Below are 55,538 nucleotides of genomic sequence, written 5' to 3'. Positions count from 1 at the left end.
CTAATTTTTCAGAGGCAATAACGGCTTGTTGTGCCCAGAAGTAAGCCATCATCACATAACCAGAGAACATCAAGAAATCAACCGAAGCTGAAGAAACGATGTCACGGTCTTTACGTGCAGCAAGCATGATACGAACTGTTAATGTGTTCCATTGCGCGCAAAGCTTAGTTAAATCCCATGCGAAACGACGTAAGTATTTATTACGTGCGTGTGCTGCACAGAACTTCAAGATTTCAGCCGTGTAATCACGAACCACTTTACCTTTCGAGCTTAAGAGCACTTTACGACCAATCAAGTCGAGTGCCTGAATGCCTGTTGTCCCTTCATATAACGTTGAGATACGGGCATCACGTGCGATTTGTTCCATACCCCATTCACGGATATAGCCATGACCGCCATACACTTGCATACCGTGGTTGGCTGCTTCTAAACCAAGCTCAGTCAAGAAACCTTTCAAGATCGGCGTATAGAAACCAAGTTTGTCATCATAAGCTTCATAAGCTGCCTGATCGCCACTGACCAATGCATCTGTCATTTTGTCCGCAAGTTTTGCAGCATGGTAGATCATTGAACGACCACCTTCAGCAATCGCTTTTTGCGTCAATAACATACGACGAACATCAGCATGGTGAATAATCGCATCACCTACACGTTCAGGTTCTTTCTTGCCAGAAAGGGCACGCATTGACATACGGTCTTTGGCATACGGTAAAGCACCTTGGAAAGACAGTTCAGCGTGTGCAATACCTTGAACTGCGGTACCAATACGAGCCGTGTTCATAAAGGTAAACATCGCATGTAAACCTTTGTTGATCTCACCGATCAAGTAGCCTGTTGCATTGTCAAAGTTAAGCACGGCAGTTGCAGAAGCCTTGATCCCCATTTTGTGTTCGATAGAACCACAAGACACCGCATTACGCTCGCCCACGCCACCATCCGCAGTTGGGATGAATTTAGGCACGATGAATAGAGAGATACCACGTGTACCAGCAGGCGCATCTGGAAGGCGAGCCAATACGATATGGATAATGTTCTCTGTTAAATCGTGTTCACCCGCAGAGATGAAGATTTTAGTACCAGAAATTTTATAGGTACCGTCTTCATTTGGTTCTGCTTTGGTTTTTACCTGACCTAAGTCTGTACCACATTGAGGCTCAGTTAAGCACATTGTGCCTGACCAAGTGCCTTCAACCAGTTTAGGCATATAAGTATTTTTTTGCTCGTCTGTACCAAACTGCATGATCGTGTTCATACAACCTGTACTTAAACCTGGATACATGGTGAAAGACCAGTTTGCAGTCCCCATCATTTCAGATTTGATCAGGTTTAAAGACATTGGCAAGCCTTGGCCACCAAATTCTTCTGGATAAGAAAGACCTTGCCAGCCACCCATCACAAATTGGTCATACGCTTCTTTAAAGCCTTTAGGTGTCGTCACTTCACCATTGTTGAACGTACAGCCTTCTTCATCACCTGACTGGTTAAGCGGAGAAAGTACGTTTTCGCAATAATCTGCCGCACCTTCAAGAATCATATCAACCGTATCAGCATCCGCATTTTGACCACTTGTCAAAGTTTGGTAATGTGCTGGATAATCTAACATTTCGTTCATTAAGAAACGAATATCACGGAGCGGGGCTTTATAAGCTGGCATAATCTTAATCCTGTATTTGAATCATTTTGGATTATCTGTTTCGATACTTTGATTATTCACAATGGTGATAAAAATACATTGATAATCACTGGGGAAAAGAATGTCAGAAAAGCGAATCGTCTAGATTCGATGGAGATGGAAAAATCACTTTTCTGTTGGTGTCTAAACTAATATTAAACGTGAAAAATACTTAATTCTATACTTGAAAATATAATGATATAAAGGTGTTTGGTAAAGCTATGCGTCTAAAATATTTAACTTTATGTTTAATGGGTCTCAGTCTTTCTGCATGTTCTCAACATGTCATTAAAACCAATCCAGCTTCGGCGAACCTTGAGCAGAAGGCGGTAAATAGCCTCAATGCCATCTATGAATATCCAAGCTATGATTATCGTGGGAAATTCAATATTCATGTGGATCAGGAGCCGAGTAAAAATAATGCAAAAGCTGAACCTGCATCTTTAGAGCCAGCGCTTAAGCAAAAAGTTGACCAATACTTACGAGAGCAGAAGGTCAATTTAAACAATAAACAGAAGCAGGCCTTGTATACGGCACTGGCGCAAGAACAGAAAACTACTGGTGGTTCCAAGGCTGACAAATTTACTCAGGTCATGACCAATATCCTGAATGAAATGCAGTTTGAATATGATGGTTCAGTGCATTATCGCCAGAAAATGGGATCATTTAACCTGACCGCGCGTTATGAAAAGCCGACGCTGCTGGTACAGGCTAAAGTGCCGATGGTGCTGGATCTGAATAATTATAAATTCTATATCAACTACTTTGCCTTGATGCCTTATCTGGTCAATAAAGAAAACCAGAACAATCTGGCCTATCTGGATTTTTCAAAATATCAGGATGCTTTCAAGCAAGTGGATTACAAGAAATTTGCTGAATATGTCAAAGCATCGAGCGCGGTTTACTATCGTCTTGCGGATCAAAATAATATTCAGGCCTTATCTGTTTCCTCTGCGGATCAGGCGGCTGGAGTCGTAGAAAAAATTCGTTTAAAAACCTCGGTTGAAGAACTGATTTTACAAGCGAACTTATATAGCAAGGTCAATGAAAAATATTTGATGCAAAGCGTTTTAAATCTGAAAGCGCAGAATTTAGAAAAACTGGTTACAGATGAAGTTGCCAATGCCGAGGAGGCAAAATCTAAAGCATCATTACTGGAAGCAAAAGATTCGGCAGATGATGCAAACTTAGTTAGCCAACAGTTATATCGTCTGGTGAATCAGCACTTTGGGGTTGAGGATGTCGAAGAAGATTATGCTGATGAGAGTGGAGATGCGAGTCAAGCCGCGAATGACGCTGTAGCAGCTGCAGAAGAAGCCTCACAGCAGGCAGACGCAGCAGCCGATGAAGCAACTGCCTCAGAAGGTGAGGCGCAAAGTGGCTTAAGCGAAGAACAATGTTCGGCATTGCAAAACACCAAAAACACGACTTATGGTGACGTACAGTATTGTCAGAGCGTATATGGCATTGATGTCTTTTCGGATCAGCCAGTTGAACCTGGTTTCTTGACTTATATCCAGAAGTTACAAGCTGTTGAAAAAGAATTTTCGGTTTACGATCAAAACCAGTTTATTGATGATCAGGCATTTAAAACACTTTGGCTCAAACATCAGGTGGACATTGAGAAAGCTTTACCGCCTGTTGATAAACGTAACCCATTTATTATGGATGTCGGATTGGATGCCAAAGGGCGTGCCGTGAAGATTGACTATGATTTAAATTATGGTCTGCCTGAGTTGAAATCACGCTTTAATGTCAAAGCAGATATGCTGATTTCCAATTATGGTAAAGGCACACCGATTGATCAGGCTCAGTTGAAACAGGCGAAAACATGGGCAGAAGCCAGCAAAGGTTCAATGCTAGAGCAGGCCGTGAACAGCTTCTCTGAAAAGTTGGGGCAGACCGGTATTCAGGAACGTTCAGCGGAGCCGTATACGCTATCTTTAGATGATCAGCTCAATGTCATTGCGGAACAGCGTTATGATGCAACACGTGCTTATGAGCCAACTTATAAAGCAGTGTTCATTGCCAAGTTGACAGAAAGCGCGCCACACATCGTGCAGCGTTACTCAAGCCAGGAGTTGCAGGAAATTGCCAGTGTATATGCTTATTGGTATGCCGATGAGGATGTTTATAATCCCGAAGGAAAAGCACTGCAAAAGATTGAAGCTTTGCAAAAGAAACATCGTCTGGAATATGAAGACCAGTTTGATGATCGTTTAGGACGTTCGGTTCATCATATCGTCAGTGATGCAATGCAGGGTGATCAACAGCGTCAGGCATGGAAAAAGCTACAGGCGCAGTATAAGCAGCCGCAGCAGTTATTTGCCAAGCAATATCAAATCCAGTTCGAACAAGAGAATGGCGCGTCAGGTGAAGAAAAACGCTGGCTCGAACAAACGGCAAATATCTTGGGGCAGGTATATGTCGATGCGCGTAAAAATAAGTTGTCTGAGCAATCGATCAAAGCCTTAAAGATTGAACATAATGAATTTATTGATTATGGCATCTTTAAAGAGGTCTATCAGAAGATGTTAAATCTTAAGTAATCCACCACAGAAAAAGAGCCTGTAATATACAGGCTCTTTTTCTATCTAATGTTTAATCGATTATAAAAAATCTTTCAGTTCAGGTTTAACCCCATTCCAGATGGAGAATGCTTCAATTGCTTGACCCACTAACATGCCAAAACCATCCGTAGCAGGCACTTGGCGTTGTTGGGCTTGATCCAGAAAACTAGAAGGTTTGCCATAGGCCATTTCATAAGCATGATGGAAAATTAAGCTTTCAGGTAACTGTAAAGCATCTCCCGTTAAACTTGCTGAAGTTGCATTAATCACAAAATCAAACTCACCTGAAAGTTGCTCTAGGCGAATCGCTTTAAGCTCAGTTTGTGGCACAGCATCTTTTAAATCTTCAACCAGTTGTTCCGCGCGGGCGAGGGTACGATTCGCAATCACAATCTGTTTTGCTCCTGCCTGTACTAATGGATAGATTACGCCACGCGTTGCACCACCAGCTCCTAAAATCAGAATACGGCTATCTTTAAGTTCCCAGCCTAGTGCTTGAATCGCTGCAACCAGACCCTGACCATCAGTATTGTCGCCATAGAGCTTGCCATCTTCCATCCACAGCGTATTCACAGCTTTGGCAATCTTGGCACGTTCAGTCAGTTGATCACATAACGCAAAGGCTTGTTCTTTAAAGGGTACGGTGACATTCATCCCCACACCATTCTGGGCAAAAAATGCTTTGGCTGTATTTTCAAAACCATCCAGTGGTGCAAGAATTTTTTTATAGTTTAAGTCGACCCCAGTTTTTGCTGCGAATGCATGGTGTAACTCTGGCGAGCGTGATTGTTCAATCGGATTTCCAATTACAGCAAATTGTTTGGTCATGAGGGAATCATTCTTATAAGGTCGTTAAAGTTTATAAAGTTGAGGGGGATGCTGCAATATTGATTTACACCTGAACATTCAAACAGGGCATGATTTCAGGACAAGAACATGCTTTGATATTTTTAGAGTTGCAAATGTTGGATCTGGTTTTAAAGATGAGTATTTATTTAATTCGGCATGCGCAGAGTGAAGCCAACATCAATGGGCGAACTAGATCGCATGCTGCAATTGCACTGAGTGAGCAGGGTAAGCAGCAGGCAGAACAACTTTGCGAAGCATTGCCCTCTATTGATCACGTCATTATTTCTAAATACCAAAGAACGTATCAAACTGCACAGCCGATTTTACACAAATATCAGATCACAGCAGAAGTCGATCACAGCTTGCATGAGTTTAGTTATCTCTCGGAAAGGAAATGTGCTAACACCAATCTGGATGATCGCAAGCAATGGGTTAATGCGTATTGGGAGCGAATGGATTATGACTATCGGGATGCCGATGATGCGGAATCTTTTGCTGACTTATATGTGCGAGTGCAATGTGTTCATGAAAAATTAAGACAATTGGCACAGAAATATGTACATCAAAACTTAGTCGTATTTACGCATGGGCAGTTCTTACAATTATTACTCACGCTAAAACATGCACCGCAGCCATTGAGTCGGGAACTGATGCAAAATTTTAGATCAGACTTAATCCAGCGGCCCATCGCCAATACCGCAATATTTTTATTTTAAGATTCCCAAAAAGATTTCATCCCTGAACTATATGTCAGGGATGAATCATTTCTTTTATTTATTTAAACCCAGCCAGTCTCGTGGTTTTAAATAATAATCAGTGAGACGTTTCTCAGCCGAATCTGCATCCCATTCAGGGCGATATGACCAGCCCGCCAGATTCGGCAAGCTCACCAAGATCGATTCAATACGCCCGCCAGTCTGTAGGCCGAACAACGTACCGCGGTCATATACCAAGTTATATTCAACATAGCGACCACGACGATATAGCTGGAACTCACGTTGAGCTTCAGTATAAGGCTGCTCACGATGCTTTTCAAAAATCGGCAAGATTGCTTCTAAATAACCATTTCCGACCGCCTGCATATATTTAAAACAGGTTTCGAAATCCCACTGGTTCAAATCATCAAAGAATAAACCGCCTACACCACGCTGTTCATCACGATGTTTTAAATAGAAATAATCATCACACCATTGTTTATGTTCGGCATAAACATGTTCACCAAAAGGCTGGCACAGGTCATGAGCTTTTTGATGCCAATTCAGCACATCCTCATCATCTGGATAGAATGGGGTTAAGTCAAAACCACCACCAAACCACCATACTGGATCTTGGCCTTCAGGCTCAGCCACAAATAGGCGAACATTGGCATGAGAGGTCGGGATATTCGGATTTTTCGGGTGAATCACCAACGATACGCCCAGCGCTTGTGCCTTTGCACCCGCAATTTGTGGATGACGTTCAGTCGCTGAAGCGGGGAGTTTACTGATATTGATGTGGGAGAACATGACCCCACCTTTTTCAATCACTTCACCATTTTGCAAAACACGAGAGCGACCGCCACCGCCTTCGGTTCTTTGCCAATCATCAATGATAAACTCAGCGGTACCACCGCCTGCACGTTCCTGTTGCTCTAGTCCTGCACAAATGCGTGCCTGTAGATCGAGTAAAAACTCGCGAACACGTTGAATATCAGCTGAAGTTGGATGCTGCATGATGATCCTCTTAAAGTGATCTAGGGAATGTTTATATCAAAACATAAAACCCATAAAAAAAGTAAGGGATTTTTGTTTTTTACAACTAAAATCCCTTAACTGCTTTATTTTTAAACATTTTGAAAAGTGAATTAGAAGTCATCTTTTTTATAGAGATGATCCATACGTTCACGTTTGGTTTTTAAATATTGTTCATTGAATGGGTTGCGACCGACAGTCAGCGGTACACGTTCAACCACATTAATACCCAGATCAGTCAATGCTTTTAATTTAAGTGGATTATTTGTGACCAGTTTCACTTCTTTAACTTGAAGATGATCGAGCATGATGCTGCACATATCGTAGCGACGCGCATCAGCAGGTAAGTTCAATAACAGGTTCGCATCAACGGTATCATGACCTTGATCTTGCAAGGCATAAGCACGGATTTTATTGGTTAAACCAATACCACGTCCTTCCTGACGCAAATATAAAATTACGCCTTGGCCTGCATCATTAATCAGGCGTTGAGTGGCTTGTAACTGTGGGCCGCAATCACATTTAAGTGAAGCGAAAGCATCACCAGTCAAGCATTCTGAATGGATACGCACAAGTACAGGCTTATTGGGAGCAGTTTCTAACCCTTTAGAAAGCGCCACATGTTCCTCACCCGTTTCTGGATCTTGAAACACGGAAATATTGAAGTCACCAAAGGCAGTCGGCAGCTTTGATGTTGCAATAAATTCAATCGGCACAGAGAACTCACTATGATCATAAAAACAGTCTGAGTATAGCTTAATGTGTGAAGATTGCGCGAACTGGAATTTCTGATTTTTTATATAAGTTTTTCTTTTTCATACAAAGCACACAATAATGGTTGATAAACAGTGACATAATTCAGGATAATCTACGGGTCATTCTTTAAAAATTGCATAAGAATGTTCAGCACTACATCATTCGCACGTGTGGCTGATTGAAGGCAGATCATATTTAATTGTATGATTGCCCCCATTTAACCCAGCTTCGGACTTGCCAGGCTTAAAAAGGCTTTGCCACATTATGTTGTATACCGAAATTCCAACTCAACGCCCTGTTACGCCATTGTTAGATGGAATTGATCATCCACAACAATTACGTCAGCTCGAGCAAAGCCAACTCGTTCAAGTGGCGGATGAGTTACGTCAATATATTTTGTATGCAGCTGGGCAGAGTGGCGGACACTTTGGTGCAAATTTAGGGGTAGTCGAACTGACTGTGGCCTTGCACTATAGCTTTAACACGCCCGATGATCGTTTGGTTTGGGATGTGGGTCATCAGGCTTATCCACATAAAGTGCTGACAGGTCGTCGTGATCGCATCGCTACCATTCGTAGTAAAAATGGTTTGGCGGCGTTCCCTGCACGTGATGAATCTGAATTTGATACCTTTGGTGTAGGTCATTCCTCAACTGCCATTTCAGCAGGTTTGGGTATGGCACTGGCGCGTCGCTATCAAAAAGATCCATGTGATGTCGTTGCAATCGTGGGTGATGGTGCAATGACGGCAGGTATGGCATTTGAAGCCATGAATGATGCAGTTGCACATGATGCGGACTTGATCGTAGTCTTAAATGATAACGATATGTCGATCTCTTGTAGTACGGGTGGTTTTGCCAAACATCTGGCAGCCATTTGGGAAACAGGGCAATTGATCAATGTGAATGAACAGGGTGAAGCCTATGTTCAACCTCATCCAAAGTGGACCTATAATTCACGTTTGCATCAATCTGCGACAGATGCCGCTGATAATTTATTTAAAGCAATTGGTTTTGATTATTTCGGGCCATTTGATGGACATGATGTGGAACAACTGGCACAGGTTTTCCATGCACTTAAAAAACGTAAAGGTCCACGTCTAGTTCATATTTATACTAAAAAAGGTAAAGGTTTCGCACCAGCGGAAGCAGATCCGATTACCTATCATGCGATTACTAAAATTGCGCCAACCGCAGCAGCACCCGTAAAAAAATCACCTCCTAAATACTCAGATGTATTTGGGCAATGGCTATGTGATGAAGCAGCTCAAGATGAACGTCTGCTCGCCATTACACCTGCGATGTGTGAAGGCTCGGGTATGGTGAAATTTGCACAGCAATACCCTGAGCGTTTCTTTGATGTCGCAATTGCTGAACAACATGCGGTGACTTTAGCCGCTGGTATGGCATGTGAAGGGTTAAAACCGGTTGTCGCGATTTATTCAACTTTCCTACAACGTGGTTACGACCAGTTGATTCACGATGTTGCCTTGCAGAATCTGGATGTCACTTTTGGTATCGATCGTGCAGGTTTAGTGGGTGAAGATGGCCCAACGCATGCAGGTGCATACGATTACGCTTATATGCGTACTGTGCCTAACATGGTTATTATGGCGCCGAAAGACGAAAATGAATGTCGTCAGATGCTCCATACCGCCTACCTCTATGAAGGACCAACTGCGGTACGTTATCCGCGTGGCGCGGGTACGGGTGTTGAAATTCAACAGCAAATGACAGCTTTGGAAATTGGCAAGTCTGAAATCGTTGCTGAATTTAATGTTGATGCTGAACAGCACATCAGCATTCTGGCTTTTGGTAGCCGCGTTGCGCCATCGGTTGAAGCTGCAGAACAGTTTGCACATCAGCATGCTATTGGTGTGCGTGTTGTGAATATGCGTTTTGTAAAGCCATTGGACGAACAAATGATTCGTGACTTGGCAGAAAGCACACAACTATTTGTCACTGTTGAAGAGCATGCCGTAATGGCAGGAGCAGGTAGTGCTGTCAATGAATTCATGGCTCAAGCAAAAATTGTAAAACCAATCCTGAATCTTGGTTTGCCAGATACATTCTTACATCAAGCAACACATCAGCAAATGTTGCAAGATTGCGGTTTGGATGCTCAGGGAATTTTAGCTTCAATTGAGCAAGTCTGGTTCTAACTTATAAGTTGATGTAAACGCGAAAATAATTTTTCGCAACATTTTTCCCCTAAAAGCGCTTATATTTGCTAGAATATACGCGCTTTTATGCATTATTCTTTGTCAAAATCTTCAAATTTGTAGTGGGTGTTCAATGGAACCTATGGTGGTTATGGCTGCGCGTGCGGCTCAAACAGTTGGTCAAGAGCTTTTAAAGGCACATCAAAATCGTCATAAACTCGATTTACAAGTTGAAGAAAAAGGCATTGATGGTCCAGTAACACGTGTTGATCGTTACTTGGAACAACTTACAATTGATACACTTCGCAAAAGCTATAAAAACCACAGCTTCCTTGGTGAAGAGTTTGGTATGCAAGAAGGTAAAGGTCACGATGCAGACTGGTGCTGGGTGATTGATCCTTTAGACGGTACACAAAACTTTATCAACGGTTTCCCGCATTTCTGTATTTCTATCGCAGTTCAACATAAAGGTGTGACTCAACACGGTGTGATCTATGATCCAGTACGTGATGAATTGTTCTCTGCAAGCCGCGGTCGTGGTGCAGTGATGAACCAACGCCGTATCCGTGTAAATGTAAAAGAAAACCTTGAAAATACTTTCCTTGCAGTAGGTCATCCGTACCGTGCAAAGCGTAATGGTGAAATCGTTTCTTATGCAGAGCAACATTTTGCATCATTATTGGCAGTGACTAAATCTGGCGCACAAATCCGTCGTGGCGGCTCAGCTGCATTAGACTTGGCTTATGTTGCTGCGGGTCGTTTTGATGGTTTCTTTGAACTTGGTTTAAAACCTTGGGATATCGCTGCGGGCGAATTAATCGTGAAAGAAGCGGGCGGTGTTGTTGTTGATGCGCGCGGTGGTAATGAATCATTTGACAATGGTCAGGTGCTTGCATGTTCACTTAAGATGCTAAAACCATTGATGCAAAACGTTGTTCCTGCGTGGGGCGAAGCTGCAAAATAATTTGTAGATATAAAAAACCCTCAATACTTTGAGGGTTTTTTTATACACTCAGAAAATAAGGGGGTGAAATTGCTGATCTATTTTATTGCTTTGAGGTCGATGAGGAAATAATAATTTATTTAAATAATGAGATAGAAAAAGAGAAATTTAAAGCTTATTCACACTTTAATCTTTATGTGGATTTAAAATGCCATGTTGAATGAACAGCACAGGTGCCTTATGTGGGTAGGGCTAGGATGTAAGCTCCTCTAAATTGGCATACTCCTCTCAGTTTTTGTAAAAATAAATATTATTTTTCTGTTTGTAATTGCGCGAGCTTCATAAAAAAAGAACTTTTTATTATTTTTAACTTGCTGATATTTCGCTGTATATCTTTTAATCTGTTGTTTGTTTTTAAAGCGGTTTGGAGCTGAAAGCCCTGATAATAAATGTGATGTAATAGAAAAACCAATTAAAAAAGGTGACTTTTAAAATTATTCTGCTATAATCCGCCCACGCACTTAAATTCCAGTTCATTACCTGAACATTCAGTTCTATTCATATTAGCGCACGCTGTCCATAGAGAGGACCACATCTTGCGCCCAAATCGCTTAGCGATTCTTCAGGTTGAGGCAGTAATCAAGCGTGCGTTTAGTCCACATCGTCGTTATTCGGATCGCCGCTGAATTTCATATATTTTCAGCTTGAGTCGCTTTGCCGCTTGTTGCCGATGTCTATTTTTTGTATTTATTAAAATGGAGCACCCACAAGGGTGAAACTCTCTATGAGCAAAACTTTTGCCGAATTTTCTTTGCACGAAACCTTACAACAAGCCCTAGAAGGTTTAGGTTTTACGACACCAACTCCTGTGCAAGAACAAGCGATTCCAGCTGCATTAGAAGGTAAAGATTTATTAGTTTCAAGCCAGACTGGTTCTGGTAAAACAGCAGCATTTTTACTTCCTACATTAAACGCTTTAGCGGGTGAAGATACTTTTGTGCCATTTAAAGAGCGCATGAAAGCAGTCACTCAGCCAACGATTTTAGTTATTTCTCCTACGCGTGAATTGGCTCAACAGGTAAGCCAAGACGCGATTGCATTTGTACGTCACATGAAAGGTGTTCGTATTGCTGCAATTATGGGTGGTATGCCTTTCGGTAAGCAAATTCAACAGCTTAAAGGTGCACAAGTTGTCGTTGCGACTCCAGGTCGTTTACTTGACCTTGTAAACCGTCGTCAAATTAAACTTGATAAAGTTGAATCATTAATTGTTGATGAAGCTGACCGTATGCTTGATCTTGGCTTCTCTGAAGACTTGGAAGCAATTGGTGAATTAGCTGCAAACCGTAATCAAACATTAATGTTCTCTGCAACTTTTGCTGATCGTATTATCCGTCTTGCTGAACGCATGATGAATGATCCGCAACGTATTGCAATTGAAACTGGTCACAGCACTAACACTGATGTAACTCAAACATTACATTGGACTGATGGCTTTGAACACAAGAAAAAATTATTAACTCACTGGTTATCTGATGAGTCTGTAGATCAAGCTGTTGTATTCGCAAGCACGCAAGAAGATACAGATATGCTTGCTGAAGAATTAGCTGAAGCGGGTCACTCTGTTGTTGCATTACATGGTGCGATGCCACAAACCGTTCGTAACCGTCGTTTACGTAGCATCCGTGAAGGTCGTGCAAAAATCCTGGTTGCAACTGATGTTGCGGCGCGTGGTTTGGACGTACCAACAATTTCACACGTAATTAACTTCGGTTTACCGATGAAAAACGAAGACTATGTACACCGTATTGGTCGTACAGGTCGTGCGGGTCGTACAGGTCAAGCTGTGACTTTGGCAACTTACCGTGAGCGTGGCAAAATCCGTGCTTTAGAAGATTATTTAGATGCACGTTTAAATGTATCTGAAATCGAAGGTTTAGAGCCATCTCCACCTCCTGCACGTTCAGGTCGTGATGGCGGTGGTCGTGGTCGCGGTGGTCGTGATGGCGGCGGTCGTGGTCGTGGTGGTTTTGGCGGTGGTCGTCGTTTTGAAGGTGAAGGCAACTTCAAACGTCGTGAAGGCGGTGATGATCGTCCACGTCGTAGCTTTGATGACAAGCCACGTGGTGAGCGTCCATCTTTTGGTGGTGAAGATCGTCCACGTCGTGAATTCAACTCTGACCGTCCACGTCGCGAGTTCAATTCAGATCGTCCACGTCGTGAAGGTGGTTTTGAAGACCGTCCACGTCGCGAATTTAATTCAGATCGTCCACGTCGCGAAGGCGGTTTTGATGATCGTCCAAAACGTAGTTTTGGTGGTGAAGACCGTCCACGTCGCGAGTTCAATTCTGACCGTCCACGCCGTGAAGGTGGCTTCAACGATAAACCGCGTTTTGACTCGAATGATGACAACCGTGGTAACCGTGTAGACTATAAACCACGTCGTGAAGGTAGCTTCGGTGACCGTCCAAAACGTGATTTTGGTGATCGTCCACAACGTGAAGGCGGTTTCGGTGATCGTCCAAAGCGTAGCTTCGGTGATGACCGTCCAAAACGCAGCTTCGGTGGTGATGACCGTCCAAAGCGTAAGTTTGGTAACGATGAGCGTCCAGTACGCGGTTCACGTGAAGAAACTTTCGGTGGCGACCGTCGTCGCAAAAACGATTTTTAATCGTTAAAAACCGATAGAATGAAGAAGCCAGTTGAAAAACTGGCTTTTTTATTTCGGTTTAGTCATGTAAAATTATAAAAATGTGTACTAATTCAAATTTTATATAAGAAATGAATAAGGTTAAGCAAAATAAAAGCCTTTTGAGTCAAGCTTGGTCTTTCATGTGTAGTGAAGGGCTGCCATGCCTTTTCGTCATTTTAATGCTCTGTAACGGTTTATTTTTTGCTTATGCGTTGTTTGATACGATTAATGCTGAGTCATTTAATGTTAATTCTCATCATACAACCAGCCAGATTATTCCCAAGAATAACTACATAAATTAAATACTCTTGATACATCCCTTATCAAAATGGAAACAAGCGTTTAATGTTTCAGTGTATAGTATGCGTGCATAAAAAGTGCAGGAATGAATGCCATTATGAATAACAAATCTCCTCTCGATGCAGAAGCCTTAATTGAAGTTAAAAACTTAAGCTTTAATCGAGGAGAACGCGTCATTTATGACGATATCAGTCTCAAAATTCGACGTGGTCAAATTACTGCAATTATGGGACCATCTGGCACAGGTAAAACCACCTTGTTGCGTTTGATTGGTGGGCAGTTGAGCCCAGATCATGGCGAGGTGTTGCTGGATGGGAAAAATATTGCTGCCATGTCGCGTCATGAATTATTCGCTGCACGTGCACGTATGGGAATGTTATTCCAGAGTGGTGCATTATTCACAGACATGTCGGTTTATGAAAATGTGGCATTCCCAATTCGCGCACATACCAAATTGCCAGAACATATTATTGCAGAGCTGGTGGCTTTAAAACTTGAATCAGTCGGATTACGTGGTGCTGAGCAGTTAATGCCAACCGAGCTTTCAGGTGGTATGAACCGTCGTGTTGCTTTGGCACGTGCAATTGCGCTGGATCCTGAGCTGATCATGTATGATGAGCCATTTGCTGGACAAGATCCAATTGTAATGGGCGTATTAACTCGTCTCATCCGTTCGCTACGAGATGCTTTAGATCTAACGACTATTATTGTGTCGCATGACGTGGCTGAAACCTTGTCAATTGCTGATTATATTTATGTGGTCGCAGAAGGTAAGATTCAGGGTGAAGGTTCTCCAGAAGAATTAAAAAATCATGCTTCACCTTTTGTCCGTCAGTTTTTAACAGGTTCAGCTGAGGGGCCTGTGGAATATCAATTTACTCATCAAGCATATTTAGATAACGAGGTTCGTCCATGAATGCGATTGCCTGGCTAGGTAGACTCGTTATTGAGCGAATAAAAGGAATCGGTGCTGCCGCGCTGATGCTCCTGCAAGTTTTATTTTCCATGCCATCGAAAGGTGGTTTTCAGCGCTTTGTTTATCAGATGTATCGTGTCGGGGTGATGTCCCTGCTGATTATTGCTGTTTCAGGCCTATTCATTGGTGCCGTGCTGGGTTTGCAGATGTATAGCATTCTGGTGACTTTTGGCAGTGAAGCAATGCTAGGTACTGCAATTTCACTGACGTTGCTACGAGAACTTGCTTCTGTTGTTGCTGCATTATTATTTGCAGGGCGTGCAGGTTCAGCTTTGACTGCTGAAATTGGTTCTATGAAACAAAGTGAACAACTTGCCAGCATGGAAATGATTGGTGTTGATCCACTGCGTCAGATTGTTGCTCCTCGTCTATGGGCGGGTATTGTGAGTTTACCGATGCTTACGGTGATCTTTGCAACGATTGGTATTATTGGCGGCAAGCTGGTTGGTGTTGATTTTTTAGGTGCTGATGAAGGTTCATTCTGGAGTGGTATGCAAAGTAGCGTACAGTTCTGGCATGACATTTTTAATGGCACCATTATCAAAAGCATTGTCTTTGCTTTGATTTGTACATGGGTGGCGGTGTATCAGGGTTATGCTTGTGAACCAACCCCAGAAGGTATCGCGACTTCAATGACCAGAACGGTCGTATATTCTTCACTTTGTGTATTAGGTTTTGATTTCGTGTTGACTGCGGTCATGTTCGGAGGGATTTAATGAAATCACGTACTAGTGAGCTGGCCGTAGGTATTTTTGTCATTATCTTCGGTGTCGCTCTATTTTTTCTTGCGATGAAAGTGAGTGGGTTGGTAGGTACTAATCTACGTGATAGCTACAGCATGACAGCACAGTTTGACAACGTAAATGGTTTAAAGCCGCGTGCCAAAGTGACCATGAGTGGTGTGACCATCGGTCGTGTTGAATCGATTACGCTTGATCCTGTTTCTCGTCTGGCGACAGTCAAGTTTGATCTGGATGGTAAGCTCACCAGCTTTAACCCGGAACAACTTAAAGAGGTGCAGAAGAATGCACTGGAAGAGCTGCACTATAGTTCTGACTATGAGCAAGCGAATGCTGCGAAACAAAAAGAAATGGAACAGCAACTTACCAGTAACATGACCTCCATCACCACACTCGATGAAGATGCTTATATAATGGTAGCAACCAATGGTCTATTGGGTGAGAAATATTTGAAAGTTGTCCCAGGTGGCGGTGTGAATTACCTTAAACGTGGTGACGTGGTTTCAAATACCCAAGGCACAATGGATTTAGAAGATTTGATCAGTAAGTTTATTACTGGTGGTGCTGGTAAAGCCACATCAAGCTCAACAGCGACAGAGAGCCAAGCTTCACAGCCAGCTGCTGAAGCAGAACCTTCTTTTGTTGAGTAATTCAGGTTAGGAGATTGAAGTGAATACATTATTGAAACAAACGCTAACCGCAAGCGTATTATCGACAATGCTTGCAAGTGCGGCATTTGCAGCACCAACAGAAACCCCACCTGATTTTGTTAAACGTGTGGCTGATGGCTTAATTACGCGTCTAAAAGCGGATCATGCCAAGTTGCAAAATAATCCGACCCTGGTGAAAAGCATTATTCGTCAAAACCTTGACCCGTATGTGGATTCTCAAGCGTTTACGCGTATTGTGTTGGGTACTTATGCGAACAATCAATATACCAATGCTGCACAACGTGCACAGTTCGAGAAGAACTTCCGTGAAGTGATTATTGAGAACTATGGTGGTGCTTTCGCAAAATATACCAATGAAAGCTATACCATGCGTCCGTTTAAATCGACCAACAGCAAAACACCTGTTGTGACTTTGGACTTCTTGCACAATGGCGAGAAAATCCCTGTGTCGTTCCAGTTAACGGACAAGGGCGACCAGTGGAAAGTACGTAACATTAACGTGTCTGGTATCGACTTGGGCTTACAGTTCCGTAACCAGTTCGCTGCAACTGTTCAACGTAACGGTGGCGATATTAATAAAGCGATTGCAACCTTTAAACCAGATGCAGATGCTGCAGTTAGCAAAAAATAAGTAGGTGACGGGTGATTCAGTATATTGATCAGCAACTTGTCGTTTCAAAAACGATTAATTTTGCAAATGCAGAGCAGATCTACCAAACAGGCTTAAAGCATATTCAACAGCATAAGAATTTTCCTTTAGTTGTTGATTTGGGCCAGCTTGAGCAGGGCAATACTTTATCTTTGGCTGTGCTGGTGCAATGGTTGCGTCAAACGCCAGAAAATAAAGGTCTGCATTTTAAGAATGTGTCTGAAAAAATGCTGAAAATCATCCAAGCCTGTCATTTACAAGATGATCTGAAATTGATTTGATGATTCTTGTAGAGATAAAAAAAGCACCGTAAGGTGCTTTTTTTATTAAATCCATTTCTTCCAACGGAAGTAAAGTGTCGGGCCAATCAGGAAAGTTAACACCAGCGTAATCACGATCCAGAAACTGGTAGTGCCATGAGAAAAAGGCAAAACCTCTGTGTTCATACCATAAATACTGGCAACCAGCATTGGAGGAGCAAGCATACTTGGAAGAATAGAGAAGCGTTTGAAGGTCTCATTCATCTCGGTATTGGCAAAACCAGTGGTAATATCCAGTAAGAATTTTAGTTTTTGAAACAGGAATGTGTTGTGCTCAAGTAGAGAGCGCACATCTTCACTCATTTCTCGAATATCAGGATCGTAAATATGACTGCCTAGAGCACGCGGTCGGGAGAGAAAAGACAGGACTCGGCGTAAGTCGGTCAAACAAAGCTGAGCTTTTCCTAACATATCTTCTTGATGCGCGAGTCGTGTGATCATGTCATCCAGATCAAGGATCTGTTCACGATGGTGGTCGTTTAAAACCTCGGCTGAATATTCTTCTAAATATTTATGTGTGTCTTCCAGAATATCTGAAAGTTCATCCAGTTTGGATTCAAGCAAACCTAATAAAATCCATACTGGATCTTTATAGTCGATGCTGTAGTCATTGCGTCTTGCCCGAGCGCGAAAGGCTCGAAAGGCAACCAGTTTCTCGCCACGTAGCGTGATCAGTTGCGTTTTATCCAGTAGAAAAGCAACCGTGTGGACGGTCGCTGCGAGTGTATTCTCGAGGTCTTCTTGTTCACGATCAGATTGAAAATTTTTATTCTTTGTTAAAAAATAGGTACTGATATGCAAAATTCCGTCATCATCACGGTAGAATCGTGCCGATGAGGAAATATCTTCAAGTGACTTTAAGGTAGGTAGGTTTCGCTCATACGCATCCAGAATCCATTGTTGTTCTTCTTGGGATGGGGCGATGAGATCGATCCAGACCAGTTCAGGATGAAGGTCGAAACTGCCATTGATTGTTGCATCTTCTAGACTACCGCGCTCAGTGGCATAAAAGGCTTCAAGCATGTCTTTTTTCCTTGCGCAGTCGATATAAAGTTTCCGGTCTTTTACCGAAAAGCAGCGTGTATTTTAGACAAGGATGAAGCGAAAAACACTTGCCTAAACGTTATTTTTTCAAAAATCTTGTTACATAGCCTACTTTATCAGCATGACAGTTCTATAAAACGGTTTTAATTGTATGAATTCTATATGTGTTTTCTGTGGTTCCTCTCTCGGGAATGATCCTGTTTTCAAGCAAATGGCTCAGTTGACAGGGCAGGTGATTGCAGCGCAAGGCAAAACGCTGGTCTATGGTGGTGGTCGTTCGGGCCTGATGGGCGTGGTGGCCGATAGTGCGCTACAGGCTGGCGGTCGTGTCATTGGTGTGATTCCTCATGCCTTGGTGGATCGAGAGCTTGCTCATACTGGTTTAACCGAATTGTATCGGGTTAACAATATGCATGAGCGCAAAACCAAAATGGCTGAGCTATCTGATGCATTTGTGGCTTTGCCGGGCGGTGCGGGAACACTCGAAGAAATCTTTGAGCAATGGACTTGGAGTCAGTTGGGAATCCATCAAAAGCCTTGTGCTTTTTTAAATGTAAATGGTTTCTATACCGATCTGCTGAAAATGCTTCAAGCCTCAGTTGACAGTGGTTTTACCCAAGCACGTTTTGTAGATAAGCTCATTGTGGCAGAACAGATTGAAGAAGTTCTGGAGGCATTTGCTGCTTATCAGCCTGCGACCCCAAAGTGGCTATCCACCACTGAAATTCAGGCCTGAGGATAAAATCGTGAAAACCATTACTGTTGCTGCCGCCATTATCTTGAATGAGCAAAATCAATTACTGTTGGTCCGTAAGCAAAATACGCATGCCTTTATGCAGGTCGGCGGTAAGCTTGAGCTAGATGAAGCACCTGAAGTAACGATTCAGCGTGAAATTCTGGAAGAAATTGGCTGCGAATGTGAGTTAAAAGAATTTGTTGGTGAATTTAGAACAGCGGCAGCCAATGAACCGGATCATGCCTTGATTAGTTATGTATATGCGGTTGAGTTAAAGCAGGCACCACAAATTGCAGCCGAGATTGCTGAGATGAAGTGGATTGATCTGGATGACCAAGCGACGGTATTGGCGCCTTTAACTAAAGAAGTTGTAATTCCGTGGTGTCAGCAGCATGGTTTGAATTAATCTCTTGATCCTGTGCGGCTGCCAGACACAGACTATAGACCTGTTGGCAGCCAAGTTGTTCAAGCAATTGTGATAAAGCTGTAATTGAACTGCCTGTTGTGACCACATCATCGACAATCAGAACTTTGCGATAACGAATCTGGTTGGGGGCTGTAGCAACAAATTGCTGTTCAATATTTTCTAGCCGTTCCAGACGGGATAAGCCTTTTTGAGAATGTTGGGCCAAACGTTGGACTGGCTGCCAGACAGGAATATTTAAGTGCTGACTTAGAGATTGTGCCAATAAAAGTGTCTGGTTAAAACCACGCTCGACCAGACGATCTGTTGAAATGGGCATAGGAACAATCGCATGAACTTTTGGAAGTTTGACTTGTAATAACAGGCCATTCAATAAACGTTGATGATGCAGTTTCTGTTCATATTTAAATTGTTGAATGATTCGGTCAATCGGATACTGATAATGGCAGGCCACCAGAATTTGCTGTTGATTCCGTTCAATGCTTTGTTTGAACCACGGTAATTGTTGCCAGCAACTCTGACAAACGCCAAAGTGCCGTTTCATACCAATATCACACAGGCTACACGGGGTAAAATAATCAAATAGTTGCTGTGCGGATTTCCCCAATAATTTAAACATAGGCATATCTTGGGGCTTCAGGTAACCAGCGTTTGAGCAGACCTTCTGCATGTTGTGGATAGTCTTTCAGGATTTGCTCTGCCACATAATGCGCTTGGGTGAGCAGATGGTCATCTCGTTCTAGGCGAGCCACACGAAAGCCCATATCGCCCGTTTGTTTGGTCCCTAACAATTCACCGGGGCCGCGAATCTCCAGATCTTTTTCTGCAATCACAAAGCCATCATTACTTTCCCGTAAAATCGAAAGTCGTTCTTGCCCATTTTGTGATAGCGGCGTTTTATAGAGTAGGGCACAGAAGCTGGCTGTAGCACCACGACCTACACGACCTCGTAGCTGATGTAATTGAGATAGGCCTAAACGCTCAGCATTCTCAATCACCATAATGGAAGCATTGGGTACATCAACACCTACTTCAATCACTGTAGTGGCAATCAAAAGTTGTGATTGATTGTCTTTAAAGGCTTGCATGACCGCTTGCTTTTCATCGGCCTTCATCTTGCCGTGTACCAGCCCAATATTGATGTCTGGAAAACGTTCTTTAATCTCTTGGTAGGTTGCTTCCGCGGCTTGGGCATCCAGCGTTTCGGATTGCTCGACTAAAGTACACACCCAATAAGCCTGTTTACCTTCACGACAATTGGTTGCTATGCGCTGTAATACCTGTTCCCGACGTTCGAGTGGAATGGTGACGGTCTGAATTGGAGTTCGACCTGGCGGCAGCTCATCAATAATCGAGGTGTCTAAATCGCCATAGGCACTCATGGCTAAGGTACGGGGAATCGGTGTTGCTGTCATCACCAATTGATGGGGAGTGAACTGGTCAGCGCCTTTATTGCGCAGAGCAAGACGTTGATCGACCCCGAAACGGTGCTGTTCATCAATAATCACCAAACCTAATTTAGAGAAGCCCACCGTATCTTGAAACAGGGCATGCGTGCCTACGATCAGTTGGGCATGACCTTCTTTAATTTGTTGCTCTGCCTGTGTTCTGGCCTTGCCTTTTTGTTTGCCTGATAGCCAAGCCACCTGAATGCCTAAAGGCTCAAACCAGCGTTTAAAGTTTAAATAATGCTGTTCGGCCAAAATCTCGGTCGGTGCCATAAGTGCCACTTGCCAATCTGCTTCCAGCGCATGACAGGCTGCGACAGCGGCTACCAGTGTTTTGCCTGCGCCTACATCACCTTGTACCAGACGTAACATCGGTTGATCTTGTTTAAGATCCTGCAAGATTTCCTTGGAAACGCGTTTTTGCGCATTGGTCATCTGAAAAGGAAGGCCTTCTAATAATTTCTTGGCCAATACTTTGCTGCTACTAAAACGTGGGGCTGAAATCTGACGGATATAGGCTCGACGTGTGAGTAAACTGATTTGATGCGCCACCAGTTCTTCAAAAATCAGACGCTGTTGTGCAGGATGTGAACCTTGATTGAGCTGCAACATGTTGGCATCGGTTGGCGGCTCATGGATGTAATGCAACGCCTCTTTCAGTTCATAGCCATTGCTATATTTGCTCGGCAATAATTCGGGCAGGTCATCACTGTGATGAGTGAGTGCCTGACGCACGTACTCACGTAATTTGGGTTGAGTCAGGCCTTCGGTACTTGGATAAATCGCGGTAAGCTGGGTTTTAGGCAGGGTAGTATGTTGCTGGATCACCTGAATTTCAGGATGATACAGTTCTAGACCACGTGCACCAACGCGCACCTCACCAAAAATGCGCAGGCGTTGCCCCATTTTGATGCGATCCGTTAAGCCTTTATAGATATGATAAAAGCGTAAGGTGACCTTTCCGAAATCATCTTGAACCAGAGCAGCAAGCGATTTCTTTTTCCCGGGTGGAAAGTCCACAGAGCGAACCTCACCTTCAAGCAAATAACTTCGTCCAACGACCAGCTGATTCATTGGAATAATAGTGCTACGATCTTCATAGTCACGGGGAAGATGGAATAACAAATCATCCGTGCTAAAAATATGAAGCTTTTCTAAGAGGGTCGCTGCGGCAGCACCAACGCCTTGTAATTGCTGAACTGATGTCATCTCTGGTCAAAGGTGTGTATGCATATTTTATTTATTGGTTATGGTAAAACATCTCAGCGTGTCGCTAAACACTTATTTGAGCAAGGTCACCACATTAGCACAATAAGTCGCAGTGCAAAAACAGATTGTTACGCGACCCATTACATTCAGGACGTCCAGCAACTTGATTTGACCGAGCTTCCTCCGATACAGATGGTATACGTGCTGCTTGCTCCTGCTCAAAGCGGTATAGAAGCTTATCAGCAGACTTATGTCGACAGTGTTGAACCTATCGCTCAGGCCTTAAAAGCGCACCCAGTACAGCGCATTGTGATTGTATCTTCAACCCGCGTCTATGGTGAAAATGCAGGGGAGCGCATTGATGATGAGAGCGAGATTCAACCTGCTGATCCGCAAGGACATTTGCTTCGACGTATGGAGCTGATGTGGCAGCAGCATTATCCGCAACATAGCATTATTGTCCGCCCTACAGGAATATACGGCACTTCAATTGCCCGACTCAAAAAACTGGCTGAGCAAAGCTCGACTTATCCTACGGTTCATTTCAGTAATCGTATTCATATTGATGACTTGGCAAAATTTTTAGCGTTATTGGTTAATTTGGCTCAAGTCGAAGCTAGCTATATTGTCACCAATAATTTACCTATTCCGATGCATGAAATTCTGTTGTGGTTTCAACAGCAATTAAATTTAGCATCTTTAAAATTACTTTCAGAACAACAGACTGGCAAGCGAATCTATGCCACACGATTGCCGAAAACTGGATTTAAATTTGACCATTTGATTTGCTTTAATGACTACGCAGCAGCTTTAACTGTCCATAGTAATGAAAAATAATTCGACTACACTGTAAAGAAAGCTTAAAGAGTTGGTATGGATTTTGAATCATAACTATCAACAGATTCCGGAAAGGAACTACCTGAGTTGAGCACGAGGTTTGCTGTAGGGTGTAAAAGGGTGATCAATGAGAAAAATAATGTGCATGGGCCTGCTTGGATTAATGACAACAGCGAGTTGGGCGACTGAACAAAGCTGGTGTGTATTTGATCCATTGGGTACACAAGGGGATATTAGCCGCCGTTTACAGGATGTTCGTGCATATGCATTACAAAATCAGGTGCAGCTCAAGTTTAAAGTCTTTAAAAATGAAAAAGATGCGATACAGTCCTTTGATCAAAAACAATGTTCTGGTTTAGTGGCTTCAAATTTTAATACGCATCGCTATAACAATTTTATGGCGACAACGGGAGGAATTGGGCTCATCCCGAATAATCGTGTGGTGCGCGCCTTTCTACAACTGTTAAATCATCCTAATGTTGAAAAGCGGATGGTTGGTTCAGATTATGAAATGCTGGGGATGATTCCGATTGGAACGGCTTATATGATCATGAATACCCAGCAGATCAATAAAGTGTCGCAGCTAAGAAATAAAACTATTGGGATTCTGGCCGATAATCCCCCACAGTTGGCTTTGGTGCAAAGTGTGGGTTCGAAGCCAATTTATGTCGATTTTTCTAATGCGGTTGATTCATTTAAACGTAAAAAGATTGATATTCTGGCGGCTCCAGCTTATGGAATTCTGCCGTATAACCTAAAAAAAGAATTTGGTGAGGCCACACAGGTGGTGAATTTTCCTGTGGCTTATTTTGCCATGAATATTGTGATTCGGCCTCAAGCTTATCCTGCTGGTTTTGGTCATCAGATACGCACATGGTTTGTCAATAATAGCAACGTCTTGGCTGCACAGGCGATCCAGTGGGAAAATCATTTACCTGCTTATTACTGGGCGGATATCTCAGGTTATGAAAAGCAGGGATATGATGCTTTGGTGGCCAAGATTAGTAAACGTTATGTCGATGCAGGCTATTACGATGCGTACTTTGTCGAGTTGATTAATCGGCTGCGTTGTCAGGATGATCCTAAATATCTAGGCTGTCGCCGCTAACAGTAAAAGAAAAAGGCAACCGAAGTTGCCTTTTTTATGCTTATGCTTTCTTACGTTTTAGGCGACGTTTGGCTTGTTGTGATGCCATTGCTTCCAATGCCTCAGCCAGTTCTTCATCACTAAAAGTGGTGATGTGCTGTAGCATTTGTAAGGTGGTTTCATCCAGCACCAGTTGTGCCCCAGCCGCCATTTCACTGAAATTATCATCATATTCAATGAAGCCTTGCTCATTGTTACGAATGTAATTTTGCTGTGTTAGGACTTTAATAAAGCTCTGGAATAGCGCTTTATCGAAGAACTCTGGCGAGTTGAATTCATACAGCACAGACAGGCGTTGACCCAGTAAATGGCTTAATTCTTCCACTTGTTTGGTTGAGATATTGCCTGAACCACGTTGTGTGATCAGTGCTAGCGTCATGTAGTAACGTTCTAGGCTCTGTTTCACTGGCATTGCCAATGTAACCAGTTTTTGATGTTCTTCGCTGTTTGGTGTTGGGCTAAACAGGTTGCCATCGTTATCTTGGAAAATCAGGCCAATCTTCACCAATGCATCGATATAGCTATCAATCTTTTGCTGTAAATCACTCACTTGCCATTTCATGAACAGTTCAGCTTTCAAGAATGGATATAAGGTGCGAATCACGTTGCTTAAATCATTCTTGTGAATTTTTCCGTTGTGCTCAACCAGAGAAGCGACCAGTGACGGTAATACAAAGGCATGCAGGATGTTATTACGGAAGTAAGTCAGCAAGACTGCTTGGTTATCTTCAATCGCAATAATATCGCCTAATACATGTTGTACGCGTTTAATCAGTTTCAGCTTGAGACCATAGGCAACGATTTCTTTACCTGATAATGAAGTCACTTGAGTGCGTTCATCATAAGGTTGCTGAGTTGCCAAATCACGATAGATGTCGAGTTGTTTTGCACAGATCTCTTCATCCAAAGTGTGTTTTGGTGTTGCAAGCAAGATTAAAGAAAGCAATGAAACTGGATTGATCACCACAGCACGGTTGATATTTTCCAGAATCAGATGCGCTGAGTCTGCAACGACCGTTGAAATCTCGGTAGAGCTTGGTACGTCAGTCGGGTTTTGCTCGATATTATTCTGCTTCAGAATGTCATTCAGGAACACAGGTTCGCCGAAGTTCACATGAACTTTACCGAAGATGCGTTCAATTTTGCGTAAGGTTCTTACGATACCAAAAATTGACTCGGCTTCTTTTGGCTTACCTTGCATTTCACCGACATAGGTTGAGCCTTCCATTAGACGCTCATAACCGATATAAGTGGGAACAAATACGATTGGTTTAGCTGGGCCACGTAAATGCCCTTGAATGGTCATCGCCAACATACCTGTTTTCGGCGGTAATAAACGCCCTGTACGTGAACGACCACCTTCAATGAAGTATTCGATTGGGGTGTTGCGCGATAAGATGCTGTATAAATATTCTTTAAATACAGATGTATAAAGTGCATTTCCACGGAAAGAGCGACGAATAAAGAATGCACCGCCACCCCGTAATAACTGGCCTACAAATGGTAAGTTGAGGTTATCACCTGCTGCGATATACGGAATCATCAAGCCACGTTTATAAATCACATATGACAATAATAAATAGTCGATATGGCTACGGTGGCAAGGGGTGTAAACGATTTCATAATCTTTTGCCAGTTCACGAACCGTACTGAAGTTATGGACTTCAACGCCGTCATAGAGCTGTGTCCATAAACGGGTTAAAGCCATATCGGCAAAACGCACTGCAGATGCCGAGTAATCAGAGACGATTTCATTGACATAGCCAATTGCACGACGTTCTGCTTCGAGCATGCTGATTTTATGCTGAATGCTTTCACGACGAATCGCATCTTGCACTTCAGGTGACTTGATTACCGATTGCATCACATTACGGCGATCTGATAAATCGGGGCCGAGAACCACTTCACGCTGTTGATCGAGGTAAGTGTCTAGTGAGCTGGCAATATAGGTTGCTGGTGAAACATTCGGATGATTGGTCTTGGCATAGTCGACCAGTTCACGTAGCGATTGCGGCTCATGAAACTCTAAATAAGATTGTCGGCCGTGCAGACCAATATTCATCAACTGTTTGACTGTACCTGGGGTTGCCCATGTATCAGAGAATAAAAGTTTGAACCAGGAATCTTCTTTATCTGGCGAACGTCCCCAAAGTACCGTAACAGGCACAAGTTGAACATCAACATCAGGATGTTGTTCAAGCGCTTCAACAAGTTGTAATAGGCGAGGAGGGAAGGTTTGCGTATTAAAGAAATTATTTTCGTTGTGATGTAAAAACAGGACTGAGTTTTTTTCTTGGTAAGATCCAAAATTCAACGGATCCAATGCCGGTTTTAAATTGAGGCGACGGGTTTCACCATCGACCACCAATGCGTTACTACGCGAATAATTCTGTAAAACATAGCAAACTAACTTATTTGATTCTGTTGTATTTTGCTCTGCTGTGGTGGATTCTGTAGGAACTTCACCAAGAACATGTGGGGTTACCACAAGGTCAAGTAACTTACTCGAAAGTTGGCGATACATTTGACCAAATCCAGTCTTGGACATTACAAACTCCTAAATCATAATCCTGGCATCGATTCATGATGAACACGACATTCTGCGGTATTCTTACATAAAACGGTATGTTATTTTCTGACAAAATATAGCGTATTTGGTAGATTTTATCGTTAAAAATCGTATTTTTAGCAGTTATAAATACGATTAATGTGACGGATGAATCATTTTATCCTGACCATTGTCATTTGAATTTGTGGCACAATCAAAATTATCAACCCTGAAAGGATTGGTTGATCTCTCCCCCATTGATGTTGGAAGAATATTACATGAATGCGTTAACTCAAGAATTGGTTGAACTTTTGACTCTGGAAAAGCTGGAACAGCATATTTTCCGAGGCAATAGCCGCAATTTGGTAGGCAAACGGGTATTCGGCGGACAGGTTCTTGGACAGGCCTTGAGAGCAGCGTCATATACGACGGATCGTCCGGCACACTCTTTACATGCCTATTTCCTGTACGGGGGCGATGTCAATGCGCCGATTATCTACGAAGTCGATCCACTTCGAGATGGTAAGAGTTTTGCCAGCCGACAGGTGCGTGCCATTCAACATGGACGTACTATTTTTTCTGCGATGGTATCTTTTGCCTATCCAGAAGAAGGGTTGAACTATCAGCACAAAGAGCCAGAATATCCTGCGCCTGAAACATTAAAGTCAGAAAATGAACTGAAAGAAAGTCTGATTAATTTCGTGCCTGAAAATGTGCGTGCCAGCTTTATGCGTGAACGTCATGTCGAGATTCGTCCAACGCAGTTAATCAATCCATTTCAGCCTCAACCTGAAGCTCCATTTTATGCGCACTATATTCGTACCCACGGTACGATTCCGAAAGATCTGGATGAAATCTCATTACATCAGGCAATTGTTGCGTTCTATTCGGACTTTACTTTGATGACTACAGCATTGCGTCCACATGGTTTATCTTGGATTTCTCCGAATCTGCAATGTGCCAGTATTGATCACACCATCTATTTCCATCGTCCGTTACGTGCTGATGAATGGATGCTCTACGATATGGAAGCAACGGTGAGTGCTAGTTCTCGCGGTCTGAACTTTGGGCGGATGTGGCAAAATGGTCAGTTGGTCTGTAGTACTGTCCAAGAAGGTTTGATTCGGCTCAGAGAAATCGAAACCCAATAAAAATAAGCTCATACTAAAGCCATCATTATGATGGCTTTTTTAGCATAAGGCTGACAAAAAATTGCTCGATTCTTCAACATGAGCATGCCATAGTAAGGTGAAGTTAAAGAGCTTTATCAATCACAATGAATTTAAATACACAGATTTTGATTGCAGCCGTGCTCGGTGTAGCATTTGGTTTTCTGCTGATTGCTTATCCGCAAACGGCATTTGTTGACTACAGTCTATATGGTCTTGGTGTCTTAAGTAGTATCTTTATTGGCTTGCTGAAAATGCTACTGATTCCATTGATCTTTAGTTCAATTGTGGTGGGTGTTTCCAATTTACAGGCAGGCGGCCAATTTGGTCGGGTCTGGAAAATTACAGCGTTGAGTTGTTTTACCACCACCACTTTGGCTTTGATTTTAGGGATCAGTTGTGCGCATTTGTTTGATGTGGGCAAAGGTGTAGATATCCAGCTGTTTCAGGCCGCCATGGATAATCATCAAACACCCGATACCTTAACGCCGTCCAGCTTTTTCACCACTTTTATTCAAAATACCTTAATTAATCCCTTCAAAGCATTTAGCGAAGGCAATGTGCTGGCTGTGGTGGTGTTTGCTTTATTCCTTGGCGTGGCCTTGGTCAAGGGCGGGGAACGTTTTGCTTTAGTCCGTAATATTAGCCAGCAATTTTTTGACATCATGATGATGCTGGTGGGCTGGGTAATGAAGCTTGCGCCGATTGGTATTTTTGCGTTATTGGCGAAGTTGATTGCGACAGAAGATCTGTCCGTACTTAGTCGTCTGGTCGAGTTTGCTGCGGTGGTGACAGGGACAACCATTTTTCATGGAGTGGTGGTATTGCCTGCCTTGCTCTGGATCTTCGGGCGCATGAATCCGATCACCTTTTTCAGAGGTGCGAGAACTGCATTGGTCACCGCATTTGCGACCAGCTCAAGTTCTGCGACCATGCCATTGAGTATGAAATGTGCTCAGGAAAATCTAGGAGTGCGACCACAAACCGCAGGTTTTGTGATTCCACTGGGTACGCAGTTAAATATGGATGGTACGGCACTGTATGAGGCAGCCGCGGCTTTATTTATTGCGAATCTGATGGGGCTGGATCTAAGTTTGACTCAGCAAGTTATCGTTTGTTTAACCGCGATGATTGCTTCATTGGGCGCACCGGGTATTCCAAGTGCAGGCATGGTCACCATGATTATGGTATTGCAATCTGTGGGGTTACCAGCCGAAGCGATTGCGATTTTACTGCCGATTGACCGTGTCTTAGATACCGTGCGTACAGTGGTCAATGTACAGGGTGACATGATGATCAGTGTGGTGGTAGATCGTTATGCCAAACAGGCAGAGACTGAAGCAGGCTAAGCTGAATTGGAAAAAAAGCAGGAGATGACTCCTGCTTTTTTTGTCTTTAAAGTTTAAGCGGCTTGTTGTAAAGCACGTTTTGCGGCTGGTGAATTGTTTAAGTAATTCACGGCATCTTGAGTATTACCTTCCTTAACAGGGTCGTACCACGGCATTAAATAATCCAATTGCTGTGCCACTAACCATGCTGGACCCGGCAAAATTTTAGAGTCTTTTAATGCAATCTTCGACCATTCAATCCAGATCCATGGCTTGAACACACTTGGCTTCTTATCAGCGAAACGTGGATCCTGACTCATGATATGCGCTGCGCCGTCGACCCAGAGTCCTAGAACACCAGCAATGACTGCAACACTTAGGTAGTAACGTGCGATATAGCTACCACCTAAATGACGGTAAAGATCAAAGGCAACGGTACGATGTTCAATTTCTTCCGACCCATGCCATTTAATCAAATCAAGCATTTCAGGATCGGCGCCCAGTTCTTCCCAGCGTTTGTTGTAAAGCGCATATTTACCTAATACACAAGTCATGTGCTCAACGGTGGCAATCACTCCGAGACGGAATAAATCCCATTGATGATCAAGTACTTTTGGGATTTCTTTACCGAAAGGTTTATCTGCCAAAGCTTTGGTGAATAAGAAATCCATAATGTCGAGATTGCGCTGAATATCGATATTGCGTTGGCTGAGATATTCTTTGTTGGCAGAGGTGTGCGCAACGGCATGCATGGCTTCTTGACGAATAAATGCCTGCACATCCTGTTTTAGTTTTTCATCGGTAATTTCAGGGAGGACTTTGTTATATAAACGACAAAACCAAAACTCACCAGCAGGTAAAATATTGTTAATTTCATTAATAAAATAGCTGGCAAAAGGCTGGTTTGGAATCCAATCCACTGGTGTATTTTCCCAATCAAATTTAACTTTGCGCGGGAGGATTTTATAGTCAATCGAAGAACCAAGTTTGTTCTTCACAAATGATAGTAATTTCATTGTTGTTTAGTCCTAATCGATAGTGCAATGAACCAACACTAAGCAGTATATGTAAACTACCTAGTGTTTGTGTTTAGCAATTCGGGACAATTAAAAATTATTTAATGCATCAAGTTGCATAAAATGCATTTTTTATTCTTCTACATCAGTTTCCGAGGCTTCAGGGATCTGATCGAGGTTAAATTCAGTCGGTTGATCGAGGGTGAAATTCAAGCGACCTGCCATCACACTGGCCAGTTCTTCTAAGCCGATTCGGTTCAATGACGAGAACAACTGAATTGAGAAATCAAGTTTCATCTTTTTCAACTGCTGTTTAACTTCTAACAGCACTTTGTTGGCAGGACCACGGTTTAGTTTATCTGCTTTGGTCAGCAGGATATGTACGAATAAATGACGTGAATGCGCCCATTCCAGCATCATCAAGTCAAAATGTTGCAATGGATGACGAATATCCATCAATAACACCAGACCTTGTAAGCTCTTACGGTGAATCAGGTAATTTTCCAATTCTTTTTGCCAGACGATTTTCATAGCTTCTGGAACAGCCGCATAACCATAACCTGGTAAATCAACCAGACGCTGATCAGGGTTACCTAAACTAAAAAAGTTGATCATTTGAGTACGACCAGGTTTTTTAGAAGCACGTGCGAGTTGCTTTTGATTGGTTAAGGTGTTGATGGCACTGGATTTACCCGCATTAGAGCGACCAGCAAATGCAATTTCATAGCCTGTATCTTCTACGCATAAAGACAGTTTTGGCGCACTCATCAAAAATTCAGCTTGGCGTAACCAAGTGAGAGACTGTACTGCATATTCAGTCACTGCAGGGTCAGCTTTTTTCTCATAACTGATTTTTTGTTTAGGAGCGAGTTTGGCTTTGGTGTCTTTGGATTTTTCACTGCGACGCATAGAAGCTTACTTTTGAATTGAAATAGCAACGACCATTATAAAGGATGTGACGGCTTCGTGCGAATCTTGATGTTGAAGTGCTTACTAAGCTTTCTGTGACAACTCTAAAAAGTTAATCTCTGAATGGATCGGAGAAGGAATAATACCGTGCTGAACCACTTCACCGAGCGTATATTGATTTAGGCTTTGATAAAAGCTTTCTAATGCCTGATCTAAAATACCTTTGAGGCCGCAATGGGAGCGTAATACGCAGGGTGGGGTATTGCACTCAACAATTTGATGGCTACCTTGCAAGGTTCGAACAATCTCACCTAGCTTCAAGCTCTTGGCTTCAGGGTTTAGGCGAAGACCGCCTCCTTTACCACGAATGGTCACAATCCATTGCTGTTTGCCCATGAAGTGAACCACTTTCACCAGATGATTTTGTGACACATGTAAGTCCTGCGCGATATCTGCAATCGTATACGGTACATCACTCGGGCGAGCGACATACATCAGGATTCTGAGTGCATAATCTGTAAACTTATTGAGTTGCATGTGGTTTCGCTCAATCTGGAGCAATAAATAGAAAAGGCTAGTCTATCACAGGCTAGCCTTATACAAAATGCGGTGTAAATTAGCTGAGCTTAACGCCACCTGTACCAAAGGCTTCGCTATGAATATTTTTAGCAGGAATGCCGCGTGCTACCAGTGCCTTGTGTTGCTCTGCCATAAATGGCATCGGGCCGCATAAATAGTAATCGGCATTGACTGGTAATAGCGCTGCATCTAAGGTGCTGAGGTCTAAACGACCAGCGACATCATAATCTTCACCGAGCACATCTGCTGCATGTGGAAATTCATAAGCAGTGAATGTACTCAAACGTGGAAACTTGCTTTTCAATTCATGAATATGCTTCTTCATGGCATGGACTTGGCTACTACGACATGCATGAATAAAGCTGACAGGCTGTGGCATATCTAAAGTCACCAATTGATTCAGCATCGCAATCATTGGGGTTAAACCGACACCACCACTGATAAATACATTACGTTTGTTGCTGTCGATTAAATAGAAGTTTCCTGTCGGTGCAGACACTTCAATTTCTGAACCTTCAGCTAAACCATGTAATGTGCTTGATACCCAACCACCAGCAAGTTCACCTTTTTCATCTTCACGCTTCACTGAGATACGTAGGTAATCTGCCTGTGGACTAGTTGAAAGTGTGTATTGGCGGGGTTGTCTTAAATTAAGCTCAGGTACGAACACACGAACTGAAATATATTGGCCTGCTTCATATTTTGGTAATTCACCACCATCAACAGGCGCAAGGTAGAAAGAGGTGATTTCGTCACTTTCTACGACTTTCTTGGCGATTTTGAAATTACGCCAGCCTAACCAGCTGCCTTTGGTTTGTTGATGTTGGTCATAAATCGCTTTTTCAGTACTGATAAATAAATCAGCCAATTGACCATAAGCCGCAGCCCATGCACCAATTAATGGATCTTCCATTGAAATATTCAGTACTTCACTAATGGAATGCAGCAGGTTTTCACCCACGATGCCGTAATCTGGTGACTGAATATTTAAGCTGACATGTTTATGCGCAATCAGTTCAACCACAGGTAAAAGCACAGAAGGATCTTCAATGTTCTCCGCATAAGCTAAAACTGCCCCCGCAAGCGCCTGTGCCTGTGCACCACTGCGCTGATGTCCCATGTTAAAGGTTTCTTTTAAATCAGGGTTGTTACCCAACATGCGGTTATAAAAGTATCCAGTCAGCGCTACGCCATTTTCACGAAGAACTGGAACTGTTGCTTTAACAAGGTCAATTTGCTGCGGAGTCATAGGAGATCTCTCTTGGCTATCATTTATAAGATGTATTTAAAATATACCTTTAAAAATAGATTTGCAATGCTAAATTAAATAAAAGCCATAAAAAAATTAAGGGATAATAAATTATCCCTTAATTTTCAATTGAGTATTGTTTTATTTTTTGCCGAAGAGGGAGCCGAGTAGACCACGCACAATTTTCTGTCCAGTACTACCACCTAGACTACGCGCGGCACTTTTGGCAAATGTTCCTACGATATCCTGTGTCAGCTTCTCACGGTCACGTTGTGCTTTTTCAGCAGCTTTTTGCTGTTCACGGGCAAAACGTTCTTGCTCTTTGGCTTGTTGCTTGGCGAGCGCTTCCTGTTCTTTGCTTTGTTGTTGTGCCAGATCATCGGCTTCTTTTTGCTGGGATTGTTGCAATACTTTCTTTTGCAGCATTTCATAGGCACTATCCCGATCTACCGCTTGATCGTAAACACCTGCGACAATGCTTTGTGAAATGATCACTTGACGTTCTTCGGGACTAATCGGCGTAAACGATGAGTAGGGCGGCATTACCCAACCGCGCTCTACGATTTGTGGTGTGCCTTGTTCATCTAGACAGCTAATTAATGCTTCACCAACTGCGAGTTCGGTAATGGCTTGATCAACTTTAAACTCTGGATTGGCGCGGAAAGTATCTGCGGCAGTTTTGACAGCTTTCTGGTCTTTAGGGGTAAAAGCACGTAAAGCATGTTGTATGCGATTCCCGAGTTGTCCTAATACGCTTTCAGGTAGATCCAGCGGATTTTGAGTAATAAAGTAAATCCCGACGCCTTTAGAACGGATCAGACGAACCACTTGTTCAATTTTTTGTTGTAAGGCAGGGCTGGCATTGTCAAATAACAGGTGGGCTTCATCAAAGAAGAATACCAGTTTGGGTTTATCCATATCGCCGACTTCTGGCAGTTGTTCGAACAGTTCTGACATCATCCAGAGTAAGAAAGTGGCGTACAGCTTCGGGGTATTCATTAGCTTGTCAGCAGCTAAGATATTGATATAGCCATGTCCATTGGTATCGGTCTGAATGAAGTCGAGGATATTCAGACTTGGTTCACCAAAGAATTGTTCTCCACCTTGATCGCCTAAGGCCAGTAAATTCCGTTGAATCGCGCCTAGACTGGCAGGAGAGAGATTGCCATATTCAGCTTTTAGTTCAGCAGTATTTTCACTGACGTAGGTCAGCATTGCTTTTAGATCTTTAAAATCGATCAGTAGTAAGCCTTGATCATCAGCAACACGGAACACGGCCGAAAGGACACCTTCCTGTGTATCGTTCAGATTAAGCATTTGCGCCAGCAGTAAAGGGCCGATTTCTGAAATCGTGGTGCGGATCGGGTGGCCTTGCTGAGCAAATAAATCCCAGAAAATGACAGGAGAAGCGGCAAATGGGACGGGTTCAAGTTGTAAGGTTTTCAGTCGTTCATCAAATTTAGGATTACTCTCACCAGCTTTGGCAAGGCTAGAAACATCGCCTTTGGCATCGGCGAGGAAGACGGGTACACCCAGTCGGGAAAAGCTTTCTGCCAGTACTTTTAGAGTAACGGTTTTCCCCGTACCTGTTGCACCAGCAATCAAACCATGTCGGTTTGCAAATTTAGAATGCAAAACAATATCTTGTGTTGTATCTGTGGTTTTTTTAGCAATAACGATTGGTGTACTCATTCTTCACCTGTTTTTTTGATCTCAATCGAGCTGTTTTAATGCGTTTTGAATATCTTGGATTAAATCTTCTGGATGTTCTAGTCCTATACAGAAGCGCACCAATAAACCTTGTTGTAAATGTGTATTTTCCAGCGAACGCATCTGCTTTAAATCATAGAGCATAGCTAGGCTGACTGGGCCACCCCAGCTAAATCCAAGTTTAAACAATTTCAAGTTATCACAGAATTGTCGAACCGCCGTCAAGTCATAATTAGCTTTAAAAATGACACTGACCAAGCCTGCGCTTTTGCCTGTGGTACAAATGTCTGACCAGAACGAGTGACCTGCTGAATCTGGTGAACTTGGATGTAAAACCTGACTAAATTGAGGCTGTTGTTTGAGCCATTCCAGCAACACACGGGCGCTTTGTGCTTGCTGTTCATAGCGAAGCGACATGTGTGCCAGACTACGTTGAATCTGAACAGTATCATCGCCTGATACAGAAATCCCTTGAATGGCATGCATGCGATAGAGCTTGTGATGTAATTGTTGATCACGGGTCACGACTGAACCCATGAGGATATCGCCACCGCCGCTTGGGTATTTGGTAAGAGCATGTACAGTGATGTCGACCGCTAAATGTTCATCGGAGAAATCGAAAGCATTAAAAGCAAGCCCTGCACCCCAAGTGTTATCTAATGCAGTGAGTACATTGGCTTGTTGGGCTTTCTTGACCAGATTTTTGAGATCGGGAAATTCTAGGGTGACTGAGCCGGCTGCTTCGAGCCAGATTAATTTGGCTTTCTCTGTGGGTTGAAAGCTGGCTGCATCAACTGGATTATAAATTTTAACGCTGATGCCGTACCGGTCTTGCAGATTATTCAAATGTTCAAGGTTAGGGCCATAGATATTGTCGGCGACCCACACCTCATCACCAGTGCTTAGAAATGTACTGTTCACCAGATTAATTGCAGATAAGCCGCTGGGTGCAAGCAGGCAATAATTTCCGCCTTCAATTCTTGCAATATTGTCCCCTAATGTAAAAGTAGTTGGGGTGCCGTGTGTGCCATAACTATAGTCATAGGCATCGGTCCAGTGGCGATCAAAAAGGTGCGCTGTTGTTTTAAAAATAATCGTAGATGCACGAAATAGGGGAGGCTGGATGGTTTCTATGTATTGAGGAGCTTTACGTGGTGCATGAATGAGATCAGTTTGTGCTTTATTGTGAGTTGTCATAGGGCAAAATTAAATCAATAGAATGCGTCTCAGGTTAAGAGAAAATGATAAAAGCTGCTAGTGCTTTGCTGCTTTTGTACAGAATCGGTACAGATTCAGGTCATCAATAAAAACTGGCTTTATTTTTGCTAAGACTAATCATCATTCTAACGATAATAGGTTTTCGCGCATGAAGTCGCATTTAAGAGTGCATTATTTTCAGCACATCGCTGGCGAAGGTTTTGGCAGTTGCTATGACTTTTTAAAAGCACATCACGCAAAAATTACAGCAACAGAATTTTTTGCATTACCTGTTGATTTACCTTTAGAGCTTGAAGCGCTGCCACGCGTAGATGAAGTTGATCTCTTGATTATTATGGGGGGAACGATGAGCGTGAATGATGAGGCGAATTATCCTTGGTTAAAATTAGAAAAAAGGTGGCTAAGACGTTATCTGGCTGCGGGAAAACCTGCCATTGGCTTGTGTTTGGGTGGACAATTGATAGCGAATGCCTTGGGTGCAGCAGTCAGTCGTAATCCTGATCAGGAGCTTGGCTGGATGGATGTAGGACGTGCTTCACATATTCCAGAGCAATGTTTCCAGATACCAGAACAATTGAATATTTTACAGTGGCATAGTGAAACGTTTGAAATTCCCAAAGGCGCAATACGTCTAGCGGAAAATAAGGTGTGTTTAAATCAGATGTATCAAATTGGACGCAATGTATTGGGATTTCAGTTTCATCCAGAGATGACACCACACGCCTTGGCGCTGTTGATTGAGGGGGAGGAAGAGATGGCTGTTTTTAATGGAAGGTATGTACAGCCTATTGCTGAATTAAAAAGAAGCTTGAAAAGTAAATTTGAGCAGGGTAATCGTTTACTGAATCAGGCGATTGATTATGTGGTGAGTGCTTGAGCTGACAAAATGCTTAAAAAATGAAAAGAAGAATTGCATAAGACTTAAACAATCGTTATAATGGGCGACCCTCAAATGGAGGGCGTTTACTACGAAGAAAGTAGTCAACGCATTACAGTCGTGGCATCGATCACGACCATAGTGATTTTCACTGCCCTTGACACTTACCAAAAGGTGAGGTGCGTCATGGGTGATTCTTTATATATTTGGCTTGGAGTTTACTGGTATGTCTAACCAGAGAATTCGTATCCGTTTGAAGTCTTTTGATCATCGTCTGATTGATCAATCTGCTCAAGAGATCGTAGAAACCGCTAAGCGTACTGGCGCACAAGTGTGTGGTCCAATTCCGATGCCTACTCGCATCGAACGCTTCAACGTTCTTACTTCACCACACGTCAACAAAGACGCTCGTGATCAGTACGAAATCCGCACTTATAAACGTTTGATCGATATCGTTCAACCAACAGATAAAACTGTTGATGCATTGATGAAGTTAGATCTTGCTGCTGGTGTTGATGTTCAGATCGCTTTGGGTTAAGGCTTTCGGTTGATTAACTTTTAAGTTAATTAGGCCGCTTTATTAGAGGTTTATGCACATGGCTATTGGTTTAGTCGGTCGCAAATGTGGTATGACTCGCGTCTTTACGGATGCTGGTGTATCTGTACCTGTTACAGTTATCGAAGTCGATCCAAACCGCATTACGCAAATCAAAACACTTGAAACTGATGGTTATCAAGCAATTCAAGTAACTACTGGTGAACGTCGCGAATCGCGCGTAACTAACGCTCAGAAAGGTCACTTCGCGAAAGCTGGTGTTGCTGCTGGTCGTTTAGTTAAAGAGTTCCGTGTTACTGAAGCTGAGCTTGAAGGCCGTGAAGTTGGTGCTTCTATCGGTGTTGATTTGTTCACAGTTGGTCAAATTGTTGACGTAACTGGTCAATCAAAAGGTAAAGGTTTCCAAGGTGGTGTTAAGCGTTGGAATTTCCGTACGCAAGATGCTACTCATGGTAACTCTGTATCTCACCGTGTATTAGGTTCTACAGGTCAAAACCAGACTCCTGGTCGCGTGTTCAAAGGCAAGAAAATGGCTGGTCACTTAGGTGACGAACGCGTAACAGTTCAAGGTCTTGAAATCGTATCTATTGACGCTGAACGTTCTGTTTTAGTTGTTAAGGGTGCTATTCCTGGTTCAACTGGCGGTGACGTTGTTGTACGTCCTACCATCAAGGCCTGAGGGGAAATACTGTGAATTTAAAAACTGTTTCCGGCTCTGCTGTTGAATTGTCTGAAGTTGCTTTCGGACGTGAATTTAACGAAGCTCTTGTACACCAAGTTGTTACAGCTTACTTAGCTGGTGGTCGTCAAGGTACTCGTGCTCACAAATCACGTGCAGATGTTTCTGGCGGTGGTAAAAAACCATTCCGTCAAAAAGGTACTGGTCGCGCTCGTGCGGGTTCTATTCGTAGCCCTATCTGGGTTGGTGGTGGTAAAACTTTTGCTGCTCGCCCACAAGATTGGTCTCAAAAAGTAAACCGTAAGATGTACCGCGGTGCAATGCAATGTATCTTAGCTGAACTTGTTCGCCAAGATCGTCTTGTATTAGTTGAAGAGTTTGCTGTTGCAGCTCCAAAAACTAAAGAATTGCTTGCAAAGCTTACTGACTTGAATGCAACTCGCGCATTGATCATTACAGATGCTGTAGATGAGAACTTGTATCTCGCAGCTCGCAACCTTCCACACGTTGATGTGGTTGATGCTACTGCTATTGATCCTGTTAGCTTGATCGCATTTGATAAAGTTGTAATGTCTGTAGCTGCTGCTAAGAAAATTGAGGTAGAACTCGGATGAACAACGAACGTATCTATCAAGTCCTATTAGGACCAGTATTCTCAGAAAAAGCACAAGTTTTAGGTGATACTGCTGGTGTTCAAGTGTTCAAAGTTGCATTAAATGCAAACAAACTTGAAATCAAGAAAGCAGTTGAGCAGCTCTTCGGTGTTGAAGTTGTAAAAATCAATACAACGATCACTAAAGGTAAAACAAAACGCTTTGGTAAAACATTAGGACGTCGTTCTGATGTGAAAAAAGCATACGTCACCCTGAAAGCTGGCCAAGATGTAGAAATGGCTGACTTGGGCGATACCGCTGAAAACGCAGCGGAATAAGGACGAGAATTATGCCAATTCAAAAATGTAAGCCAACGTCTCCAGGACGTCGCTTTGTAGAGAAAGTGGTTCATGACCACCTTCACAAAGGCGCTCCTTATGCACCGTTGGTAGAAGCTAAAAAACGTACTGGTGGTCGTAATAACAATGGTCACATCACTACACGTCACGTGGGTGGTGGTCATAAGCAAAACTACCGTATTGTTGACTTTAAACGTAACAAAGATGGTATTCCAGCGACTGTAGAGCGCATCGAATACGATCCTAACCGTACAGCTCATATTGCTTTATTGAAATATGCTGACGGTGAACGTCGCTACATCATTGCACCTAAAGGCTTACGTGCTGGTGATAAAGTTCAATCTGGTAACGATGCTCCAATTCGTCCAGGTAACTGCTTACCACTTCGTAACATGCCAATCGGTTCTACACTTCACAACCTTGAACTTAAAATCGGTAAAGGTGCTCAATTAGCACGTTCTGCTGGTACTTCAGTTCAGTTGTTGGGTCGTGATGGTTCTTACGCTATCGTTCGTTTACGTTCTGGTGAAATGCGTAAAGTCCATGTTGAATGTCGTGCTGTAATTGGTGAAGTTTCTAACCAAGAAAGCAACCTTCGTTCATTGGGTAAAGCTGGTGCTGCGCGCTGGCGTGGTATTCGTCCTACCGTTCGTGGTATGGCGATGAACCCAGTAGATCACCCGCACGGTGGTGGTGAAGGGCGTAGTAAAGGTATTCAACCTGTAAGCCCATGGGGTCAAAAAGCTAAAGGGTACAAGACACGTACCAACAAGCGTACGACTAAGATGATTATTCGCGACCGTCGCGTCAAGTAAGGGAATCTGAATAATGCCTCGTTCATTAAAAAAAGGTCCATTCGTCGACGCACATTTGTTCGCTAAGGTTGAAGCTGCTGTAGCTGCTAACAACCGTAAGCCGATCAAAACTTGGTCACGTCGTTCAATGATCCTTCCAGACTTTGTTGGTTTAACAATTTCTGTTCACAATGGCCGTAACCACGTTCCAGTAATTGTTACTGAACACATGGTTGGTCATAAATTGGGTGAATTCGCGCCAACTCGTACCTATCGTGGTCACGGTGTTGATAAGAAGTCTAAACGTTAATAGGTGCTATGATGGAAGTAACTGCTAAATTACGCGGTGCCGCTATCTCGGCACAAAAAGCACGTTTAGTTGCTGATTTGATCCGTGGTAAGTCGGTTGCACGTGCGATAGACATTTTAAACTTCAGCAACAAGAAAGCAGCTGTGCTCGTTAAAAAAGCACTTGAATCTGCAATCGCGAATGCTGAACACAACAACAGCTTAGATGTTGATGACCTTAAAGTAACTACGATTTACGTTGATGAAGGCATGAGCCTTAAACGTATCATGCCACGTGCTAAAGGCCGTGCAGATCGTATTACTAAGCGTACTTGTCACATCACCGTTAAGGTAGGGGTTTGATATGGGTCAGAAGGTTCATCCAATCGGTATCCGCCTAGGTGTTGTGAAACGCCATAACGCTAACTGGTATGCGAATCCGAAGCAATACGCTGAATACTTGCTTAAAGATCTTCAAGTTCGTGAGTTTTTAATCAAAAAACTTAAAAACGCGATGATCAGCAATATTCTTATCGAACGTCCTACAGGCGCTGCTAAAGTAACTATTAGCACTGCTCGTCCTGGTATCGTTATCGGTAAAAAAGGCGAAGACATTGAAAAATTACAGCGCGAACTCACCAATATTATGGGTGTTCCAGCTCAAGTTAGCATCAATGAAATTGATCGCCCTGACTTGGACGCACGTTTAGTTGCTGAAGCAATTGCTTCTCAATTAGAAAAGCGTGTTATGTTCCGTCGTGCTATGAAACGTGCGGTTCAAAACACTATGCGTGCTGGCGCTAAAGGTATCAAAGTTGAAGTTTCTGGCCGTTTAGGTGGTGCAGAGATCGCTCGTACTGAGTGGTATCGTGAAGGTCGTGTACCTTTGCATACACTTCGTGCTGACATCGACTATGCAACTATGCGCGCAGAAACAACATACGGTACGATCGGTGTTAAAGTTTGGATTTTCCGTGGTGAGATCTTAGGTGGCATGAAACAAGTCATGAACCCTGCTCCTGCTGAAGAGCGTCCAGCTAAACGCGGTCGTGGTCGTGGTGAAGGTCAAGAGCGTCGTGGTCGTCGCGGTGACCGTGCTGCTGACAAGGGAGAATAATCCATGTTGCAACCTAAACGTACCAAATTCCGTAAAGTGCACAAAGGCCGTAACACTGGTCTAGCGCATCGTGGTAGTACAGTATCATTTGGTTCGATTGCAATTAAAGCAACTGAACGTGGTCGTATGACTGCGCGTCAGATTGAAGCTGCACGTCGTACCATTAGCCGTCGTATCAAACGTGGTGGTAAAATCTTCATCCGCGTATTCCCAGACAAACCAATTACCGAAAAACCATTAGAAGTTCGTATGGGTAAAGGTAAAGGTAGCGTGGAATACTGGGTTTGTCAGATCCAGCCAGGTAAGATCCTGTACGAAATTGAAGGTGTTAGCGATGAGTTAGCGCGTGAAGCTTTTGCTTTAGCTGCTGCTAAACTCCCGTTTAAAACCACTATCGTGACTCGGACGGTGATGTAATGAAAACTAAAGATCTACGTGAAAAGTCGGTAGAAGAGTTGAAAGCTTTGCTTGATGAGCAACAGCTTAACCAATTCCGTCTTCGTATGGCGAAAGCAACTGGTCAACTAGGCAAATCGCATGAAGTGCAAATTGCTCGTAAGACAATTGCTCGTATTAAGACACTCCTTACCGAAAAACAGGGGAACGGACAATGAGTGAAAAAACAGTCCGCACGTTAACCGGCAAAGTCGTAAGCGACAAAATGGACAAGTCTATTGTTGTGCTTATTGAACGCCGCGTTCAACACCCGTTGTATGGCAAATCAATCCGCCGTTCAACTAAATTACACGCTCATGATGAGAACAATGTTGCTAAATTAGGCGACTTGGTAACCATCAAAGAAAGCCGCCCAATTTCTAAAACTAAAGCTTGGACTTTAGTGGAAGTAGTTGAAGCTGCTGCTGAGTAATTAGACGTTCTTGTTGCATCATCGGACAATTTCGAGTACTCTTTGAGCCTTTCGAAATTGTGACCGGTGATGCTCGGTTTTGGAGTAGGGCAATGATTCAAACCGAAAGTATGCTCGACGTAGCAGACAACAGTGGTGCACGCCGCGTACAATGTATTAAAGTACTTGGTGGTTCACACCGTCGTTATGCTTCAGTTGGCGACATTATTAAAGTTACTGTAAAAGAAGCAATCCCACGCGCACGTGTTAAAAAAGGTGACGTGATGAATGCTGTAGTTGTTCGTACAAAGTTCGGCATCCGTCGTCCAGACGGTTCAGTTATTCGTTTCGACGATAACGCAGCTGTTATTTTGAACAACAACAAAGCTCCGATTGCTACTCGTATCTTCGGACCAGTGACTCGTGAACTTCGTACTGAACAGTTCATGAAAATCATTTCATTGGCTCCTGAAGTTCTATAAGAGGCAATCATGGCTAAGATTAAAAAAGGCGATCAAGTAATCGTGATCGCAGGTAAAGAAAAAGGCAAACAAGGTGTTGTTTTGTCTATTTCTGAAGATCGAGTTAAGGTCGAAGGCCTTAACTTAGTGAAGAAGCATCAAAAGCCAAACCGTGTAACTGGCGCTGAAGGCGGTATCGTTACTCAAGAGGCTACGCTTCATATCTCAAACGTGGCAATTTTTAATGCTACAACCCAAAAGGCTGACCGTATTGGTTACCAAGTGATTGATGGCGCGAAAACTCGTGTTTATAAATCAAATGGTGAATCAGTGGCGGTAGCGAAGTAATAGGTTGAAAAGGCAATGGCCAGACTTAAAGCACGTTACAACGACGAACTTAAAGCAAAGTTAAAAGAAGAACTTAGCGTTAAGAACGTGATGGATATTCCTCGCATCACGAAAATCACCCTTAACATGGGTGTAGGCGCAGCTGCAACTGATAAGAAATTATTAGATGGCGCTGTTGCTGATATGCAACTCATTGCTGGTCAAAAACCAGTTGTGACTCTTGCTCGTAAATCAATCGCTGGTTTCAAAATCCGTGACGGTTGGCCGATCGGTTGTAAAGTTACTTTACGCGGCGACCAAATGTACGAATTCTTGGATCGTTTGATCTCGATCGCAATCCCTCGTATCCGTGACTTCCGTGGTTTCTCTGCGAAATCATTTGATGGTCGTGGTAACTACTCTATGGGTTTAAAAGAGCAAATCGTTTTCCCTGAAATCGATTTTGACAAAATTGATCGTATCCGTGGTTTAGATATCACTATTACGACCACTGCTCGTAGCGATGACGAAGGCCGTGCGCTTATGCGTGCATTCGGCTTCCCGTTCAAATAAGAGGTCGATATGGCTAAGAAAGGTATGATTAATCGCGAATTGAAACGCGAAAAGACAGTTGCTAAATACGCTGCAAAACGTGCTGAATTAAAAGCAACGATTGCAAATGTAAATGCGAGTGACGAAGAACGTTTCGAAGCGACATTAAAGTTACAGGCATTGCCACGTAACGCATCTCCAGTACGTCTTCGTAACCGTTGTGGTTTAACTGGTCGTCCTCATGGTTACTTCCGTAAGTTCGGTTTAAGCCGTAACAAATTACGTGACACAGTAATGCAAGGTGATGTACCGGGCGTTGTTAAGGCAAGCTGGTAAGGAGCGACTAAATGAGTATGCAAGATACCGTTGCCGACATGTTAACCCGTGTTCGTAACGCACAAATGGCTAAGAAACAAACTGTTTCTATGCCTTCTTCTAAGTTGAAAGTTGCGATTGCAAACGTTCTTCAACAAGAAGGTTATATTTCAGATGTAGCAGTTGCTCAAGAAGAGACAAAAGCTACTCTGACAATTACTTTAAAATATTTCGAAGGCAAACCAGTTATCGAAACCGTTAAGCGCGTAAGCCGTCCAGGTCTTCGCCAATACCGCGGTAAAGATAAAATTCCTAGCGTTAAGCAAGGTTTGGGTATTGCAATTGTTTCTACAAGCAAAGGCATCATGACTGATCGCGCTGCACGTGCTGCGGGCATCGGTGGTGAAGTTATTGCTTTTGTTTCTTAATAGGTGATTCCTCATGTCTCGTGTGGCTAAAGCCCCAGTAACTGTACCTAATGGTGTAGCAGTTACTCAGAACGGCCGGCAGGTCGAAGTGAAAGGCAGCAAAGGTACATTGTCTTTCAACCTGCATGCGCTGGTCGAGCTAAAACAGGAAGAAGGTAAACTTCAACTTGCTCCGGCTAAAGAGTCGAAAGACGCTTGGATGCAAGCTGGTACTGCTCGCGCTGTATTGAACAACCTTGTAAAAGGTGTTAGCGAAGGCTTCGAACGTAAGTTACAGCTTGTTGGTGTTGGTTATAAAGCTGCGGTTAAAGGTACTGTTGTAAACCTTAACCTTGGTTACTCACACCCAATTGACTACGCTTTACCTGAAGGTGTAACAGCGGAAACTCCAACTGCTACTGAAATCATTTTGAAATCAGCAAACAAGCAGTTGTTAGGTCAAGTGGCAGCGGAAATCCGTGCATACCGTTCTCCTGAACCATATAAAGGTAAAGGTGTTCGTTATTCGGATGAAGTTATTCTTCGTAAAGAAGCTAAGAAGAAATAAGGCGCGAGGTTCTTATGAACGAAAAGAAACAAACCCGTTTGCGTCGTGCGAAAAGCACACGCTTGCACATTCGTGCATTGGGTGCGACTCGTTTGTGTGTAAACCGCACTCCGCGTCACATCTATGCGCAAGTTATTTCAGCAGATGGTGGCAAAGTTTTAGCGCAAGCTTCAACTTTAGATGCATCTTTGCGTAGTGGTACTACTGGTAACGTAGATGCAGCTACGAAAGTTGGTGCTTTGATCGCAGAACGTGCTAAAGCAGCTGGTGTTACTAAAGTTGCATTTGACCGTTCTGGTTTTAAATATCATGGTCGTATCAAAGCCTTGGCTGATGCTGCTCGTGAAGGCGGCTTGGAGTTCTAATCATGGCGAAAGTTGAACAAAACGAAGGTCTCGTTGAAAAGCTGGTTGCCGTTGATCGTGTAGCCAAGGTTGTTAAAGGTGGTCGTATCTTCTCTTTCACAGCATTAACTGTTGTGGGCGACGGTAACGGTCGTGTAGGTTTTGGTCGTGGTAAAGCACGTGAAGTTCCAGCTGCTATTTCTAAAGCACTTGAAGCTGCTCGTCGTAACATGATCACTGTAGACCTTGCGGGTACTACTTTACAACACCCTGTGAATGCTCGTCATGGCGCAAGCCGTGTATACATGCAACCTGCTTCAGAAGGTACTGGCGTAATTGCTGGTGGCGCTATGCGTGCTGTTCTTGAAGCTGCAGGTGTACATAACGTACTTGCTAAATGTTATGGTTCTACAAATGCTGCTAACGTAGTAAACGCAACTTTCAAAGGTTTGCGTGATATGACTTCTCCTGAGAAAGTCGCTGCGAAACGTGGTCTTTCAGTAGAACAAATTCAAGGGTAATCAATCATGAAAACGATTAAAGTTACCCAGACTAAATCTTCATCGCATCGTTTAAAAAATCATAAACTTTGCCTTCAAGGTTTAGGTCTGCGTCGTATTGGTCATACTGTAGAAGTGCAAGATACGCCTTCTAACCGTGGTATGATCAACAAAGTTTACTATATGGTTAGTGTAGAGGAATAAGCCATGACTCTGCGTTTAAATGAACTTTCACCTGCAGAAGGTGCAAAACGTGAAAACCGTCGTCTAGGCCGTGGTATCGGTTCTGGTGTTGGTAAGACTGGTGGCCGTGGTGTCAAAGGTCAAAACTCACGTAAAAGTGGTGGTACTCGTCCGGGCTTTGAAGGCGGTCAAACTGCGTTATATCGTCGTTTGCCTAAATTCGGTTTCACTAGCCAAATCGCTTTGAAAACTGCTGAAGTACGTTTGTCTGAGTTGAATAAAGTTGAAGGTGATGTTGTTAGCCTTGAAACTTTAAAAGCTGCGAATGTTGTTCGTCGTGACCAAATTCGTGCTCGCATCGTTCTTTCTGGTGAAATCACTCGCGCATTCACTGTTAAAGGTGTTGTGTTGACTAAAGGCGCTAAAGCTGCTGTTGAAGCTGCTGGCGGTAAAGTCGAGGAGTAATCTCGAGTGTCTATGACTCCTAGTTCTTCAGGTCATGTCAACATGATGAAAGGCCAACCGTTTCATGTGAAATACCGTGAAATTATTCGTCGATTAATGTTCTTGATTGGCGCGTTATTGGTCTTTCGACTAGGAGCGCATATTCCGTTGCCGGGGATTGATAATGTCGCGCTAGCACATTTTTTTAAAGCTAATGAAGGTACCTTCTTAGGTTTATTTAATATGTTCTCTGGCGGTGCATTAGAACGCATGTCGATTCTGGCGTTAGGGATCATGCCATACATTTCTGCATCGATTATCGTGCAGTTAATGTCTACGGTGGTTCCTTCGCTGGAAGCTTTGAAAAAAGAAGGCGAGCAAGGCAAACGTAAGATCAATCAATATACGCGTTATGGCACCTTATTTCTTGCACTCGTGCAAGGTGTAGGGATGTGTGCTGGCTTGATTAGTCAAGGTATTACCTTAACGTCAGGCTTGGCATTCTATGTTCCAGCAGTAACTTCGTTAGTTGCAGGAACAATGTTCTTGATGTGGTTGGGCGAGCAAATTACCGAACGTGGTGTTGGTAATGGTATCTCAATGATCATTTTCGCAGGTATTGTGGCAGGTTTGCCAAATCTTGTGATTCAGTCGTTTACGTCTGTTCAGAATGGTCAGGGTAGTTTAATTGGTTTGGTTGTATTTGGCTTACTCTCATTAGCCGTATTAGCAGCGATCGTGTTTATTGAAAAAGCACAACGTCGTATTCCAGTGAACTACGCACAAAAACAACAAGGTCGTCGTGTATTTACTGCACAGCAAACACATTTGCCGTTAAAAATTAACATGGCAGGTGTAATTCCAGCGATTTTTGCAAGCTCATTGTTATTATTTCCAGCGAGCTTGGGACAATGGTTAGGAAGTGCTGATCCAAATGCAGGGATTGTAAAACGTAGCCTACAAGATCTGGCATTGGTGTTATCGCCTGGACAGCCGTTGTATTTAATGCTCTTCGGCGCGTTGATCATTTTCTTCTGTTATTTCTATACGGCGCTAGTATTTAGCCCTAAAGAGGTTTCAGAGAATTTAAAACGTAGCGGGGCATACGTGCCTGGTATCCGCCCAGGTGAGCAAACGGCTCGTTATTTAGATCATATTCTTAACCGTTTGACCTTCATCGGTGCAATCTACATCACTGTAGTGTGTTTAATGCCTATGGTGCTACAAAGCTCGTTCGGTATTCCATTCCATTTGGGTGGGACATCGTTACTGATTGTAGTGGTAGTAGTAATGGACTTTATGGCGCAACTCCAAGCGCACCTTACTTCGCATCAGTATGATAATCAAACGTTAATGAGAAAAACGACTGCTCATCCTAAGGGATAAGCGCACTTAGAAGGTTTCATCATGAAAGTACAAGCTTCTGTAAAGAAAATTTGTGGTAGCTGTAAAGTTATCCGTCGTAATGGGGTAATTCGCGTAATTTGTAGCGCAGAACCTCGTCATAAGCAGCGTCAAGGTTAATTTAATTAAGACCTGTTGATTTCAGTAGGCTAATTAGGTTATTATCCGCCCCTCAAGATTTTTGTGGGGCGGTTGATTATCTTGACTGCCTTTTTGGAGAAAATTGAATGGCTCGTATTGCCGGTGTAAACATTCCGGATAACAAGCATGCTGTTATCTCTCTCACGTATATTTTTGGTGTAGGTCGCCACACTGCTAAGAATATCTTAGCTGCTGTAGGTATCACTGAAACTACGAAAATTCGTGAATTAGATGATGCTCAGCTTGATGCGATTCGTGCAGAAGTTGCTAAGGTTCCGACCGAAGGTGATTTACGTCGCGAAATTTCCATGAACATTAAACGTTTAATGGATTTAGGCTGCTACCGCGGTCTTCGTCATCGTCGCAGCTTGCCTGTTCGCGGACAACGCACCAAAACTAACGCACGTACCCGTAAAGGTCCGCGCAAACCGATTAAGAAATAAGATTTCTGGAAGCTAAAAGATGGCTAAAGATACTCGCGCACGCAAGAAGGTCACTCGTACCGTCTCTGAAGGTGTCGCACACATTCACGCTTCTTTTAATAACACCATTGTTACGATTACCGATCGTCAAGGTAATGCATTGGCTTGGGCTACCTCAGGTGGACAAGGCTTCCGTGGATCACGTAAATCAACACCGTTTGCTGCTCAGGTAGCTGCTGAAGTTGCTGGTAAAGCTGCTTTAGATTACGGTTTGAAAAACTTGGACGTCCTTGTAAAAGGTCCTGGTCCTGGTCGTGAATCTGCGGTTCGTGCATTAGGTGCAGTGGGTTATAAAATTAACAGCATTACCGATGTGACTCCAATTCCGCACAACGGTTGCCGTCCACCTAAAAAACGTCGCGTGTAAGGAGAAACATTCATGGCTCGTTATATTGGTCCAAAATGCAAACTCTCTCGCCGCGAAGGGACAGACCTGCAATTAAAATCTGGCGTTAAACCATTTGACGTTAAGACTAAAAAACATGCTAAAGCTCCTGGCCAACATGGCGGAGCTCGTGGTAGCAAACAATCTGAGTACTCACTACAATTACGTGAAAAACAAAAAGTACGTCGTATGTACGGTGTGTTAGAGCGTCAATTTAGTAACTACTATAAAGAAGCTGCTCGTGTTAAAGGCGCAACAGGTGAAAACTTGTTGAAGTTGCTTGAAAGCCGTCTTGATAACGTTGTTTATCGCATGGGTTTTGGTTCTACACGTGCAGAAGCTCGTCAGTTAGTATCTCACCGTAGCATCACTTTGAACGGTCGTCGTGTTAACATTGCATCTATCCAAGTTAAAGCTGGTGATGTAATTGCAGTACATGAAGGCGCTAAACAACAATTACGTATCAAAAGCGCAATTGAATTAGCTGCTCAACGTGGTATCCCTGCTTGGATGGAAGTTGACCATTCTAAGTTAGAAGGTACGTTTAAAGCTGCGCCAGATCGTTCTGATTTACCTGCTGAAATCAACGAAAGCTTGATTGTAGAATTGTATTCTAAATAATCCTTGAGGTAGCAATAAATGACGCGTACTGCAAACGAGTTTCTAACTCCGCAAGCGATCAAGGTCGAAGCGGTGAGCGGGACCTCGGCAAAAGTGATTCTGGAACCTTTAGAGCGTGGCTTTGGTCATACTCTAGGTAATGCTTTACGTCGCATTCTATTGTCTTCTTTACCTGGCGCAGCTGTGGTTGAAGTGGAAATAGAAGGCGTCGAGCACGAGTACAGTACTTTAGAAGGCTTGCAGCAGGACATCGTCGAGCTCTTGCTGAACCTAAAAGGATTGTCTATTAAGCTGTTCGATCAAAATGAAGCATATTTAACATTAGAGAAACAAGGGGCAGGTGACGTAACTGCAGCTGACCTTCGTTTACCTCATAATGTTGAAGTGGTTAACCCTGATCATTTAATCGGTACTTTGAGTTCTTCTGGTTCATTAAAAATGCGCCTTAAAGTTGCTCAAGGTCGTGGTTATGAAACATCTGACTCACGTTTCCCTGAAGGTGAAACACGTCCAGTAGGTCGTTTACAGTTAGATGCTTCTTATAGCCCAATCAAGCGTGTTTCATACACAGTAGAAAATGCTCGTGTTGAACAACGTACCGATCTTGATAAGTTAGTGATCGATCTTGAGACTAACGGAACTGTTGATCCAGAAGAAGCAATCCGCAAAGCGGCAACAATCTTGCAACAACAAATTGCAATTTTTGTTGATCTTCAGAAAGATCAAACTCCTGTTGCTCAAGAACCTCGCGAAGAAGTTGACCCAATTTTGCTTCGTCCAGTAGATGATCTCGAGCTAACTGTTCGTTCTGCTAACTGTTTGAAGGCAGAAAATATTTACTACATTGGTGATCTTGTTCAACGTACTGAAGTTGAGTTGTTAAAAACTCCTAACTTAGGTAAAAAATCGTTAACAGAGATCAAAGATGTTTTGGCATCGAAAGGTTTACAACTCGGCATGCGTTTAGAGAACTGGCCACCAGCTAGTCTCCGTATGGATGACCGTTTTGCCTATCGTAGCCGTTAATTAAGTAGGACTATCACCATGCGTCATCGTAATAGTGGTGTGAAATTAGGCCGTACAAGCAGCCACCGTAAGGCGTTGTTCCAAAACTTAACAAATGCTTTAGTTGAGCACGAGTTAATTAAAACAACTTTGCCTAAAGCGAAAGAACTTCGCCGCGTTGCTGAGCCTTTAATCACTTTGGCAAAAAACGATACAGTAGCAAACCGTCGTTTAGCGTTTGCTCGTACTCGTTCTGCAGCAACTGTTGGTAAATTATTTACCGTTCTTGGCCCTCGTTACAAAGAACGTAACGGCGGTTATCTTCGTGTTCTTAAAGCGGGCTTCCGTGCAGGTGATGCTGCACCGATGGCTTACGTTGAACTCGTTGACCGTGAAGTAAAATAATACTTCTACGTGTAGAACAGTCAGTTGTTCCAAAAAAGGCCGGTGTAATAACCGGCCTTTTTTATTGTTTATTTTTAATCATTTTGGGAAAGGGAAGATTTTAAATAATATTTTGCTTCTCAATACTGCTTTGAGTATTTGACCAATATGCTAAATTAAGCCGAGATACTATAAAAAATTTAAACAGATACATATGTTAGATATTGAGATTAAAATTTTAGATGTAGATGAGCTGAATGATTTCAGAGAGATTCGGCTTTCAGCTTTAGCGAAGGCTCCAGAAATGTTTGGTTCTACTTATGATGCAGAAATCGTAAAGCCGTTAAGCTTTTTTCAAAGTTGCTTATCAAGTTCAACAATCTTCGGGGTTTATTATAAAGATAAAATTATAGGTCTGGCGACGTTAACACGAGAGCAAGGTATAAAGCTGTCGCATAAGGCTATTTTATCTAGCGTATTTATTGAGCCGGAATTTCAAAGACAAGGTCTTGCAAGTGCATTGCTTCGTACTGTTATTGCCTATGCTAAAGCGCATGTCGAACAAATTTTGCTAACAGTTGCTGATGGCAATCAGTCAGCAATTAGGCTTTATGAAAAATTTGGCTTTCAGCTATATGGAACGGAGCAAAAGGCTTTGAAAAATAATGCTGAATATACAAATGAACTTTTAATGAAGCTTTTTCTACTCTAGGCCCATTTGCAAACTTTTAAAGACTGTATTATTTGAAATTGCTTAAACGCCATTTTTCAGAGTCATTCATTTTAAATTCTTCTATAAAAAGACGTATTAGGCTGATTCTAATAAGTTCTCTTCTCCTATCCTGCCACTTCCTAATTGTTATGCTGTGTTGAGATCGGACAAAATCAATGTGTCATCACTTTAAAATTTCCCCAATCCTCTTACTCGACTCACCATGCTTGTCCAAGAAATCCAAGCAAAAATCTCAACATTTTTGACAGCGAATTTTTATCAAAATGTCCCGAACTGATATAAAAAAACCGATGAATGACTAAACTTGACATTGTGTATTGTCAAATTTGTGCTTTAATAAAGACATGGTTTATACAGGGTATAAAAAAAATGGAAAAGCAAGTTGACGTATTAATTATTGGTGCAGGGATCTCAGGAATCGGATTGGCTGTACATCTCTCTAAGCATTGCCCACAACGCAAATTTGAAATTTTAGAGCGTCGTGACAGTTTTGGCGGGACTTGGGATTTATTCCGTTATCCTGGTATCCGTTCTGATTCGGATATGTCGACCTTTGGTTTTAACTTCAAACCATGGGCAAAAGATAAAGTATTGGCAAGTGGCTCTGAAATTAAAAGCTATTTGAGTGATGTCATTAGCGAAAATCAATTGAAAGAAAAAATCCATTTTGGTCATCGTGTGCTTTCTGCAAATTATGATTCAACAAAGAAAAAATGGTCTGTTGAGGTAGAAGACAGCAATAAGAAAAAGCAAATCTGGTCAGCAAACTTCGTGATGGGTTGTACGGGTTACTATAACTATGATCAAGGTTATGCACCGAAATTCCCGAAACAGGAAGATTTCAAAGGTCAGTTCATTCATCCACAACACTGGCCTGAGAATCTGGATTACACGGGTAAGAAAGTCGTGATCATCGGCAGTGGTGCAACTGCGATTACCTTGGTGCCTTCAATGGTGAAAGGTGGGGCAGGTCATGTGACGATGTTACAGCGTTCACCAACTTATATTGCAACAGTCCCTTCAATTGACTTTATTTACGAGAAAACCCGTAAATTCATGTCTGAAGAAACTGCTTATAAATTTACGCGTGCACGTAACATTGGTATGCAACGTGGTATTTATGCTTTAGCTCAAAAATATCCAAAAACAGTGCGTCGCTTATTGCTGAAAGGGATTGAATTGCAGTTGAAAGGTAAAGTCGACATGAAGCACTTTACTCCAAGCTATAACCCTTGGGATCAACGTTTATGTGTTGTACCAGATGGCGATTTGTTTAAAGCATTACGTCAGGGGCAAGCGAGCGTAGAAACGGATCAAATTGAGAAATTCACGGCGAATGGTATTCAACTGAAATCTGGTAAGCATCTTGAAGCGGATATTGTCATTTCTGCAACAGGTCTGGAAATTCAGATTCTGGGTGGTGTGAAAGGTTCAATTGATGGTAAACCGATGAATACATCACAGCACATGTTATATCAAGGTGTGATGGTCAGCGATGTACCTAATATGGCAATGATCATTGGTTATATCAACGCGTCTTGGACATTAAAAGTTGATATTGCAGCTGAATACATTTGCCGCTTGCTTAATCATATGGACAAGAATGGTTTTGACGAAGTCATTGCGCATGCAGATCCATCGCAACTTGAACATGACACGATTATGGGCAAAATGTCTTCTGGTTATATTGCTCGTGCAGCAGATGTGATGCCTAAACAAGGCAAGCAAGCCCCTTGGAAAATTACCAATAACTATTTGGCAGATCGTAAAGAATTGAAAGATGCTAAATTTAATGATGGTGTTCTACAGTTCCACAAACGTGATGAACATGCAGATCGTAAACCTAAACTGGTATCGTAATTTAAATACCCAATAATTGAACAACCCTATGTCAATGCATAGGGTTTTTTATTTGAAAGAGGCTTTGAATTCTAAAAATATCACGTATATTGGGCAGATTAGAAAATTAAGATTAGGGATAGTGTGATGAAAAAACTCATCATTTTGGGGCTTATATTATCAAGTGGTTTGGCTTTTGCCGATGATACAAAACAGAAGGAAGCCATTGCACAAAAACTGGTATCGGTTGATGGTACCGAGCAAGGTTTGCAAAACACCGATAAAATGATTTTAGAACAAATTCGGATGCGTTTGCCGAAAGATTTACCAGAAAGCTTCTATGCCGATTTAAGTAAAAACTTGAATAGTGAACAGCGTAAGCAGTTTATTGTGCAGCGTTATGTTGAAAGCTTTAATCAAAAAGAACTGCAAGCAGCTTTAAATTTTTATCAATCTGCTGAAGGTAAAGTCTGGGCGAAGAAGGCCAGTGATGTCGGCAGTGAGGTTGCACATTTCACCACACAAAATGCGCGTAATGCACTCAATACGACGATGCAACAATATAGTGAAAATCCTAAGGTGAAGCAGTTAATGGAACGGATGAATCCGCAACCTGCTCAAACAGTGAATGAGAAAGTAGCACCGAAATAAATAAAAAAGGGATCATGCATCTAGCGTGATCCCTTTGGTTTTATAGATTTATTAGAGGGTACGTGAAATCAACTCTTTCATGATTTCATTGGTACCTGCATAAATACGGTTGGCACGGTTGTCGATATAAGCACGTGCAATTGGATATTCCAACATGTAGCCATAACCACCATGCAATTGTAAGCATTCGTCGACAACTTTCGAGAACATATCCGAAATTTTGTATTTAGCAGCTGCGGCAGCATCAACACCCAAGCTTTCTTCGAGTTGTAGTTCCATACAGCGATCTAAATAAGTACGGCAGAAATCAATTTCAGTCCGTAGCTCAGCCAGTTTAAAACGGGTGTTCTGGAAGGTACCAATTGGCTTACCAAACGCTTTACGGTCTTTGGTGTATTGCACGGTATGTGCAAAAGCAGCTTCAGCACCAGCCTGACAAATAATAGCAACCAGCATACGTTCCCATGCTAATTCTTTCATCAGCATCATAAAGCCCATGCCTTCCATACCGAGCAGGTTGTCTTTCGGAACGCGAACATTATCAAAGAACAATTCGCAAGTATCCTGACCTTTCATCCCGATTTTATTTAAAGGTTTTCCTTTACTGAAGCCTGCACGATCTGCTTCCACAATAATTAAAGAAAGATTGGCTGATCCTTTTTCATTATTACCAGTTTTACAGACCACAATGGCCATGTCGCATAGGTAGCCATTGGTAATAAAGATTTTTGAGCCATTAATGACATATTCATCGCCATCCAGTACCGCTGTGGTACGCACAGCTTGAAGGTCTGAGCCTGTCCCTGGTTCGGTCATGGCAATCGCGGTAACCGTTTCACCCGTTGCCATTTTTGGAAGCCAGTGCTGCTTTTGTTCTTCATTACCAAAGTTGTTGATATAGTTGGCAACGATATCTGAATGTAATGAAAAACCAGTGCTGGAATCCATCGCATAGGCTTGTTCTTCGATCAGAATCATACTGTAGAGTCGGTCAACACCCGAACCCCCATATTGCTCTGGCATGGTGGTACATAGCAGGCCAAGTTCGCCTGCCTTATTCCATAAATCGCGGTCAACATGTTGTTGTTTTTCATATTTTTCAATATTTGGAACAACTTCTTTTTCATAGAATTTACGTACAGTTTCACGAAATGCTTCATGATCAGAAGTAAAAAGTTTACGCGCGAGCATGTTTGGAACTGGACGAATTGCACCTGATTGCATTTGTTATATTTTCCCTAGTTTGTTGAATGTAAATCATCTTCCTCACCATACAAGAAAGGGAAAATAGTGAACAATGTGATCAATGCTCAATTTGATTGATGTATTTGGTCACTTGAGAAAAAACGCTGCGAAGTTAAACGGGGATCGGGTACACTATGAGAGAAAATTGTTGCATAGTGGAACAGATAATGTCTGATGAAATGACACTGGAAGAACGTAAGGTCGTGTATCGTGCACGTCGTGGTTTAAAAGAAATCGATGTATATTTTGACCCGTATGTTAAAAGCTACTATCTCACCGCGGATCCTGCTGAAAAGGCCTTGTTTGCAGAGCTGGTTGATCAGGAAGATCCAGATTTACTGGACTGGTTCATGGAAGTTGGGGAACCTCCACGTACTGAACTGAAAGAATTTATTCTAAAATTAAAACATTATGTTCACGGCTAATCGTGTTTTTGAGTTGCAATACAGTCGTTTTTCGATTGCATTGCAACTGTTTATTCTACTTTTGATTGTCAGCCTCACTTATTCTCTACTTTCTTTAGCTTTATGGTTAAGCAGTTGCTTCTTATTGGTGTTGAGCTGGTTTCTATTTCTTAAACAACCCCGATTAAAACGTTTTGAATATCTGGATCAGCAGGAATGGTCATTTGAGTTTTATGATTCATCTCTCCCCATCCAGTGTCGCAAAATCGAAAAAATAATCGATCATCAAGCCTATATCGTGCTTTATTTTTCTGATCCAGAACATAAAAATTTCATTATTTGGTGGGATCAGTTATCACTTTTACAGTGGAAAAACTTAAAATTACACGCAAAACTTGCATAATTGTTTGACAATTCTACTTCTGTATATTATA

Annotated in this window: 64 protein-coding genes and 1 pseudogene (1 of these 65 running past the window's edge); 50 read left to right on the top strand and 15 right to left on the bottom strand. The window is 42.7% G+C overall.

Annotated features, from left to right (window positions below; genetic code table 11):
- Nucleotides 1-1,654, bottom strand: partial view of an acyl-CoA dehydrogenase C-terminal domain-containing protein gene (locus A9Z07_RS09790; protein WP_004775931.1) — the 5' portion only. The gene continues 170 nt to the left of window position 1, outside the view; only the first 1,654 of its 1,824 coding nucleotides appear in the window; it begins with the start codon at nucleotides 1,652-1,654; its stop codon lies beyond the left edge, outside the window.
- 239 nt (nucleotides 1,655-1,893) lie between these two features.
- Here A9Z07_RS09790 and A9Z07_RS09785 point away from each other — a divergent pair, with 239 nt between their 5' ends.
- Entirely contained in the window at nucleotides 1,894-4,221 is a 2,328-nt protein-coding gene (locus A9Z07_RS09785) for a hypothetical protein (RefSeq protein WP_069578252.1), read from the top strand.
- 60 nt (nucleotides 4,222-4,281) lie between these two features.
- Here A9Z07_RS09785 and aroE read toward each other — a convergent pair whose 3' ends face one another.
- The gene (gene aroE / locus A9Z07_RS09780; protein WP_005259856.1) at nucleotides 4,282-5,070 is read right to left on the bottom strand and encodes a shikimate dehydrogenase; all 789 of its coding nucleotides are present in this window, start codon (nucleotides 5,068-5,070) and stop codon (nucleotides 4,282-4,284) included.
- A 155-nt stretch (nucleotides 5,071-5,225) separates the two neighbouring features.
- Here aroE and A9Z07_RS09775 point away from each other — a divergent pair, with 155 nt between their 5' ends.
- A complete protein-coding gene (locus tag A9Z07_RS09775) occupies nucleotides 5,226-5,807 on the top strand; it encodes a histidine phosphatase family protein (RefSeq protein WP_069578250.1) in 582 nt (193 codons plus the stop codon).
- Nucleotides 5,808-5,861: 54 nt separating this feature from the next.
- Here A9Z07_RS09775 and hemF read toward each other — a convergent pair whose 3' ends face one another.
- Both hemF and ribA read right to left on the bottom strand, forming a co-directional pair.
- Nucleotides 5,862-6,803: an oxygen-dependent coproporphyrinogen oxidase gene (gene hemF, locus A9Z07_RS09770; RefSeq protein ID WP_004775925.1), complete on the bottom strand. Its 942-nt coding sequence runs from the start codon at nucleotides 6,801-6,803 to the stop codon at nucleotides 5,862-5,864.
- A 131-nt stretch (nucleotides 6,804-6,934) separates the two neighbouring features.
- Nucleotides 6,935-7,537 carry a GTP cyclohydrolase II gene (gene ribA, locus A9Z07_RS09765; protein ID WP_004775924.1) on the bottom strand — a complete coding sequence of 201 codons (603 nt, stop codon included), beginning with the start codon at nucleotides 7,535-7,537 and terminating at the stop codon, nucleotides 6,935-6,937.
- Nucleotides 7,538-7,841: 304 nt separating this feature from the next.
- Between ribA and dxs the strand changes: the two genes are divergently transcribed.
- The 8 genes from dxs to A9Z07_RS09725 all read left to right on the top strand — a co-directional run bounded on the left by dxs (nucleotide 7,842) and on the right by A9Z07_RS09725 (nucleotide 16,989).
- Complete coding sequence (dxs, locus tag A9Z07_RS09760; RefSeq protein WP_069578199.1) at nucleotides 7,842-9,737, top strand: 1-deoxy-D-xylulose-5-phosphate synthase; 1,896 nt, start codon at nucleotides 7,842-7,844, stop codon at nucleotides 9,735-9,737.
- Between the two features lie 133 nt (nucleotides 9,738-9,870).
- A complete protein-coding gene (locus A9Z07_RS09755) occupies nucleotides 9,871-10,701 on the top strand; it encodes an inositol monophosphatase family protein (RefSeq protein WP_004775922.1) in 831 nt (276 codons plus the stop codon).
- 763 nt (nucleotides 10,702-11,464) lie between these two features.
- Nucleotides 11,465-13,351 carry a DEAD/DEAH box helicase gene (locus A9Z07_RS09750; RefSeq protein ID WP_005259847.1) on the top strand — a complete coding sequence of 629 codons (1,887 nt, stop codon included), beginning with the start codon at nucleotides 11,465-11,467 and terminating at the stop codon, nucleotides 13,349-13,351.
- A gap of 418 nt (nucleotides 13,352-13,769) precedes the next feature.
- A complete protein-coding gene (locus tag A9Z07_RS09745) occupies nucleotides 13,770-14,588 on the top strand; it encodes an ABC transporter ATP-binding protein (RefSeq protein WP_004775920.1) in 819 nt (272 codons plus the stop codon).
- Entirely contained in the window at nucleotides 14,585-15,364 is a 780-nt protein-coding gene (mlaE, locus tag A9Z07_RS09740; protein ID WP_004775919.1) for a lipid asymmetry maintenance ABC transporter permease subunit MlaE, read from the top strand. Before A9Z07_RS09745 ends, mlaE begins: the two co-directional genes overlap by 4 nt.
- Nucleotides 15,364-16,038 (top strand): outer membrane lipid asymmetry maintenance protein MlaD, encoded by a 675-nt coding sequence (locus A9Z07_RS09735; protein WP_069578197.1) that lies wholly within the window; start codon nucleotides 15,364-15,366, stop codon nucleotides 16,036-16,038. The genes mlaE and A9Z07_RS09735 overlap by 1 nt, the downstream gene beginning before the upstream one ends.
- A gap of 19 nt (nucleotides 16,039-16,057) precedes the next feature.
- On the top strand, nucleotides 16,058-16,690 hold the full coding sequence (locus A9Z07_RS09730; protein ID WP_004775917.1) for a phospholipid-binding protein MlaC: 633 nt from the start codon (nucleotides 16,058-16,060) through the stop codon (nucleotides 16,688-16,690).
- 11 nt (nucleotides 16,691-16,701) lie between these two features.
- A complete protein-coding gene (locus tag A9Z07_RS09725; protein ID WP_005259845.1) occupies nucleotides 16,702-16,989 on the top strand; it encodes a lipid asymmetry maintenance protein MlaB in 288 nt (95 codons plus the stop codon).
- A 45-nt stretch (nucleotides 16,990-17,034) separates the two neighbouring features.
- Here A9Z07_RS09725 and A9Z07_RS09720 read toward each other — a convergent pair whose 3' ends face one another.
- A complete protein-coding gene (locus tag A9Z07_RS09720) occupies nucleotides 17,035-18,051 on the bottom strand; it encodes a CorA family divalent cation transporter (protein ID WP_004775913.1) in 1,017 nt (338 codons plus the stop codon).
- 172 nt (nucleotides 18,052-18,223) lie between these two features.
- On the opposite strand from A9Z07_RS09720, the gene A9Z07_RS09715 reads away from it, so the two are divergent.
- Together A9Z07_RS09715 and A9Z07_RS09710 are read left to right on the top strand one after the other, a co-directional pair.
- Entirely contained in the window at nucleotides 18,224-18,808 is a 585-nt protein-coding gene (locus A9Z07_RS09715; RefSeq protein ID WP_004775911.1) for a TIGR00730 family Rossman fold protein, read from the top strand.
- Between the two features lie 10 nt (nucleotides 18,809-18,818).
- Nucleotides 18,819-19,214: an NUDIX hydrolase gene (locus A9Z07_RS09710; protein ID WP_004775910.1), complete on the top strand. Its 396-nt coding sequence runs from the start codon at nucleotides 18,819-18,821 to the stop codon at nucleotides 19,212-19,214.
- Here the strand turns inward: A9Z07_RS09710 and A9Z07_RS09705 are convergent.
- Complete coding sequence (locus tag A9Z07_RS09705) at nucleotides 19,168-19,851, bottom strand: ComF family protein (protein ID WP_069578195.1); 684 nt, start codon at nucleotides 19,849-19,851, stop codon at nucleotides 19,168-19,170. The genes A9Z07_RS09710 and A9Z07_RS09705 overlap by 47 nt on opposite strands.
- The gene (recG, locus tag A9Z07_RS09700) at nucleotides 19,844-21,889 is read right to left on the bottom strand and encodes an ATP-dependent DNA helicase RecG (RefSeq protein WP_069578193.1); all 2,046 of its coding nucleotides are present in this window, start codon (nucleotides 21,887-21,889) and stop codon (nucleotides 19,844-19,846) included. The genes A9Z07_RS09705 and recG overlap by 8 nt, the downstream gene beginning before the upstream one ends.
- A gap of 18 nt (nucleotides 21,890-21,907) precedes the next feature.
- Here recG and A9Z07_RS09695 point away from each other — a divergent pair, with 18 nt between their 5' ends.
- Together A9Z07_RS09695 and A9Z07_RS09690 are read left to right on the top strand one after the other, a co-directional pair.
- The gene (locus A9Z07_RS09695) at nucleotides 21,908-22,726 is read left to right on the top strand and encodes an NAD-dependent epimerase/dehydratase family protein (protein WP_069578191.1); all 819 of its coding nucleotides are present in this window, start codon (nucleotides 21,908-21,910) and stop codon (nucleotides 22,724-22,726) included.
- Nucleotides 22,727-22,853: 127 nt separating this feature from the next.
- The gene (locus A9Z07_RS09690; RefSeq protein WP_069578189.1) at nucleotides 22,854-23,834 is read left to right on the top strand and encodes a putative solute-binding protein; all 981 of its coding nucleotides are present in this window, start codon (nucleotides 22,854-22,856) and stop codon (nucleotides 23,832-23,834) included.
- Between the two features lie 40 nt (nucleotides 23,835-23,874).
- Here A9Z07_RS09690 and plsB read toward each other — a convergent pair whose 3' ends face one another.
- Nucleotides 23,875-26,421: a glycerol-3-phosphate 1-O-acyltransferase PlsB gene (plsB, locus tag A9Z07_RS09685; RefSeq protein WP_069578187.1), complete on the bottom strand. Its 2,547-nt coding sequence runs from the start codon at nucleotides 26,419-26,421 to the stop codon at nucleotides 23,875-23,877.
- Between the two features lie 278 nt (nucleotides 26,422-26,699).
- Here plsB and A9Z07_RS09680 point away from each other — a divergent pair, with 278 nt between their 5' ends.
- Both A9Z07_RS09680 and A9Z07_RS09675 read left to right on the top strand, forming a co-directional pair.
- On the top strand, nucleotides 26,700-27,572 hold the full coding sequence (locus A9Z07_RS09680; RefSeq protein WP_004775899.1) for an acyl-CoA thioesterase: 873 nt from the start codon (nucleotides 26,700-26,702) through the stop codon (nucleotides 27,570-27,572).
- Between the two features lie 125 nt (nucleotides 27,573-27,697).
- Nucleotides 27,698-28,939: a dicarboxylate/amino acid:cation symporter gene (locus A9Z07_RS09675; protein WP_004775897.1), complete on the top strand. Its 1,242-nt coding sequence runs from the start codon at nucleotides 27,698-27,700 to the stop codon at nucleotides 28,937-28,939.
- Between the two features lie 53 nt (nucleotides 28,940-28,992).
- Here the strand turns inward: A9Z07_RS09675 and A9Z07_RS09670 are convergent, their stop codons facing one another.
- The 6 genes from A9Z07_RS09670 to A9Z07_RS09645 all read right to left on the bottom strand — a co-directional run bounded on the left by A9Z07_RS09670 (nucleotide 28,993) and on the right by A9Z07_RS09645 (nucleotide 35,578).
- A complete protein-coding gene (locus A9Z07_RS09670) occupies nucleotides 28,993-29,934 on the bottom strand; it encodes a metal-dependent hydrolase (RefSeq protein ID WP_069578185.1) in 942 nt (313 codons plus the stop codon).
- 132 nt (nucleotides 29,935-30,066) lie between these two features.
- Complete coding sequence (gene yihA, locus A9Z07_RS09665; RefSeq protein WP_069578183.1) at nucleotides 30,067-30,843, bottom strand: ribosome biogenesis GTP-binding protein YihA/YsxC; 777 nt, start codon at nucleotides 30,841-30,843, stop codon at nucleotides 30,067-30,069.
- Between the two features lie 84 nt (nucleotides 30,844-30,927).
- Nucleotides 30,928-31,380 (bottom strand): RrF2 family transcriptional regulator, encoded by a 453-nt coding sequence (locus tag A9Z07_RS09660; protein ID WP_069578180.1) that lies wholly within the window; start codon nucleotides 31,378-31,380, stop codon nucleotides 30,928-30,930.
- 79 nt (nucleotides 31,381-31,459) lie between these two features.
- Nucleotides 31,460-32,671, bottom strand: coding sequence for an NO-inducible flavohemoprotein (gene hmpA, locus A9Z07_RS09655; protein WP_069578178.1), 1,212 nt, complete (start codon nucleotides 32,669-32,671; stop codon nucleotides 31,460-31,462).
- 141 nt (nucleotides 32,672-32,812) lie between these two features.
- Nucleotides 32,813-34,363 (bottom strand): helicase HerA-like domain-containing protein, encoded by a 1,551-nt coding sequence (locus A9Z07_RS09650; protein ID WP_069578175.1) that lies wholly within the window; start codon nucleotides 34,361-34,363, stop codon nucleotides 32,813-32,815.
- A 21-nt stretch (nucleotides 34,364-34,384) separates the two neighbouring features.
- Nucleotides 34,385-35,578, bottom strand: coding sequence for a PLP-dependent transferase (locus A9Z07_RS09645; RefSeq protein ID WP_069578173.1), 1,194 nt, complete (start codon nucleotides 35,576-35,578; stop codon nucleotides 34,385-34,387).
- 169 nt (nucleotides 35,579-35,747) lie between these two features.
- Here A9Z07_RS09645 and A9Z07_RS09640 point away from each other — a divergent pair, with 169 nt between their 5' ends.
- The 32 genes and pseudogenes from A9Z07_RS09640 to A9Z07_RS09485 all read left to right on the top strand — a co-directional run bounded on the left by A9Z07_RS09640 (nucleotide 35,748) and on the right by A9Z07_RS09485 (nucleotide 53,455).
- Entirely contained in the window at nucleotides 35,748-36,476 is a 729-nt protein-coding gene (locus A9Z07_RS09640; RefSeq protein ID WP_004775889.1) for a type 1 glutamine amidotransferase, read from the top strand.
- A gap of 226 nt (nucleotides 36,477-36,702) precedes the next feature.
- Nucleotides 36,703-37,014, top strand: a complete 312-nt coding sequence (rpsJ, locus tag A9Z07_RS09635) for a 30S ribosomal protein S10 (protein WP_000070912.1) — start codon at nucleotides 36,703-36,705, stop codon at nucleotides 37,012-37,014.
- Between the two features lie 58 nt (nucleotides 37,015-37,072).
- Nucleotides 37,073-37,711: a 50S ribosomal protein L3 gene (rplC, locus tag A9Z07_RS09630; protein WP_004775888.1), complete on the top strand. Its 639-nt coding sequence runs from the start codon at nucleotides 37,073-37,075 to the stop codon at nucleotides 37,709-37,711.
- Between the two features lie 11 nt (nucleotides 37,712-37,722).
- Nucleotides 37,723-38,325, top strand: a complete 603-nt coding sequence (gene rplD, locus A9Z07_RS09625; RefSeq protein WP_004641072.1) for a 50S ribosomal protein L4 — start codon at nucleotides 37,723-37,725, stop codon at nucleotides 38,323-38,325.
- The gene (rplW, locus tag A9Z07_RS09620; RefSeq protein ID WP_004641070.1) at nucleotides 38,322-38,642 is read left to right on the top strand and encodes a 50S ribosomal protein L23; all 321 of its coding nucleotides are present in this window, start codon (nucleotides 38,322-38,324) and stop codon (nucleotides 38,640-38,642) included. The genes rplD and rplW overlap by 4 nt, the downstream gene beginning before the upstream one ends.
- An 11-nt stretch (nucleotides 38,643-38,653) precedes the next feature.
- Nucleotides 38,654-39,478, top strand: coding sequence for a 50S ribosomal protein L2 (rplB, locus tag A9Z07_RS09615; protein WP_004660349.1), 825 nt, complete (start codon nucleotides 38,654-38,656; stop codon nucleotides 39,476-39,478).
- A 13-nt stretch (nucleotides 39,479-39,491) separates the two neighbouring features.
- Entirely contained in the window at nucleotides 39,492-39,767 is a 276-nt protein-coding gene (rpsS, locus tag A9Z07_RS09610) for a 30S ribosomal protein S19 (RefSeq protein WP_004775885.1), read from the top strand.
- 11 nt (nucleotides 39,768-39,778) lie between these two features.
- On the top strand, nucleotides 39,779-40,108 hold the full coding sequence (rplV, locus tag A9Z07_RS09605) for a 50S ribosomal protein L22 (RefSeq protein ID WP_004657676.1): 330 nt from the start codon (nucleotides 39,779-39,781) through the stop codon (nucleotides 40,106-40,108).
- Nucleotide 40,109: 1 nt separating this feature from the next.
- A pseudogene (gene rpsC / locus A9Z07_RS09600) lies at nucleotides 40,110-40,926 on the top strand (30S ribosomal protein S3).
- Nucleotides 40,866-41,279 (top strand): 50S ribosomal protein L16, encoded by a 414-nt coding sequence (gene rplP / locus A9Z07_RS09595; protein WP_004657678.1) that lies wholly within the window; start codon nucleotides 40,866-40,868, stop codon nucleotides 41,277-41,279. Before rpsC ends, rplP begins: the two are co-directional and overlap by 61 nt.
- Nucleotides 41,279-41,476 (top strand): 50S ribosomal protein L29, encoded by a 198-nt coding sequence (rpmC, locus tag A9Z07_RS09590; protein ID WP_000849927.1) that lies wholly within the window; start codon nucleotides 41,279-41,281, stop codon nucleotides 41,474-41,476. Before rplP ends, rpmC begins: the two co-directional genes overlap by 1 nt.
- Nucleotides 41,473-41,730, top strand: coding sequence for a 30S ribosomal protein S17 (gene rpsQ, locus A9Z07_RS09585; protein WP_004657679.1), 258 nt, complete (start codon nucleotides 41,473-41,475; stop codon nucleotides 41,728-41,730). The genes rpmC and rpsQ overlap by 4 nt, the downstream gene beginning before the upstream one ends.
- Before the next feature lie 92 nt (nucleotides 41,731-41,822).
- A complete protein-coding gene (rplN, locus tag A9Z07_RS09580; RefSeq protein ID WP_004657680.1) occupies nucleotides 41,823-42,191 on the top strand; it encodes a 50S ribosomal protein L14 in 369 nt (122 codons plus the stop codon).
- A 9-nt stretch (nucleotides 42,192-42,200) separates the two neighbouring features.
- Nucleotides 42,201-42,518, top strand: coding sequence for a 50S ribosomal protein L24 (rplX, locus tag A9Z07_RS09575; RefSeq protein WP_005052028.1), 318 nt, complete (start codon nucleotides 42,201-42,203; stop codon nucleotides 42,516-42,518).
- A gap of 15 nt (nucleotides 42,519-42,533) precedes the next feature.
- Nucleotides 42,534-43,070, top strand: coding sequence for a 50S ribosomal protein L5 (gene rplE, locus A9Z07_RS09570; protein WP_004775884.1), 537 nt, complete (start codon nucleotides 42,534-42,536; stop codon nucleotides 43,068-43,070).
- 9 nt (nucleotides 43,071-43,079) lie between these two features.
- Nucleotides 43,080-43,385 (top strand): 30S ribosomal protein S14, encoded by a 306-nt coding sequence (gene rpsN, locus A9Z07_RS09565; protein ID WP_004641050.1) that lies wholly within the window; start codon nucleotides 43,080-43,082, stop codon nucleotides 43,383-43,385.
- 11 nt (nucleotides 43,386-43,396) lie between these two features.
- Nucleotides 43,397-43,792 (top strand): 30S ribosomal protein S8, encoded by a 396-nt coding sequence (gene rpsH / locus A9Z07_RS09560; RefSeq protein ID WP_004775883.1) that lies wholly within the window; start codon nucleotides 43,397-43,399, stop codon nucleotides 43,790-43,792.
- Between the two features lie 13 nt (nucleotides 43,793-43,805).
- Complete coding sequence (gene rplF, locus A9Z07_RS09555; RefSeq protein ID WP_004775882.1) at nucleotides 43,806-44,339, top strand: 50S ribosomal protein L6; 534 nt, start codon at nucleotides 43,806-43,808, stop codon at nucleotides 44,337-44,339.
- A 14-nt stretch (nucleotides 44,340-44,353) separates the two neighbouring features.
- Complete coding sequence (gene rplR / locus A9Z07_RS09550) at nucleotides 44,354-44,704, top strand: 50S ribosomal protein L18 (protein WP_004775881.1); 351 nt, start codon at nucleotides 44,354-44,356, stop codon at nucleotides 44,702-44,704.
- 2 nt (nucleotides 44,705-44,706) lie between these two features.
- Nucleotides 44,707-45,204 (top strand): 30S ribosomal protein S5, encoded by a 498-nt coding sequence (rpsE, locus tag A9Z07_RS09545; protein WP_004657688.1) that lies wholly within the window; start codon nucleotides 44,707-44,709, stop codon nucleotides 45,202-45,204.
- A 6-nt stretch (nucleotides 45,205-45,210) separates the two neighbouring features.
- A complete protein-coding gene (gene rpmD, locus A9Z07_RS09540) occupies nucleotides 45,211-45,387 on the top strand; it encodes a 50S ribosomal protein L30 (protein WP_000849088.1) in 177 nt (58 codons plus the stop codon).
- Between the two features lie 3 nt (nucleotides 45,388-45,390).
- Nucleotides 45,391-45,831 (top strand): 50S ribosomal protein L15, encoded by a 441-nt coding sequence (rplO, locus tag A9Z07_RS09535; protein ID WP_004775880.1) that lies wholly within the window; start codon nucleotides 45,391-45,393, stop codon nucleotides 45,829-45,831.
- Nucleotides 45,832-45,876: 45 nt separating this feature from the next.
- On the top strand, nucleotides 45,877-47,196 hold the full coding sequence (secY, locus tag A9Z07_RS09530) for a preprotein translocase subunit SecY (protein WP_171067087.1): 1,320 nt from the start codon (nucleotides 45,877-45,879) through the stop codon (nucleotides 47,194-47,196).
- Between the two features lie 21 nt (nucleotides 47,197-47,217).
- Complete coding sequence (gene rpmJ, locus A9Z07_RS09525) at nucleotides 47,218-47,334, top strand: 50S ribosomal protein L36 (RefSeq protein ID WP_000867907.1); 117 nt, start codon at nucleotides 47,218-47,220, stop codon at nucleotides 47,332-47,334.
- Between the two features lie 107 nt (nucleotides 47,335-47,441).
- The gene (gene rpsM / locus A9Z07_RS09520) at nucleotides 47,442-47,798 is read left to right on the top strand and encodes a 30S ribosomal protein S13 (RefSeq protein ID WP_004657696.1); all 357 of its coding nucleotides are present in this window, start codon (nucleotides 47,442-47,444) and stop codon (nucleotides 47,796-47,798) included.
- Nucleotides 47,799-47,817: 19 nt separating this feature from the next.
- Nucleotides 47,818-48,204, top strand: a complete 387-nt coding sequence (gene rpsK / locus A9Z07_RS09515) for a 30S ribosomal protein S11 (RefSeq protein WP_004281491.1) — start codon at nucleotides 47,818-47,820, stop codon at nucleotides 48,202-48,204.
- A gap of 12 nt (nucleotides 48,205-48,216) precedes the next feature.
- A complete protein-coding gene (rpsD, locus tag A9Z07_RS09510; protein ID WP_004775874.1) occupies nucleotides 48,217-48,843 on the top strand; it encodes a 30S ribosomal protein S4 in 627 nt (208 codons plus the stop codon).
- Nucleotides 48,844-48,861: 18 nt separating this feature from the next.
- Nucleotides 48,862-49,869, top strand: coding sequence for a DNA-directed RNA polymerase subunit alpha (locus tag A9Z07_RS09505; RefSeq protein WP_004660372.1), 1,008 nt, complete (start codon nucleotides 48,862-48,864; stop codon nucleotides 49,867-49,869).
- 18 nt (nucleotides 49,870-49,887) lie between these two features.
- Nucleotides 49,888-50,253 (top strand): 50S ribosomal protein L17, encoded by a 366-nt coding sequence (gene rplQ / locus A9Z07_RS09500; protein ID WP_004641032.1) that lies wholly within the window; start codon nucleotides 49,888-49,890, stop codon nucleotides 50,251-50,253.
- A 193-nt stretch (nucleotides 50,254-50,446) separates the two neighbouring features.
- Nucleotides 50,447-50,944, top strand: a complete 498-nt coding sequence (locus A9Z07_RS09495; protein ID WP_069578171.1) for a GNAT family N-acetyltransferase — start codon at nucleotides 50,447-50,449, stop codon at nucleotides 50,942-50,944.
- Between the two features lie 390 nt (nucleotides 50,945-51,334).
- The gene (locus A9Z07_RS09490) at nucleotides 51,335-52,825 is read left to right on the top strand and encodes a flavin-containing monooxygenase (RefSeq protein ID WP_005259816.1); all 1,491 of its coding nucleotides are present in this window, start codon (nucleotides 51,335-51,337) and stop codon (nucleotides 52,823-52,825) included.
- 126 nt (nucleotides 52,826-52,951) lie between these two features.
- A complete protein-coding gene (locus A9Z07_RS09485; protein WP_069578168.1) occupies nucleotides 52,952-53,455 on the top strand; it encodes a DUF2059 domain-containing protein in 504 nt (167 codons plus the stop codon).
- Nucleotides 53,456-53,506: 51 nt separating this feature from the next.
- Here A9Z07_RS09485 and A9Z07_RS09480 read toward each other — a convergent pair whose 3' ends face one another.
- Nucleotides 53,507-54,679, bottom strand: a complete 1,173-nt coding sequence (locus tag A9Z07_RS09480) for an acyl-CoA dehydrogenase family protein (protein ID WP_069578163.1) — start codon at nucleotides 54,677-54,679, stop codon at nucleotides 53,507-53,509.
- A 188-nt stretch (nucleotides 54,680-54,867) separates the two neighbouring features.
- Here A9Z07_RS09480 and A9Z07_RS09475 point away from each other — a divergent pair, with 188 nt between their 5' ends.
- Nucleotides 54,868-55,125, top strand: a complete 258-nt coding sequence (locus A9Z07_RS09475) for a succinate dehydrogenase assembly factor 2 (RefSeq protein WP_004775865.1) — start codon at nucleotides 54,868-54,870, stop codon at nucleotides 55,123-55,125.
- Complete coding sequence (locus A9Z07_RS09470) at nucleotides 55,112-55,507, top strand: hypothetical protein (protein WP_069578157.1); 396 nt, start codon at nucleotides 55,112-55,114, stop codon at nucleotides 55,505-55,507. The genes A9Z07_RS09475 and A9Z07_RS09470 overlap by 14 nt, the downstream gene beginning before the upstream one ends.
- Nucleotides 55,508-55,538 lie beyond the last annotated feature (31 nt).

The organism is Acinetobacter sp. YK3, from assembly GCF_001729365.1.
Lineage (GTDB): Bacteria > Pseudomonadota > Gammaproteobacteria > Pseudomonadales > Moraxellaceae > Acinetobacter > Acinetobacter vivianii.
The sequence above is the reverse complement of the archived record's forward strand: the minus strand, read 5'-3'. Positions and strand labels throughout refer to the sequence as shown.

Coding starts and splice junctions, on each gene's coding strand:
- A9Z07_RS09485 (WP_069578168.1), top strand. CDS start 52,952: ATGAAAAAACTCATCATTTTGGGGCTTATATTATCAAGTGGTTTGGCT.
- A9Z07_RS09785 (WP_069578252.1), top strand. CDS start 1,894: ATGCGTCTAAAATATTTAACTTTATGTTTAATGGGTCTCAGTCTTTCT.
- rplF (WP_004775882.1), top strand. CDS start 43,806: ATGTCTCGTGTGGCTAAAGCCCCAGTAACTGTACCTAATGGTGTAGCA.
- rpsD (WP_004775874.1), top strand. CDS start 48,217: ATGGCTCGTTATATTGGTCCAAAATGCAAACTCTCTCGCCGCGAAGGG.
- A9Z07_RS09470 (WP_069578157.1), top strand. CDS start 55,112: ATGTTCACGGCTAATCGTGTTTTTGAGTTGCAATACAGTCGTTTTTCG.
- A9Z07_RS09650 (WP_069578175.1), bottom strand. CDS start 34,363: ATGAGTACACCAATCGTTATTGCTAAAAAAACCACAGATACAACACAA.
- rplN (WP_004657680.1), top strand. CDS start 41,823: ATGATTCAAACCGAAAGTATGCTCGACGTAGCAGACAACAGTGGTGCA.
- A9Z07_RS09680 (WP_004775899.1), top strand. CDS start 26,700: ATGAATGCGTTAACTCAAGAATTGGTTGAACTTTTGACTCTGGAAAAG.
- dxs (WP_069578199.1), top strand. CDS start 7,842: ATGTTGTATACCGAAATTCCAACTCAACGCCCTGTTACGCCATTGTTA.
- A9Z07_RS09670 (WP_069578185.1), bottom strand. CDS start 29,934: ATGAAATTACTATCATTTGTGAAGAACAAACTTGGTTCTTCGATTGAC.
- rpsQ (WP_004657679.1), top strand. CDS start 41,473: ATGAGTGAAAAAACAGTCCGCACGTTAACCGGCAAAGTCGTAAGCGAC.
- A9Z07_RS09690 (WP_069578189.1), top strand. CDS start 22,854: ATGAGAAAAATAATGTGCATGGGCCTGCTTGGATTAATGACAACAGCG.
- rplV (WP_004657676.1), top strand. CDS start 39,779: ATGGAAGTAACTGCTAAATTACGCGGTGCCGCTATCTCGGCACAAAAA.
- mlaE (WP_004775919.1), top strand. CDS start 14,585: ATGAATGCGATTGCCTGGCTAGGTAGACTCGTTATTGAGCGAATAAAA.
- recG (WP_069578193.1), bottom strand. CDS start 21,889: ATGACATCAGTTCAGCAATTACAAGGCGTTGGTGCTGCCGCAGCGACC.
- rplW (WP_004641070.1), top strand. CDS start 38,322: ATGAACAACGAACGTATCTATCAAGTCCTATTAGGACCAGTATTCTCA.
- rpsH (WP_004775883.1), top strand. CDS start 43,397: ATGAGTATGCAAGATACCGTTGCCGACATGTTAACCCGTGTTCGTAAC.
- rpsE (WP_004657688.1), top strand. CDS start 44,707: ATGGCGAAAGTTGAACAAAACGAAGGTCTCGTTGAAAAGCTGGTTGCC.
- A9Z07_RS09660 (WP_069578180.1), bottom strand. CDS start 31,380: ATGCAACTCAATAAGTTTACAGATTATGCACTCAGAATCCTGATGTAT.
- plsB (WP_069578187.1), bottom strand. CDS start 26,421: ATGTCCAAGACTGGATTTGGTCAAATGTATCGCCAACTTTCGAGTAAG.
- rpsK (WP_004281491.1), top strand. CDS start 47,818: ATGGCTAAAGATACTCGCGCACGCAAGAAGGTCACTCGTACCGTCTCT.
- A9Z07_RS09505 (WP_004660372.1), top strand. CDS start 48,862: ATGACGCGTACTGCAAACGAGTTTCTAACTCCGCAAGCGATCAAGGTC.
- rpmJ (WP_000867907.1), top strand. CDS start 47,218: ATGAAAGTACAAGCTTCTGTAAAGAAAATTTGTGGTAGCTGTAAAGTT.
- A9Z07_RS09475 (WP_004775865.1), top strand. CDS start 54,868: ATGTCTGATGAAATGACACTGGAAGAACGTAAGGTCGTGTATCGTGCA.
- aroE (WP_005259856.1), bottom strand. CDS start 5,070: ATGACCAAACAATTTGCTGTAATTGGAAATCCGATTGAACAATCACGC.
- rpmC (WP_000849927.1), top strand. CDS start 41,279: ATGAAAACTAAAGATCTACGTGAAAAGTCGGTAGAAGAGTTGAAAGCT.
- A9Z07_RS09750 (WP_005259847.1), top strand. CDS start 11,465: ATGAGCAAAACTTTTGCCGAATTTTCTTTGCACGAAACCTTACAACAA.
- rpsN (WP_004641050.1), top strand. CDS start 43,080: ATGGCTAAGAAAGGTATGATTAATCGCGAATTGAAACGCGAAAAGACA.
- A9Z07_RS09490 (WP_005259816.1), top strand. CDS start 51,335: ATGGAAAAGCAAGTTGACGTATTAATTATTGGTGCAGGGATCTCAGGA.
- rplO (WP_004775880.1), top strand. CDS start 45,391: ATGACTCTGCGTTTAAATGAACTTTCACCTGCAGAAGGTGCAAAACGT.
- rplR (WP_004775881.1), top strand. CDS start 44,354: ATGAACGAAAAGAAACAAACCCGTTTGCGTCGTGCGAAAAGCACACGC.
- A9Z07_RS09705 (WP_069578195.1), bottom strand. CDS start 19,851: ATGTTTAAATTATTGGGGAAATCCGCACAGCAACTATTTGATTATTTT.
- A9Z07_RS09755 (WP_004775922.1), top strand. CDS start 9,871: ATGGAACCTATGGTGGTTATGGCTGCGCGTGCGGCTCAAACAGTTGGT.
- hmpA (WP_069578178.1), bottom strand. CDS start 32,671: ATGACTCCGCAGCAAATTGACCTTGTTAAAGCAACAGTTCCAGTTCTT.
- A9Z07_RS09675 (WP_004775897.1), top strand. CDS start 27,698: ATGAATTTAAATACACAGATTTTGATTGCAGCCGTGCTCGGTGTAGCA.
- A9Z07_RS09735 (WP_069578197.1), top strand. CDS start 15,364: ATGAAATCACGTACTAGTGAGCTGGCCGTAGGTATTTTTGTCATTATC.
- A9Z07_RS09645 (WP_069578173.1), bottom strand. CDS start 35,578: ATGACAACTCACAATAAAGCACAAACTGATCTCATTCATGCACCACGT.
- hemF (WP_004775925.1), bottom strand. CDS start 6,803: ATGCAGCATCCAACTTCAGCTGATATTCAACGTGTTCGCGAGTTTTTA.
- A9Z07_RS09495 (WP_069578171.1), top strand. CDS start 50,447: ATGTTAGATATTGAGATTAAAATTTTAGATGTAGATGAGCTGAATGAT.
- secY (WP_171067087.1), top strand. CDS start 45,877: ATGAAAGGCCAACCGTTTCATGTGAAATACCGTGAAATTATTCGTCGA.
- rplB (WP_004660349.1), top strand. CDS start 38,654: ATGCCAATTCAAAAATGTAAGCCAACGTCTCCAGGACGTCGCTTTGTA.
- A9Z07_RS09480 (WP_069578163.1), bottom strand. CDS start 54,679: ATGCAATCAGGTGCAATTCGTCCAGTTCCAAACATGCTCGCGCGTAAA.
- rpmD (WP_000849088.1), top strand. CDS start 45,211: ATGAAAACGATTAAAGTTACCCAGACTAAATCTTCATCGCATCGTTTA.
- A9Z07_RS09640 (WP_004775889.1), top strand. CDS start 35,748: ATGAAGTCGCATTTAAGAGTGCATTATTTTCAGCACATCGCTGGCGAA.
- A9Z07_RS09720 (WP_004775913.1), bottom strand. CDS start 18,051: ATGCTTGAAGCCTTTTATGCCACTGAGCGCGGTAGTCTAGAAGATGCA.
- rpsM (WP_004657696.1), top strand. CDS start 47,442: ATGGCTCGTATTGCCGGTGTAAACATTCCGGATAACAAGCATGCTGTT.
- rpsJ (WP_000070912.1), top strand. CDS start 36,703: ATGTCTAACCAGAGAATTCGTATCCGTTTGAAGTCTTTTGATCATCGT.
- rplQ (WP_004641032.1), top strand. CDS start 49,888: ATGCGTCATCGTAATAGTGGTGTGAAATTAGGCCGTACAAGCAGCCAC.
- rplP (WP_004657678.1), top strand. CDS start 40,866: ATGTTGCAACCTAAACGTACCAAATTCCGTAAAGTGCACAAAGGCCGT.
- A9Z07_RS09695 (WP_069578191.1), top strand. CDS start 21,908: ATGCATATTTTATTTATTGGTTATGGTAAAACATCTCAGCGTGTCGCT.
- rpsS (WP_004775885.1), top strand. CDS start 39,492: ATGCCTCGTTCATTAAAAAAAGGTCCATTCGTCGACGCACATTTGTTC.
- A9Z07_RS09715 (WP_004775911.1), top strand. CDS start 18,224: ATGAATTCTATATGTGTTTTCTGTGGTTCCTCTCTCGGGAATGATCCT.
- yihA (WP_069578183.1), bottom strand. CDS start 30,843: ATGCGTCGCAGTGAAAAATCCAAAGACACCAAAGCCAAACTCGCTCCT.
- rplX (WP_005052028.1), top strand. CDS start 42,201: ATGGCTAAGATTAAAAAAGGCGATCAAGTAATCGTGATCGCAGGTAAA.
- A9Z07_RS09745 (WP_004775920.1), top strand. CDS start 13,770: ATGAATAACAAATCTCCTCTCGATGCAGAAGCCTTAATTGAAGTTAAA.
- rplC (WP_004775888.1), top strand. CDS start 37,073: ATGGCTATTGGTTTAGTCGGTCGCAAATGTGGTATGACTCGCGTCTTT.
- A9Z07_RS09775 (WP_069578250.1), top strand. CDS start 5,226: ATGAGTATTTATTTAATTCGGCATGCGCAGAGTGAAGCCAACATCAAT.
- rplE (WP_004775884.1), top strand. CDS start 42,534: ATGGCCAGACTTAAAGCACGTTACAACGACGAACTTAAAGCAAAGTTA.